At 69.4% G+C, this 56,955-nt stretch carries 53 protein-coding genes and 1 pseudogene (1 of these 54 only partly in view); 18 read left to right on the top strand and 36 right to left on the bottom strand.

Annotation, left to right across the window (positions count from 1 at the left end; translation table 11 throughout):
* From E1293_RS05170 to E1293_RS05155, 4 genes are all read left to right on the top strand, one after another.
* Nucleotides 1-102, top strand: partial view of a hypothetical protein gene (locus tag E1293_RS05170; protein WP_132194333.1) — the 3' portion only. It extends 177 nt beyond the left edge of the window; 102 of the gene's 279 nt are visible here — the last part of the coding sequence; the start codon falls outside the window, past its left edge; it ends in the stop codon at nt 100-102.
* Nucleotides 99-371, top strand: coding sequence for a hypothetical protein (locus E1293_RS05165; protein ID WP_132194331.1), 273 nt, complete (start codon nt 99-101; stop codon nt 369-371). Before E1293_RS05170 ends, E1293_RS05165 begins: the two co-directional genes overlap by 4 nt.
* A 381-nt stretch (nt 372-752) precedes the next feature.
* Nucleotides 753-1,682 carry an NADP-dependent oxidoreductase gene (locus E1293_RS05160; protein WP_243716030.1) on the top strand — a complete coding sequence of 310 codons (930 nt, stop codon included), beginning with the start codon at nt 753-755 and terminating at the stop codon, nt 1,680-1,682.
* 9 nt (nt 1,683-1,691) lie between these two features.
* On the top strand, nt 1,692-2,378 hold the full coding sequence (locus E1293_RS05155; protein WP_243716029.1) for a cupin domain-containing protein: 687 nt from the start codon (nt 1,692-1,694) through the stop codon (nt 2,376-2,378).
* Here the strand turns inward: E1293_RS05155 and E1293_RS05150 are convergent.
* Nucleotides 2,375-2,854 (bottom strand): MarR family winged helix-turn-helix transcriptional regulator, encoded by a 480-nt coding sequence (locus tag E1293_RS05150; RefSeq protein ID WP_132194329.1) that lies wholly within the window; start codon nt 2,852-2,854, stop codon nt 2,375-2,377. The two genes, E1293_RS05155 and E1293_RS05150, sit on opposite strands and share 4 nt — an antisense overlap.
* Before the next feature lie 65 nt (nt 2,855-2,919).
* Between E1293_RS05150 and E1293_RS05145 the strand changes: the two genes are divergently transcribed.
* Nucleotides 2,920-3,771 carry an LLM class F420-dependent oxidoreductase gene (locus tag E1293_RS05145; protein ID WP_132194327.1) on the top strand — a complete coding sequence of 284 codons (852 nt, stop codon included), beginning with the start codon at nt 2,920-2,922 and terminating at the stop codon, nt 3,769-3,771.
* Between the two features lie 54 nt (nt 3,772-3,825).
* On the opposite strand, the gene E1293_RS05140 is transcribed toward E1293_RS05145, so the two are convergent.
* The 14 genes from E1293_RS05140 to E1293_RS05075 all read right to left on the bottom strand — a co-directional run bounded on the left by E1293_RS05140 (nt 3,826) and on the right by E1293_RS05075 (nt 19,386).
* Nucleotides 3,826-4,830 (bottom strand): sugar phosphate isomerase/epimerase family protein, encoded by a 1,005-nt coding sequence (locus E1293_RS05140; protein WP_132194325.1) that lies wholly within the window; start codon nt 4,828-4,830, stop codon nt 3,826-3,828.
* Nucleotide 4,831: 1 nt separating this feature from the next.
* Nucleotides 4,832-5,971 (bottom strand): Gfo/Idh/MocA family protein, encoded by a 1,140-nt coding sequence (locus E1293_RS05135; RefSeq protein WP_132194323.1) that lies wholly within the window; start codon nt 5,969-5,971, stop codon nt 4,832-4,834.
* Between the two features lie 119 nt (nt 5,972-6,090).
* Nucleotides 6,091-7,152, bottom strand: coding sequence for an ABC transporter substrate-binding protein (locus tag E1293_RS05130; protein ID WP_132194321.1), 1,062 nt, complete (start codon nt 7,150-7,152; stop codon nt 6,091-6,093).
* A gap of 88 nt (nt 7,153-7,240) precedes the next feature.
* Complete coding sequence (locus E1293_RS05125) at nt 7,241-8,332, bottom strand: ABC transporter permease (RefSeq protein WP_243716028.1); 1,092 nt, start codon at nt 8,330-8,332, stop codon at nt 7,241-7,243.
* A complete protein-coding gene (locus E1293_RS05120; RefSeq protein ID WP_132194319.1) occupies nt 8,329-9,846 on the bottom strand; it encodes a sugar ABC transporter ATP-binding protein in 1,518 nt (505 codons plus the stop codon). The genes E1293_RS05125 and E1293_RS05120 overlap by 4 nt, the downstream gene beginning before the upstream one ends.
* A 16-nt stretch (nt 9,847-9,862) precedes the next feature.
* Nucleotides 9,863-11,050 carry an ROK family transcriptional regulator gene (locus E1293_RS05115; RefSeq protein WP_207938672.1) on the bottom strand — a complete coding sequence of 396 codons (1,188 nt, stop codon included), beginning with the start codon at nt 11,048-11,050 and terminating at the stop codon, nt 9,863-9,865.
* Between the two features lie 203 nt (nt 11,051-11,253).
* Nucleotides 11,254-11,862, bottom strand: a complete 609-nt coding sequence (locus tag E1293_RS05110; RefSeq protein WP_132194317.1) for a GTP-binding protein — start codon at nt 11,860-11,862, stop codon at nt 11,254-11,256.
* Nucleotides 11,843-12,226 carry a DUF742 domain-containing protein gene (locus E1293_RS05105; protein ID WP_132194315.1) on the bottom strand — a complete coding sequence of 128 codons (384 nt, stop codon included), beginning with the start codon at nt 12,224-12,226 and terminating at the stop codon, nt 11,843-11,845. Before E1293_RS05105 ends, E1293_RS05110 begins: the two co-directional genes overlap by 20 nt.
* 1 nt (nt 12,227) lies before the next feature.
* A complete protein-coding gene (locus tag E1293_RS05100; protein ID WP_132194313.1) occupies nt 12,228-12,671 on the bottom strand; it encodes a roadblock/LC7 domain-containing protein in 444 nt (147 codons plus the stop codon).
* Nucleotides 12,668-15,247 carry a sensor histidine kinase gene (locus tag E1293_RS05095; RefSeq protein ID WP_132194363.1) on the bottom strand — a complete coding sequence of 860 codons (2,580 nt, stop codon included), beginning with the start codon at nt 15,245-15,247 and terminating at the stop codon, nt 12,668-12,670. The genes E1293_RS05100 and E1293_RS05095 overlap by 4 nt, the downstream gene beginning before the upstream one ends.
* 131 nt (nt 15,248-15,378) lie before the next feature.
* Entirely contained in the window at nt 15,379-16,026 is a 648-nt protein-coding gene (locus E1293_RS05090; RefSeq protein ID WP_132194311.1) for a GTP-binding protein, read from the bottom strand.
* A complete protein-coding gene (locus E1293_RS05085; RefSeq protein WP_132194309.1) occupies nt 16,007-16,387 on the bottom strand; it encodes a DUF742 domain-containing protein in 381 nt (126 codons plus the stop codon). Before E1293_RS05085 ends, E1293_RS05090 begins: the two co-directional genes overlap by 20 nt.
* Before the next feature lie 3 nt (nt 16,388-16,390).
* Nucleotides 16,391-16,837: a roadblock/LC7 domain-containing protein gene (locus tag E1293_RS05080; RefSeq protein WP_132194361.1), complete on the bottom strand. Its 447-nt coding sequence runs from the start codon at nt 16,835-16,837 to the stop codon at nt 16,391-16,393.
* Entirely contained in the window at nt 16,837-19,386 is a 2,550-nt protein-coding gene (locus E1293_RS05075) for a sensor histidine kinase (protein ID WP_132194307.1), read from the bottom strand. Before E1293_RS05075 ends, E1293_RS05080 begins: the two co-directional genes overlap by 1 nt.
* A gap of 350 nt (nt 19,387-19,736) precedes the next feature.
* Here E1293_RS05075 and E1293_RS05070 point away from each other — a divergent pair, with 350 nt between their 5' ends.
* Entirely contained in the window at nt 19,737-20,579 is an 843-nt protein-coding gene (locus E1293_RS05070; RefSeq protein ID WP_132194305.1) for a sirohydrochlorin chelatase, read from the top strand.
* Nucleotides 20,580-20,760: 181 nt separating this feature from the next.
* Here E1293_RS05070 and E1293_RS05065 read toward each other — a convergent pair whose 3' ends face one another.
* Nucleotides 20,761-21,558, bottom strand: coding sequence for an enoyl-CoA hydratase/isomerase family protein (locus E1293_RS05065; RefSeq protein ID WP_132194303.1), 798 nt, complete (start codon nt 21,556-21,558; stop codon nt 20,761-20,763).
* Between the two features lie 4 nt (nt 21,559-21,562).
* A complete protein-coding gene (locus E1293_RS05060; protein WP_132194301.1) occupies nt 21,563-22,465 on the bottom strand; it encodes an SDR family oxidoreductase in 903 nt (300 codons plus the stop codon).
* Between the two features lie 211 nt (nt 22,466-22,676).
* On the opposite strand from E1293_RS05060, the gene E1293_RS05055 reads away from it, so the two are divergent.
* Nucleotides 22,677-23,744: an NAD(P)H-dependent amine dehydrogenase family protein gene (locus tag E1293_RS05055; RefSeq protein ID WP_132194299.1), complete on the top strand. Its 1,068-nt coding sequence runs from the start codon at nt 22,677-22,679 to the stop codon at nt 23,742-23,744.
* Between the two features lie 7 nt (nt 23,745-23,751).
* Here E1293_RS05055 and E1293_RS05050 read toward each other — a convergent pair whose 3' ends face one another.
* Nucleotides 23,752-24,423 carry a DedA family protein gene (locus E1293_RS05050; protein ID WP_132194297.1) on the bottom strand — a complete coding sequence of 224 codons (672 nt, stop codon included), beginning with the start codon at nt 24,421-24,423 and terminating at the stop codon, nt 23,752-23,754.
* A gap of 153 nt (nt 24,424-24,576) precedes the next feature.
* Between E1293_RS05050 and E1293_RS05045 the strand changes: the two genes are divergently transcribed.
* From E1293_RS05045 to E1293_RS05025, 6 genes are all read left to right on the top strand, one after another.
* Entirely contained in the window at nt 24,577-25,485 is a 909-nt protein-coding gene (locus tag E1293_RS05045; protein WP_132194295.1) for a glutathione S-transferase family protein, read from the top strand.
* Between the two features lie 62 nt (nt 25,486-25,547).
* The gene (locus tag E1293_RS05040; protein ID WP_132194293.1) at nt 25,548-26,219 is read left to right on the top strand and encodes an AIM24 family protein; all 672 of its coding nucleotides are present in this window, start codon (nt 25,548-25,550) and stop codon (nt 26,217-26,219) included.
* Nucleotides 26,220-26,477: 258 nt separating this feature from the next.
* Complete coding sequence (locus tag E1293_RS05035) at nt 26,478-30,191, top strand: multifunctional oxoglutarate decarboxylase/oxoglutarate dehydrogenase thiamine pyrophosphate-binding subunit/dihydrolipoyllysine-residue succinyltransferase subunit (RefSeq protein ID WP_132194291.1); 3,714 nt, start codon at nt 26,478-26,480, stop codon at nt 30,189-30,191.
* Between the two features lie 72 nt (nt 30,192-30,263).
* Nucleotides 30,264-30,440 (top strand): DUF6104 family protein, encoded by a 177-nt coding sequence (locus E1293_RS47280; RefSeq protein WP_165978082.1) that lies wholly within the window; start codon nt 30,264-30,266, stop codon nt 30,438-30,440.
* A gap of 60 nt (nt 30,441-30,500) precedes the next feature.
* Complete coding sequence (locus E1293_RS05030) at nt 30,501-31,358, top strand: DUF4097 family beta strand repeat-containing protein (RefSeq protein ID WP_243716027.1); 858 nt, start codon at nt 30,501-30,503, stop codon at nt 31,356-31,358.
* Between the two features lie 4 nt (nt 31,359-31,362).
* Entirely contained in the window at nt 31,363-32,085 is a 723-nt protein-coding gene (locus E1293_RS05025; protein WP_132194289.1) for a PadR family transcriptional regulator, read from the top strand.
* Between the two features lie 30 nt (nt 32,086-32,115).
* On the opposite strand, the gene E1293_RS05020 is transcribed toward E1293_RS05025, so the two are convergent.
* From E1293_RS05020 to E1293_RS05005, 4 genes are all read right to left on the bottom strand, one after another.
* Nucleotides 32,116-33,084 (bottom strand): zinc-binding dehydrogenase, encoded by a 969-nt coding sequence (locus E1293_RS05020; RefSeq protein ID WP_132194287.1) that lies wholly within the window; start codon nt 33,082-33,084, stop codon nt 32,116-32,118.
* 76 nt (nt 33,085-33,160) lie between these two features.
* Nucleotides 33,161-33,913, bottom strand: a complete 753-nt coding sequence (locus E1293_RS05015) for an amino acid ABC transporter ATP-binding protein (protein WP_132194357.1) — start codon at nt 33,911-33,913, stop codon at nt 33,161-33,163.
* 77 nt (nt 33,914-33,990) lie between these two features.
* A complete protein-coding gene (locus tag E1293_RS05010) occupies nt 33,991-34,905 on the bottom strand; it encodes an amino acid ABC transporter permease (protein WP_132194285.1) in 915 nt (304 codons plus the stop codon).
* 4 nt (nt 34,906-34,909) lie between these two features.
* On the bottom strand, nt 34,910-35,812 hold the full coding sequence (locus E1293_RS05005; RefSeq protein WP_132194283.1) for an ABC transporter substrate-binding protein: 903 nt from the start codon (nt 35,810-35,812) through the stop codon (nt 34,910-34,912).
* 360 nt (nt 35,813-36,172) lie between these two features.
* Here E1293_RS05005 and E1293_RS05000 point away from each other — a divergent pair, with 360 nt between their 5' ends.
* Nucleotides 36,173-37,363, top strand: coding sequence for an NAD(P)-dependent malic enzyme (locus tag E1293_RS05000; RefSeq protein ID WP_132194281.1), 1,191 nt, complete (start codon nt 36,173-36,175; stop codon nt 37,361-37,363).
* A 45-nt stretch (nt 37,364-37,408) separates the two neighbouring features.
* Here the strand turns inward: E1293_RS05000 and E1293_RS04995 are convergent, their stop codons facing one another.
* From E1293_RS04995 to E1293_RS04975, 5 genes are all read right to left on the bottom strand, one after another.
* On the bottom strand, nt 37,409-37,792 hold the full coding sequence (locus E1293_RS04995) for a PIN domain-containing protein (RefSeq protein WP_132194279.1): 384 nt from the start codon (nt 37,790-37,792) through the stop codon (nt 37,409-37,411).
* On the bottom strand, nt 37,792-38,079 hold the full coding sequence (locus E1293_RS04990) for a hypothetical protein (RefSeq protein WP_132194277.1): 288 nt from the start codon (nt 38,077-38,079) through the stop codon (nt 37,792-37,794). The genes E1293_RS04995 and E1293_RS04990 overlap by 1 nt, the downstream gene beginning before the upstream one ends.
* A gap of 130 nt (nt 38,080-38,209) precedes the next feature.
* Complete coding sequence (locus E1293_RS04985; RefSeq protein WP_132194275.1) at nt 38,210-38,737, bottom strand: GNAT family N-acetyltransferase; 528 nt, start codon at nt 38,735-38,737, stop codon at nt 38,210-38,212.
* Nucleotides 38,734-39,030: a type II toxin-antitoxin system TacA family antitoxin gene (locus E1293_RS04980; RefSeq protein ID WP_132194273.1), complete on the bottom strand. Its 297-nt coding sequence runs from the start codon at nt 39,028-39,030 to the stop codon at nt 38,734-38,736. The genes E1293_RS04985 and E1293_RS04980 overlap by 4 nt, the downstream gene beginning before the upstream one ends.
* A 229-nt stretch (nt 39,031-39,259) precedes the next feature.
* On the bottom strand, nt 39,260-39,886 hold the full coding sequence (locus E1293_RS04975; RefSeq protein ID WP_165978081.1) for a peroxiredoxin-like family protein: 627 nt from the start codon (nt 39,884-39,886) through the stop codon (nt 39,260-39,262).
* A 410-nt stretch (nt 39,887-40,296) separates the two neighbouring features.
* Here E1293_RS04975 and E1293_RS04970 point away from each other — a divergent pair, with 410 nt between their 5' ends.
* Nucleotides 40,297-41,067, top strand: coding sequence for a protein-L-isoaspartate O-methyltransferase family protein (locus E1293_RS04970; RefSeq protein WP_243716026.1), 771 nt, complete (start codon nt 40,297-40,299; stop codon nt 41,065-41,067).
* A gap of 51 nt (nt 41,068-41,118) precedes the next feature.
* On the opposite strand, the gene E1293_RS04965 is transcribed toward E1293_RS04970, so the two are convergent.
* Nucleotides 41,119-41,415, bottom strand: a complete 297-nt coding sequence (locus tag E1293_RS04965; protein ID WP_132194269.1) for a hypothetical protein — start codon at nt 41,413-41,415, stop codon at nt 41,119-41,121.
* 200 nt (nt 41,416-41,615) lie between these two features.
* On the opposite strand from E1293_RS04965, the gene E1293_RS04960 reads away from it, so the two are divergent.
* The gene (locus tag E1293_RS04960) at nt 41,616-42,467 is read left to right on the top strand and encodes a helix-turn-helix domain-containing protein (protein WP_132194267.1); all 852 of its coding nucleotides are present in this window, start codon (nt 41,616-41,618) and stop codon (nt 42,465-42,467) included.
* Nucleotides 42,467-42,715, top strand: coding sequence for a DUF397 domain-containing protein (locus tag E1293_RS04955; protein ID WP_243716025.1), 249 nt, complete (start codon nt 42,467-42,469; stop codon nt 42,713-42,715). The genes E1293_RS04960 and E1293_RS04955 overlap by 1 nt, the downstream gene beginning before the upstream one ends.
* A gap of 65 nt (nt 42,716-42,780) precedes the next feature.
* Here the strand turns inward: E1293_RS04955 and E1293_RS04950 are convergent, their stop codons facing one another.
* The 8 genes and pseudogenes from E1293_RS04950 to E1293_RS04920 form a co-directional block, all read right to left on the bottom strand.
* Nucleotides 42,781-43,161: an Imm1 family immunity protein gene (locus E1293_RS04950; RefSeq protein ID WP_132194263.1), complete on the bottom strand. Its 381-nt coding sequence runs from the start codon at nt 43,159-43,161 to the stop codon at nt 42,781-42,783.
* 86 nt (nt 43,162-43,247) lie between these two features.
* On the bottom strand, nt 43,248-43,505 hold the full coding sequence (locus E1293_RS04945; protein ID WP_132194261.1) for a hypothetical protein: 258 nt from the start codon (nt 43,503-43,505) through the stop codon (nt 43,248-43,250).
* A 245-nt stretch (nt 43,506-43,750) separates the two neighbouring features.
* On the bottom strand, nt 43,751-43,900 hold the full coding sequence (locus E1293_RS47275; RefSeq protein ID WP_165978080.1) for a hypothetical protein: 150 nt from the start codon (nt 43,898-43,900) through the stop codon (nt 43,751-43,753).
* A 22-nt stretch (nt 43,901-43,922) separates the two neighbouring features.
* Nucleotides 43,923-44,627: pseudogene (locus E1293_RS04940) on the bottom strand (IS630 family transposase); the annotation flags it as partial.
* A 291-nt stretch (nt 44,628-44,918) separates the two neighbouring features.
* Nucleotides 44,919-45,158, bottom strand: coding sequence for a hypothetical protein (locus tag E1293_RS04935; RefSeq protein WP_132194257.1), 240 nt, complete (start codon nt 45,156-45,158; stop codon nt 44,919-44,921).
* 71 nt (nt 45,159-45,229) lie between these two features.
* On the bottom strand, nt 45,230-45,469 hold the full coding sequence (locus E1293_RS04930) for a DUF2283 domain-containing protein (protein WP_132194353.1): 240 nt from the start codon (nt 45,467-45,469) through the stop codon (nt 45,230-45,232).
* Nucleotides 45,470-45,471: 2 nt separating this feature from the next.
* The gene (locus tag E1293_RS04925; protein WP_132194255.1) at nt 45,472-52,458 is read right to left on the bottom strand and encodes an RHS repeat-associated core domain-containing protein; all 6,987 of its coding nucleotides are present in this window, start codon (nt 52,456-52,458) and stop codon (nt 45,472-45,474) included.
* Nucleotides 52,459-52,555: 97 nt separating this feature from the next.
* Nucleotides 52,556-56,047 (bottom strand): LamG-like jellyroll fold domain-containing protein, encoded by a 3,492-nt coding sequence (locus E1293_RS04920; protein ID WP_165978078.1) that lies wholly within the window; start codon nt 56,045-56,047, stop codon nt 52,556-52,558.
* Nucleotides 56,048-56,747: 700 nt separating this feature from the next.
* On the opposite strand from E1293_RS04920, the gene E1293_RS48485 reads away from it, so the two are divergent.
* Nucleotides 56,748-56,955, top strand: a 208-nt coding sequence (locus tag E1293_RS48485) for a hypothetical protein (protein ID WP_207938670.1), incomplete at its 3' end; no start/stop codon positions are given.

Genomic DNA, 56,955 nt, shown 5'->3' with positions numbered 1-56,955 from the left:
TGGTTCTACGACGTGCGGGCCGGCGTGCCGATCCGTCCCGCGAATGAACTGGACGCGGCGGCGTCGCAGATCAGTGTGAGCATGTCGCAGGCGGCGCGGTGACCGAGCCGATGTACACGCGGGCGCAGCGCAAGATCTTTGTCTGGGACGTCCGAGGCCGGGACGCCGGGTGGGCCGGGGTGACGGACGATCGCGACGCCGCGATGCGTCACGTCCATCAAGTGCTCCGCGACGGCGGACCGGACGGATGGGGAACGGTCCGGCGGGTCGCGCTCGATCCGCTCGGGCGCGTCCGCTACGTCCCCATCAGAACCGTCGCCGAGGCGTGGCGGGACGAGGGGACCGGCGCGGTCGTCTGGCGGGAGGCATGAACGCCGCGCGGTACCTCGCCGCCCTCGCGTCCGCGCTCGCCGCCGCCGGCTGGTCGGCGCACCTGGAGGGCCCGGGACAGCTGCGGGTACTTCCGGCCGATCCGATGCGGCGCGAGATGAGCATCCGGGTCAAGGCCGGGGTCGGCGGCGTGCCGTGGTTCGTCACGTCGACCGGTGATCCACTGCGGCCGTGCCATGACCTTCCAGGTGCGGTGGAGGCCATCGGCGTGCTGCCCGAGCCGCACCACCCGGGTCGGACGCGGGGACGTCGACCGATTCGGGGGCGGCTTCGGAAATGGAATGGGCTGGCTCGGGCTTGGTTCTGTTGACGATCTCGCCGCCGGACGGGAGCGGCGGGGCGGAGCCGGGGAGAGGAAGGCCATGGCGGAACTCATGCGGGCGGTTCGGCAGGACGTTCTCGGTGGGACCGAGGTGCTCAAGGTCGTGGAAGTTGAGCGGCCGGAGCCGGGGCCCACGGAGGTGCTGGTGCGGGTGCGGGCGGCCGGGGTGAATCCGACCGACTGGAAGCACCGGGCGGGTGGCGGGTTCCTCAAGAATCCGCCGTTCATCCTTGGCTGGGACGTCTCCGGTGTGGTGGAGAAGGTCGGGATCGGCGTGACGATCCACAAGCCGGGCGACGAGGTTTTCGGGATGCTGCGGTATCCGTTCGGGGTCGGGTCGCATGCCGAGTACGTGGTGGCGCCGTCGCGGACGTTCGCGGCCAAGCCGTCCAGCATCGACCACGTGCAGGCCGGTGCCTTGCCGCTGGCTGCGTTGACCGCGTGGCAGGCGCTGGTCGACACGGCGGACGTGCGCGAAGGGCAGCGGGTGCTCATTCACGCGGCGGCGGGTGGGGTCGGGCATCTGGCCGTGCAGATCGCCAAGGCGCGCGGCGCGTACGTGATCGGGACGGCGAGTGCGGGCAAGCACGACTTCCTGCGCGGGATCGGCGTGGACGAGCCGGTCGACTACCGCAGCGTCGACTTCGCCGAAGTCGTCAAGGACGTCGACGTGGTGCTCGACACCATCGGGGGCGACTACGGGCCGCGTTCCGTCAGCGTCCTGCGGCCCGGCGGTGTGCTCGTGTCGGTGGTGCTCAGCAGGCTCGGCGAGATCGACACCACCGGGATACGGACGGAGGCTCTGCTCGTCGAGCCCGATCACCATGCGCTGACGCAGATCGCCGCGCTCGCCGGGGCGGGGACGCTGCGGGCGGAGATCGACTCGGTGTTCCCGCTGGCCGACGCGGCCAAGGCACACGAGCGGGGCGACACCGGGCGGGTCACGGGGAAGATCGTCCTGACCGTCTAGGCTCGATGCGTGCTGCTGCTGACGACGCTTGACGCCTGGGAGGCCCAGGCCGGTCCGCGGTTCGTTCTGTCCGAGGCGGGGGCCGTTTGGGCTCCGGAGGACGAGCCGGGGCTGCTGGCCGTGGCCGACGACGTCTTCAAGCACGGGCAGGTCGTCGCCGTGACGCTGGATCCCGCGTCGGCGCGTGGGGTGATCGACCGGACCACGGCGTCCGGCATCCGGTATGTGCGGCGTGGGCCGGACGGGCGCCATGTCGCGGTGTTGGAGCGGCCCGCGACGGCCGAGGCCCTCGATCTGCTGCCGCATCCGGAGGGCGGCTGGTTCCGGGAGACGTGGCGGTCGGACATCACGTTCACGCCGGACGGTTATCCCGGGGAGCGGGCGAGTGCGACCGGCATCTACTTCCTGCTGCCGCCGGGCGAGGAGTCGATGTGGCATGTCGTCCGGTCGGCGGAGGTGTGGTTGTGGCATCGGGGCGGGCCGCTAACGCTGTTCCTCGGCGGGGACGGGGAGCGGCCGTCCGATACGCCGGAGCCGATCACGCTGGGCGGTGGGGTGGCGGATGGGCAGGTGCCGCAGGCGGTCGTCCCGGCGAATGTCTGGCAGGCCGCACGCCCGGCCGGGGACGAGGAGGTCCTGGTGAGCTGCATCGTCTCCCCCGGGTTCGACTTCGCCGACTTCCGGGCCCTGCCCTAGCGTCTGCGGCGCGGCCGCACCATCTGCTCGGCCCAGAACGGCTCCATGACGCGGCCCATCGCCGTGACGAGCGTGCGGAGTTCATCGTCCGACAGCGGCCCGAACACGTCCGCGCCCACATCGTCGGCGAGGGCGCGGGCCCGGCGGTGCATGACCCGGCCGTCCTCGGTGATGCGAACCGAGTAGCGCCGCCGGTCGCGCGGGTCGCGGGTGCGCTCGCACAACCCGCGCGCCTCCAGGTCGTCGACGAGGCCGACCATCAGCGTCGGGTCGAGCAGCAGGTAGCCCGCCATCTCCTGCTGCGACAGCGTCTCGGACGTGCTGAGCATCGCCAGCACCAGGAAGTGCCGCACCCGGATGCCGAGCGGTTTCAGTTCCTCTTCGAGCCGCTGCTCCAGCCACCATCCGCACTTGGACAGCTGGAAGCCGGCCACGGACGCGAGCCCCTCCGGCAGCCCGTCCCGCATGGAACCCATGGCGGCATGCTATAGCAGTTCGACCATCGGTTGACTCGATCATAGAAAAGTTCGACTATTAACGGATGCCGCCAACTCTCGGACTCTTCGCCCTCAACATGTACGCGGCCGCCGAGCCGCGCACCGCCGCCCGGATCGCCAAGCTGGCCGAGGACCTCGGGTACGACTCGGTGTGGGTCGGCGACCATGTCGTCCTGCCGAGCCCCCGCGCCGACTCGTCCCCGGCCGAACCGGACGCGCCGTTCCTCGACCCGCTGACGGCCCTCGCCCACCTCGCCGCCCACACCGAACGCATCGCGCTCGGCACCGGAGTCGTCGTCCTCCCCCAGCGGAACCCGCTCATCCTCGCCAAGCAGCTCGCCAGTATCGACGTCCTCAGCGAGGGACGGCTCATCTTCGGCGCGGCCGCCGGGTATCTGGACAAGGAACTCCGCACGCTCGGCGTCCCGCCGGAAAGCCGCGGGGACCGCGTCGACGAGTACCTCGCGGCCATGCGGTCGCTCTGGTACGACGACAAGCCCGCCTTCCAGGGCCGCCACGTCGGCTTCGAGGGAGTGGACGCCCATCCCCGCCCGGTCCAGCGGCCGATCCCCGTCGTGACCGGCGGGCACAGCCCGGCGGCGCTCCGCCGGGCCGCCCGGCACGCGGACGGCTGGTACGGCTGGATGCTCGGACGACGCGCCGCCGCCGAGACGATCCCCCGGCTGCGCGCGCTCACCCGCGAGGCCGGCCGCGAACCGCTGCACATCTCGATCAGCCCGCCCAAGCTCCCGGACGCGGAGTTCGTGCGGGCCTACGCCGAGCTGGGCGTCGACAGGCTCATCGTCGTGCCGCCCATGGACGTCCCGGCGTCCGAGCTGGAACGGTTCGTGGCCGACCACGCGCCGGCCGGGCTGGGCGCCCGGCCGGCCGGTTGAGGGAGCGGTGCGCCGCCCGCGTGCGTGGCCTCACGGGGGCGGCACACCGCAAGATCAGTCGGACGAGAACGCCGCGTCGAACGAGGCCGTCGGCGGCTCCATCCTGTTGAGCTCCCGGACGAACTCCAGCGCCTCGGGGGCGCCCTGGAGGCGGTCCATCCCGGCGTCCTCCCACTCGACCGAGATCGGGCCGCCGTAGCCGATCGAGTTCAGCGCGCGGAACACGTCCTCCCACGGGACGTCGCCGCGGCCGGTGGAGATGAAGTCCCAGCCGCGCCGCAGGTCGGCCCACGGCAGGTGGGACGAGAGGCGCCCGCGGCGGCCGTCGCCCGTGCGGACCTTGGTGTCCTTGCAGTCGACGTGGTAGATCCGGTCGCGGAAGTCGAACAGGAAGCCGACCGGGTCGAGCTCCTGCCACACGAAGTGGGACGGGTCGAAGTTCAGCCCGAACGCGGGACGGTGCCCGATCGCCTCCAGCGTCCGGACGGTCGTCCAGTAGTCGTAGGCGATCTCGCTCGGGTGCACCTCGTGCGCGAACCGGACGCCGACCTCGTCGAACACGTCCAGGATCGGGTTCCAGCGCTCGGCGAAGTCGGCGTAGCCGCGCTCGACCATCGCGTCGGGGGTCGGCGGGAACATCGCGACCGTGTGCCAGATCGAGGAGCCGGTGAAGCCGACGACGGTGTCGACGCCGAGCCTGGCCGCGGCGCGGGCGGTGTCCTTGATCTCTTCGGCGGCGCGCCGCCGGACGCCCTCGGCCTCGCCGTCGCCCCAGATCCGCTCGGGCAGGATCGCCTGGTGGCGCTCGTCCGGGATGTCGCAGACGGCCTGCCCGACGAGGTGGTTGGAGATCGCCCACACCTTCAGGTCGTGCTTGGCGAGCGTCTCCAGCTTCCGCGGGATGTAGGCGTCGTCGGCGACGGCCTTGTCGACCTCGAAGTGGTCGCCCCAGCAGGCGATCTCCAGGCCCTCGTAGCCCCAGCCGGACGCCAGCCGGCAGACCTCCTCGAACGGCAGGTCCGCCCACTGGCCGGTGAACAGGGTGACCGGTCGTGCCATCTCACTCGCTCCCTTCGACATCGACCCAGCATCGGGCCGCCGCGCTGGCCGCGACCGCGGCGAGGACGCGCTGCACCTGCAGGCCGTCGGCGAACGACGGGCGCGGGTCGGCGTCATCGGCGATGGCGGTGAGCAGGTCGGCGATCTGGTGGGTGAACGTGTGCTCGTACCCCAGGATGTGACCGGGCGGCCACCAGTGCCCGGCGTACGGGTGGACGGGCTCGGTGACGACGATCCGGCGGAAGCCGGCGGTCTCGGCGTCCTCGGTCCCGTCGTAGAACCAGAGCTCGTTCAGCGACTCCAGGTCGAACGCCAGGGACCCGGACGAGCCGCTGACCTCGATCCGCAGCGAGTTCTTGCGTCCGGTGGCGAACCGGGTGGCCTCGAACGTGGCGAGGGCGCCGGCGCCGGTGCGCCCGATGAACAGGGCGGCGTCGTCCACGGTGACCTGGGCCGTGCCGCCGCCCGGCACCGGACGTTCCGGGACGAACGTGTCCAGCACCGCCGACACCCCGGTGAGCGAGTGCCCGGTGATGAACTGGGCGGTGTCGATGATGTGGGCGCCGATGTCGCCGAGCGCCCCCGACCCGGCCCTGTCGCGGTCCATCCGCCAGGTGAACGGGGCCTCCGGGTCGGCCAGCCAGTCCTGCAGGTACTGGGCCCGGATGTGCCGGACGGTCCCGATGCGCCCCTCGTCCACCAGCCGCCGGGCGAGGGTGACCGCCGGGACGCGCCGGTAGTTGAACCCGACCATCGACCGGACACCGCGCTCGCGGGCGCGCTCGGCGGCGGCGGCCATCGCCTCCGCCTCCGCGACGGAGTTGGCGAGGGGCTTCTCGCACAGCACGTGCTTGCCGGCGTCGAGCGCGGCGACCGCGATCTCGGCGTGGCTGTCGCCCGGCGTGCAGATGTCGACGAGCTGGACGTCGTCCCGGCGGAGCAGCTCCTTCCAGTCGGTTTCCACCGACGCCCAGCCGAGCGCCTCGGCGGCGGCTCGCGCGCGGTCGGCGGAACGTCCGGCCAGGGCGGCCATGACGGGCGTCAGCGGCGGCTCGAAGAACGGCCCGACGCTGCGCCACGCCTGGGAGTGGGCGCGTCCCATGAACGCGTGCCCGACCATCCCGACTCCGACGGTCGTCATATCCTGCTCACCTCTCTGTGTCGTCTCCCGGGGCGCCCCCGGGACCCCCGGACGCGGGAGCCTGGCCGGCGCGCCCGCCCGGAGGGGAAGATGGGCGGGCGCGCCGGCGCCCCCGTCGCTCAGGACTCGAAGCCGAGCGGCATGTACGTGTCGACGTTGTCCTTGGTCACCGTCTCCGACGCCAGCGTGAGCGACTGCGGCGCCTGCAGCTCGACCAGGTCGGCCATGCCCTTGCCCTGCGCGATCAGCCGGGCCAGCTTGATCGCGGACGCGGCCATCGTCGGCGGGTAGGTGACGGTCGCCTCCAGTACCCCGCCGCCCGACTTGATCTCCCGCATCGCGTTGGCGGATCCGGCGCCGCCGACCATGAAGAACTCCTTGCGGCCGGACTGCTTGATCGCGGCTAGCACGCCGACGCCCTGGTCGTCGTCCTGGTTCCACAGCGCGTCGATCTTCTTGTGCGCCTGCAGCAGGTTGCTCGCGACCTGGTTGCCGGACTCGACGGTGAACTTCGCGTCCTGCTTGGCGGTGACGGAGAAGCCGTAGGTCTTCAGCGCGTCCTCGAAGCCCTTGGTGCGCTCCTGCGTCAGCGGCAGCGTCGCGATGCCCTGGATCTCCACGATCACCGGGTTCGAGACGCCCTTGTCCTTCAGCTTCTTGCCGATGTAGTTGCCGGCCGAGACGCCCATGCCGTAGTTGTCGCCGCCGATCCACGTCCGGTACGACAGCTTGTCGGGGAAGACGCGGTCGAGGTTGACGACGGGGATGCCGGCGTCCATCGCCTTGCGGGCGACCTGGTTCAGCTGCTCGCCGTCGTTCGGCAGGATCACCAGCACGTTGACCTTGGCGCGGATCAGCGTCTCCACGGCGGAGATCTGCTGGTTGATGTCGTTGGTCGGCTCGACCGGCTTGAACGTGACGTCCTTGTACTTCTTGGCCTGCGCCTCGGCGTTCTTGGCGATCGCCGCGATCCAGCCGTGGTCCGCGGCGGGCGCCGAGAACCCGATGGTGACCTGCTTGCCGGGCTTGTCGTTGTCGCCGGCGAGCGACCCGGCCTGCGCCGCCGGGGCCGGGTCCTTCTCGCTGTTGCTGGTGCAGGCCGCGGCGAGGGTGCCGGCCGCGACGGCGGCGCCGCCGAACAGGACGCCCCTGCGGGTGGGTCGAGGGCTCTGATCACGCATGACGTGCTCCTGTGAAGGGATGGTGCGTCCCCCGCCGCGCGGTCCCCGGGACGCGCGGCGCCGGACATGGGGTGGGGTTCGGACGAGGTCAGGTGGGCGATCTGAGCCCGCGGCGCTGCAGCAGCACGGCGATCACGATGATCACGCCCTTGGCGACGAGCTGGTCGCTGGTCTGCAGGCCGTTCAGGATGAACAGGTTGGTGATGAGGGTGAACACCAGCACGCCGAGGATCGACCCGACGACGGTGCCGCGCCCGCCGGTGAGCAGTGTCCCGCCGATGATGACGGCGGCGATCGCGTCCAGTTCGTAGAGGTCGCCGTGGGTGCTGGAGCCGGTGGTGGTCCGCGCCATGATGATGATCGCGGCGATGCCGCAGCAGAACCCGGACAGCGCGTACAGCAGCAGCGTGTGCCGGCGGACGTCGATGCCGGCGAGCCGCGCCGCCTCCGGGTTGCCGCCGACGGCGAACGTCCGGCGGCCGAACGTGGTGCGGTTGAGCAGCAGCCAGCCGACGACGGCGACGGCCGCGAAGATGTACACGACCAGCGGCAGCCCGAGGACCTTGGTGGTGGACAGCGCCTCGATCGCGTCGTTCTCCGGCCGGACGAGCTGGGTCTTGCGGTCCGACATCCGCTGCGCGAGGCCGCGCGCCGCGACGAGCATCGCGAGGGTGGCGATGAACGGGACGAGCCGCCCGTAGGAGATGAGGATCCCGGTGACGACGCCCGCGCCCGTCCCGACGAGGATCGCGCACAGCGCCATCACGGCCGGGCCGTAGGACTGCGTCGCCACCGTGGTCGCCCACACCGACGCCAGGGCCATCACCGACCCGACCGACAGGTCGATGCCGCCGCCGATGATCACGAAGGTCTGGCCGACGGTGATCACGCCGATGGTGGCGGCGAGCGCGAGGATGCCGACCACGTTCCCGGACGTGGCGAAGTTGTCCGGCTCGGTGAACACGCCGACGAGCGCGAGCAGCACCAGTGCGGCGACCAGTCCGAGGTGGTGGATCTCGCGGCTTCCGGCGCCGCCGTTGCGCGCGAACGGCCGCCGCCACGACCCGCCCGCGCCGGGTTTCTTGAGCACGGGGCCGAGCGGTTCGCCGCGCTCGCCCACACCCGTGCCGTTCCCGGGGGTCTGGGGGGTCGACCCCTCGGAATGAGACGTCTCGGTCACAGGGCGCTCCCTTCCATGATCATGTTGAGCACGGAGCCCTCGTCGAGGTCGCGGGCGTCGCCGGTGTGCACGACGCGCCCCTCCCGGACGACGAGGACCCGGTCGGCGAGCCCGAGCACCTCGGGGACCTCGCTGGACACCAGCAGCACCCCGATGCCGCGGCCGGCCAGCTGCCGGATCACCGCGTACAGCTCGGCGCGGGCGCCGACGTCCACGCCGCGGGTCGGCTCGTCCAGGATCAGCAGCCGCAGCCCGTCCGGGTCGAGCAGCCACCGGGCCAGCACGACCTTCTGCTGGTTGCCTCCCGACAGCGTCACCACGGGACGTCTCGGGTCGGGCGGCCGGATGTCGAGCGCCTCGATCTGGCGGCGCACGTCGGCGAGCTCGCGGCGGCGGCTGAGCCAGCCGAACGACGCGTACCTGGACAGCCCGGCGACGCTGACGTTCCCGGCGACCGACTCGTTCATCAGCAGCGCCTGGCTCTTGCGCTCCTCCGGCGCCATCCCCATGCCGCGCCGCACCGCCGCGCCCGTGTCGCCGGGACGTACCGGGCGCCCGTCGATGAGCACCCGTCCCCGCGCCGGCCGCCGGGCGCCGTAGACGGTCTCCAGAATCTCCGAGCGCCCCGATCCGACGAGCCCGGCCAGCCCGACGATCTCGCCCGCGCGGACGGTGAGCGAGACGTCCTCGAACGCGCCGGGCAGCGTGAGGTCCTCCACGCGCAGCACCTCGGGACGGTCGTCCTCCGGCTCGGGCCGCTCCGGGAACACGTACTCCACGTCGCGTCCCGTCATCAGCGACACGATCTCGTCGGTGGACGTCGTCTGCGCGGGCAGGCCGCCCGCGACCGACCGGCCGTCCTTGAGGACGGTGACCCGGTCGCCGATCTCGCGGATCTCCTCCAGCCGGTGCGAGATGTAGACGACCGCGACGCCGGCGGAGGTCAGTTCCCGGATGATGCGGAACAGGTTGGCGACCTCGTCGTGGGCGAGGGCGGCGGACGGCTCGTCCATCACGATGAGGCGGGCGTCGTGCGACAGGGCGCGGGCCATGCTGACGACCTGCTTGCCCGCCGCCGGCAGCCGGCCGACCTCGCGCCGCGGCGGGATCTCACCGTGCCCGAGCCGCGCGAGCAGGTCCCGCGCCGCCCGCTCGGCCTCGGCCCGCCGGGTGAACCCGAGCCGCGCCCTCTCGTGCCCGAGGAAGACGTTCTCGGCGACCGACAGGCCGTCCACCAGGTCCAGTTCCTGGTAGATGGTGGCGATCCCGGCGCGCATCGCGGCGGTCGGCCCGGCGAGCCGCACCGGCGCCCCGGCGAAGACGATCTCGCCCTGGTCCGGCTGGTGCGCACCGGCCAGCACCTTGATCAGCGTCGACTTCCCGGCGCCGTTCTGGCCGAGCAGGCAGTGCACCTCGCCCGGGCGGACGTCGAGGTCGACGCCGTCCAGGGCGCGCACGCCGGGGAACTCCTTGACGATGCCGCGCATCAGCAGCAGCGGTTCGGGCGAGCCCATCGGGCCTCCTCGGGGGTCAGGACGCGGCGAAGACGTGGTCGCTGATGAGCCGGGCGCCGCCGACCACGCCGGCGGCGCCGGCGAGTTCGGACAGCACGATCGGGAGGTTGCCGGTCGCGAGCGGCGCGGACCGGCGGTAGACGACGCTGCGGATCTCGGCGAGCAGCGTGTGGCCGAGGCCCGCGACGCCGCCCGCGATGATGACGAGGCCGGGGTTGAAGAAGCTGACCAGCCCGGCGAGGACCTGCCCGACGTGCCGGCCGCCCTCCCGGATGATCTGCACGGCGACCGGGTCGCCCGCCGCGGCGGCCTCGCCGACGTGCTCGGCCGACAGCTCCCCGTGGGTCTCCAGCAGCGCCGCGAGCTGGGTGGACGCCCCCGACCGCGCCGCGGCCTCGGCGTCGCGCGCCAGTGCCGCGCCGCCGAAGTAGGCCTCCAGGCAGCCCGCGTTGCCGCACGCGCAGATCGGCCCGTCGTCGTCGACGCGGATGTGGCCGATGTCGCCGGCGCTGCCCGACATGCCCCGGTAGATGGCGCCGTGCACCACGATGCCGCAGCCGATGCCGGTGCCGATCTTCACCAGCAGGAAGTCGTCGACCGACCGGGCGAGCCCGGCGTGCAGCTCGCCGAGCGCCATCAGGTTCACGTCGTTGTCGACGAGCACCGGGCAGCCCAGCTCCTGCCCGATCGCGTCCCGCACCGGGAACCGGTCCCAGCCGGGCATGATCGGCGGGACGACCGGCATGCCGTCCCGGAAGCTGACCGGGCCCGGCACCCCGATCCCGGTGCCGTGCACCTGCGGGATGAGGCCCTCGTCGCGGAGCTTGCCGAGCAGGTCCAGCGCCCGCTCCAGCACCACGGTCGCGCCCTGCCGGACGTCGCACTGCTCGCTCACGTGGCCGAGCACCTCCATCGCGCCGTCGGTCACCGCGACGTCGATCGAGGTCGCCCCGATGTCGAACGCCACGAACCGCAGGCTCGGCGACAGCCGCACGATCCCGGACCGCCGCCCGCCGCGCGACGCCGCGAGCCCCGCGCCCTCCACGAGCCCGAGCTCGACGAGCCGGTCCAGCTCGACGGCCAGCTTCGACCGCGACAGCCGGACGACGTCGCCCAGCTCGGCGCGCGAGCGCGGCCCCTCGTCGCGCAGCAGCCGCAGCAGCCGTGCCTGATGCACGTTCTGCGGACGAGCCGACATGCGCATCACGCCGTCCTCTCGGGCTCCGCGCCGGCGCCGTGTGACCCCGGTCTCATGCCGAGACCGTAACCGGCTTTCGCCGCCTTGAGAAGACCTTTCCCCTAGATCATCACAACTTTCCCCACAAAAAAGACAAAGTCACGAATGAGCAACGGCCCGCGACCACCGCGCAGCGCGCGGCGGCCCCGGGCCGTTGGCCGTTCGAGCGGTCAGTAGCTGACCGGCTGCCGGCCTGTGCTCATCGTTCGCATGATGTGTTCGACCAGGGTGATGAGGACGCGCTTGGCGTCCTCCCGGTCGCGGACGTCGCAGGAGATGACCGGGATGCTCGGGGACAGGTCCAGGGCGTCGCGGACCTGGTCGGCCGAGTGCATGCCGGCACCGTCGAAGCGGTTGACCCCGATGATGAACGGGACGCCGCGGCGTTCGAAGTAGTCGACCGAGGCGAAGCAGTCGGCCAGGCGGCGGGTGTCGACGAGGACGACGGCGCCGAGGGCGCCCTTCGCCAGTTCGTCCCACATGAACCAGAACCGGTCCTGGCCGGGGGTGCCGAAGACGAACAGCACGAGTCCGTTGGGCAGGGTGATCCGCCCGAAGTCCATCGCCACCGTCGTCGTGGTCTTGTTCGCGACGGCGCTGGTGTCGTCGACCCCGATGCTTCGCTCGGTCAGCGCCTCCTCGGTGCGCAGCGGGCGGATCTCGCTGACCGCGCTCACCAGAGTCGTCTTGCCGACGCCGAAACCACCGGCCACGAGGATCTTCACCGTCAGCGCCGAGTCGCCCTGCTGGGCGGCCGCGTCAGAGCGCACGGATTCCATCGATCACTTCCTTGAGTACGCGCTCGCCGGGGAACTGCGCCACCGGCGCGGGACGCCGGACCTGGATCAGCGAGTGGTCGAGCAGGTCACCGAGCAGGACACGGACGACCCCGAGGGGGAGTTCCAGATCCGACGCTATCTCGGCGACCGACAACGGGGTGCGGCAAAGCTCCAGGATCATGTCATGTTCGGGCTCCGGTGCCCACGGGGTGACGGGCAGGGTGTCGTCGCCGGGCTCCGGCGAGGCGGCGGCGATCAGCGCGACGAGGTCGAACTCGACGCCGTCGTAGTGCGTGCGGCCTCCGGTGAGGGCGTACGGGCGGACGACGGGGCCCGCCGCGTCGTCGTACCAGGCCGTGCCCATCTCACGCGCCGCCGGTCTCGGCCGCGATCCGCGGGTTCGCCGACAGGTGCTGCCCGACCCGGGTGACCAGCATCGCCATCTCGTAGGCGATGATCCCGAGGTCGGCGTCGGCGGCGGCGAGGACGGCGAGGCAGGCGCCCCGGCCGGCGGCGGTGACGAACAGGAACGACGACTCCATCTCCACGATCGTCTGCCGGACGGGGCCGCCGCCGAACGACTCCCCCGCCCCGCGGGCGAGGCTCTGGAAGCTGGCGGCCACCGCGGCGAGGTGGTCGGACTCCGCGGGCGACAGCCCGCTGGACGCGGCCATCCGCAGCCCGTCGCTGGACAGCACCACCGCGTTCTGCACCGGGGCGACCCGCTGGACGAGGCTGTCGAGCAGCCAGTTCAGGTCGCCGCCGGCTCCGCCCGGGACCTCCGCGCCGGAGTGCTGGGGCTGTGTCATGGGGTGTCGTCCTCCTGGTCACCTGGGTTGCCCGCGGCCTCCGGGTCGGCCGCGTCATGCCGGCCGCGCTCCCAGCCGCGTTGCATGGCGGACATCATCGATCGCATCGCCTCGGGCGAGCGGGGAGCATCGTCGTCGTCCGGTCCATCGTGTGTCGGAACGGTCCCGCCGGAGTCGCGCGCGTCCATGGGGACGGGCGCGGACAGCGGCATCCCGGCCGGTGCGGGCGCCGGTGGCGGGGCGGCCGGCGGTTCGGGCGGGGCCTGGCCCTGCTCGGCCAGATGCGCGTCCACCCGCTTCTTGAGCTGGGGTGCCAGGTGCGTCTGCCGCCTGCGCTTGGGCAGCTCCCCCGTCCTGAGCGGCGACGCGGGCTCCGGCGGCGCCTCGGCGGGCGCGGGCTCCGGCGGCTCCGGCGGCGGCGGCGCGGGGGCGGCCTCGGGCGGACGCTCGCTCGGACGCCCGCTCGGCCGGGGCGGCTCCGGCGCGGCCGGCTCGGCCTCGGCGACCAGCCGGACGACGCCGCCCGGCTCGACCGCCGGCAGCACGGACGCGGGCAGCGCCGCGGCCGGGTTCGCCAGCGTCTGCATCGGCCCGGTGGCGCGGCGCACGGCCGGCTCCTGCTCGGCGGTCTCCACGACGAGCGAGCCGGGGATCAGCGCGATCGCGGTCGTCCCGCCGTACGGGGACGGGCGGAGCGTGACGGTGATGTCGTGCCGCTCGGCCAGCCGCGCGACGACGAACAGGCCGAGCTGGGCGCTGTCGGACGGGTCGAACTCGGGCGGGTTCGCGAGCCGCTCGTTGGCGGCGCGCAGCGCCTCCTCGGTCATGCCGAGGCCGCGGTCCTCCACCTCGATGGCGAACCCGCTGGCGACCGGCTGCCCGCTGACCCGCACCGGCGACTGCGGCGGCGAGAACGTGGTGGCGTTCTCCACCACCTCGGCGAGCAGGTGGATGACGTCGGCGACGGCGGAGCCGAGCAGCGCGATGCGCGGCAGCGGCTGCACCCGGACGCGCGGGTAGTCCTCGACCTCGGCGACCGCGCCGCGCACCACGTCCACCAGCGGGACGGGACGGCGCCAGCCGCGCCCGGCGGTCTTCCCGGCGAGGATGACCAGGCCCTCGGCGTGCCGGCGCATGCGCGTCGCGAGGTGGTCGAGGCGGAACAGGTCCGACAGCTCGGACGGGTCCTCGGTGCGCCGCTCCATCGTGTCGAGCAGGCTGAGCTGGCGGTGCAGCAGCGCCTGGTTGCGGCGCGCGAGGTTGACGAACACCTCGCTGATGCCGCGCCGCGCGGCGACCTCGCCCTCGGCGGCCAGCAGCACGGCCTCGCGGGCCCGGTCGAAGGAGTCGGCGATCTGCCGGATCTCGCTGATCCGGTAGTCGACGCCCGGTTCCGGCTCCGGCTCGGCCGGGTGCCCGGCGCGGATCTGCCCGGCGAGCTTCGGCAGCCGCTCGGTGGTGAAGTCCACGACGCCGCCGGCGAGCGTGCGGCACTCGCGCAGCAGCCGCCGGGAGACCCGGGCCGCGATCACCGCGGACAGCACGATCGCGAGCAGGCCGAGGCCGCCGGCGAGGCCGAGCCGCACGAACGTGCGGACCGCGATGCTCTGGGCGTGGCTGGTCACCCCGTCGAGGGCCTCGTTCTCATAGCCGAACAGGCGGCCGTTGGCGGTGTCGGCGACGGTCCGCCACACGGTCGGGTCGATGGTCTGGACGCCGCGCTTGGCGGCCCGTGCCGTCCCGGTGCCGGACCCGCGGCTCTTGTGCACCGCGGCGACCTTGGCCGGCGGGTCGGCGCCGCGGATGACCTGGTCCTCCAGCTCGCGGAGCTGGATCAGCTGCGGCGAGGCGGCGAGGCGCTGGTAGCGGGCGGGCGCCGGGGCCGGCAGGTTCGGCGTGTTGTCGGCGTACAGCATCCGCTGGGCCCCGACCAGCTGCGCGAACTGTCCGCGCTCGGCGGCGCTGACGTGCCCGGCCGCCAGCGCGCCGGTCAGCAGGGCGTCCTCGCGGGCCATGAACTCCCGGCCGCGGGCGACGGCGGTGAGCGTGCGGCCGTCGGCGGTGATGCTCCCGTTCCCGGGCGTGGTGGAGCTGTAGACGGCGAAACCCGCGTCGATGATCGTGTTGTACTCGCGCAGCACGTGCTGGCGGTCGACGACCCGCTCGTCCACGCCGCGGCGGATGCCCTCCAGGGTGCCGATCTTCTGCACGAGGTCGTCGATCCGGCGGACCGTCTGGGGCAGGATCGAGTCGCGCAGCCCCTGGTCCCGGCTGCCCTCGCGGACCTCCTCGACGGCCTTGTCGGTGGCCTGCCGCTGCGTCCGCATCGCGCCGAGATTGGTGCTCCGGTCGCCGCCGAGCTCCGCGGTGGACAGCCGCCGCTCCGTCTGCACCGCGCTCATGAGCCGCTGTGTGGGCAGCAGCGTCAGATCTTGGTACTTCTTGCTCTGCAGGAGCAGGTGCGCATCGCCGTAGGTGATGCCGGTGAGGAACACCCACAGCGAGATGAGCGCCAGCAGCGGCACGACGACCAGCAGGCTGATCCTCGCCCGGACGGAGGAGAAACGGGAGCCCATCACGGCTGGAAGACCCTGCTCACGGGCGTCGCGGTCGGCATTGGGGGGCGGAACATGCGGGGGAAACCTCCCGATGCGTGGAGTACGGGGGTGTGCGGGAGCCTACTACGTCGCGGGTTCACGATGATCGGTCATTCGGTCACCGTGCGTGCCTCCTCTTCGCCCGGACTCTCGTCCGGCTTATCGTCCGGCCAGGTCAGGACGTGTTCCATCAGCGCCACGAGCACCTCCTTGGACGACTCGCGGCGGCGGACGTCGCACAGCACGACCGGGACCCCGGGGTCCAGGTCGAGCGCGATCGCGATGTCGCCGGCCCGGTGCGTCCGCTCGCCGTCGAAGCAGTTGACCGCCACCACGAACGGGACGCCGCGGCGCTCGAAGTAGTCGATCGCCGGGAACGAGTCCTTCAGCCGGCGGGTGTCGGCGAGCACGACGGCGCCGATCGCGCCGGCGGCCAGCTCGTCCCACATGAACCAGAACCGCTCCTGGCCGGGCGTGCCGAACAGGTAGAGCAGCAGCTGGTCCGACAGCGTGATGCGGCCGAAGTCCATGGCGACGGTCGTGGTCGCCTTCGCGCGGACGCCGGTCACGTCGTCGACCCCGGCGCCGCGGTCGGTCATCGGCTCCTCGGTGTGCAGCGGCCTGATCTCGCTGACCGAGCCGACCATGGTGGTCTTGCCGACGCCGAAGCCGCCCGCGATGAGGATCTTCGTCGTGACGAGCGGGCGGGCGCCCGCGGGCGGTGCGGCGGGCGGCCGGTCAAAGTGCACGGAGCCCATTGAGCACCTCCCTCAGCACGCCGGTCGGCGGGCGCCGCCCGGCGGCCGCGTCCGCCTCGGCGACCACCGCGACCAGGCCCTCGTCCCGCAGGTCGCCGAGCAGCACCCGGACGACCCCGATCGGCAGGCCGAGGTCGGACGCCAGGTCGGCGACCGGCACGGGCGACGCGCAGCCGCGCAGCACCCGCGCGTGGTCGGGGCTGTAGCGCAGCCGGTCGCCCGCCGGGACGCCGGTGGCCGCCACCACCGCGATCAGCTCGAAGCCCGCGCCCTCGGGGCGGGTCCGCCCCCGCGTCATCGCGTACGGGCGCACGACCGGACCGGCCTCCCGGTCCAGCCACCGCTCTGCCGACGGGGTCATCGGTCAAAAGCCCCGCGACCCGGGCCCTCCGAACCCCTCCCCGCCGCCCGGCTCGACGCCGAACCGCGGGCTCGCCTGCAGGTGCTGGCCGACGCGCTTGACCAGCACCGCCATCTCGTAGGCGACGAGCCCGGCGTCGGCCTCGGCCTCGGCGAGCACGGCGAGGCAGGTGCCGTCGCCGGCCGCCGTCACGAACAGCAGCAGCGCGTCCATCTCGATGATGGTCTGCCGGACGTTCCCGCCGGCGAAGTGCCGGCCGGCGCCGCGCGCGAGGCTCTGCACCCCGGACGCCAGCGCGGACAGGTGCTCGGCGTCCTCGCGCGCCAGCTCGTTGGACGCGGCCACGGCCAGCCCGTCGCGCGACAGGATCACCGCCTGCCGCACCGTCGTGACCCGCTCGGCGAAGTCGTTGAGCAGCCAGTTCAGCTCACCGGTCGCGGTGTTGTGCATCATCGGGTTCCCTCATCCCCCATGTCGGACGCGCGTCCGCGCCGCCATCCCTGCTGTATCGAAGCCATCAGCGAGCGTGCCTCCTCGGGCGAGCGTGCGATGCCCCCGGCCGTCGGTCCGCCGGCCCGGGGCGGCGGCGGGGGTCTCTTGCGCAGTTGCGGGGCCAGGTTCTTCTGCCGGACCCGGCGCGGCAGGCCGGCGTGCGTCCCGGCCGGCTCCCAGTCGTCGTTCTCGTCCTGCTCGTGATGCTCGTCTCCGCGGTTCTCGTCGTGCTCGGCGTTCTCGTCGTGCTCGTCCATCGTCACCGCCCGGTCGGGTCGCCGCTCGTCCTCCCGCGGGGGTACGGCGTCGTCCGACCAGGGGTTCGGGGCGGGACGCGGCGGCACCTCGGGCGCCGGACGGTCCGGGGCGCCCCACGGCCCCACGGGCGCGGTCAGCTCCGGCAGCACGGGCGGCGCCTCCACCCGTCCGCCGGCGCCCTCCAGGCGGTCGCGCAGCGGGACCACCGCGTCGGGGGCCGGCGCGGCCACGAGCGCCGCCTCGTCCTCCTCGGCAATGCCGTCGATGACGGTGTCGAGCGGGGACGCGGTGGCCTCGCCGGGACCGCCCGGCGCGGCCGGCAGGGTCCCGGCGGTCAGCCGCTCCTCCGGCACCACCAGCTCGTGCGGCAGCAGGACGATCGCCGTCACGCCGCCGTACGGGGACCGGTGCAGCGTCACCGTGATGTCGTGCCGGGCGGCCAGCCGCGCGACGACGAACAGCCCGAGCTGGTCGGTGTCGACGATGTCGTACCGCGGCGGCTCGGCGAGCCTGCGGTTGGCCTCGGCGAGCAGCTCCGGCTTGACGCCGAGGCCGCGGTCCTCGATCTCGATGGCGAACCCGGTGCCGACCCGCTCGGCCATGACCCGCACCTCGGTGTTGGGCGGGGAGAACGTCGCCGCGTTCTCGATCAGCTCGGCGAGCAGGTGGACGACATCGGTGACGGCCGCGCCGATGAGGCCGTCCGCGGACTCGGTCAGCACGCCGGCGCGGGTGTAGTCCTCGATCTCCGAGACGGCTGCGCGCAGCACGTCGGCGATCCGCACCGGCTGCCGCCAGCCGCGCCCGGGCGTGGCGCCGGACAGGATGATGAGGCTCTCGGCGTGCCGCCGCATGCGGGTGGTGAGGTGGTCGATGCGGAACAGGTCTTCCAGGTCGTCGGCCTCGGCGCGGCTCTCCAGCCCGTCCAGCATCGTCAGCTGGCGGTGCAGCAGCGACTGGTTGCGGCGGGCGATGTTGAGGAAGATGCGGCTGACGCCGGCGCGCAGCTCCGCCTGCCCGACGGCGGCGTCGACGGCGGTCCGCTGCACCGCGGCGAACGCGTCGGCGAGCCGGGCGACCTCGGTGGTGCGGCCGGCGTGCAGCGGCGGCGCCTCCGCGGCGACGTCCACGCTCTCGTTGCGGCTCAGCCGCCCGACGATGCCGGGCAGCCGCTCGCCGGCCAGCTCCTCGGCGGAGCCGCGCAGCCCGACCAGCTCGCGGACGAAGCCGCGCGCGAACCGCAGCGTCAGCAGCACCGACCCGATGATGGCGAGCAGGCCGAGGCCGCCGACGACGCCGAGCCTGAGGTAGGCCTGCCGGCCGAGGTCGTCGGCGTGCTCGCCGGCGCGCTGGGAGTTGCCGAGCACCATCCGGTTGACCGACTGGACGAGCGGCTGCACCGTCCGCTGCCAGTCCTCGGCGTCGACCGGGAGCGGCTTGCGCGGGTCGGCGTCGGCGATGCGGTCCTCCATCGCCTTGAAGCTCTGGTACTGCGGGGACGCGAAGACCTGCGCGGTGCCGGTCCGGTACACGACCGGGTCGAGCAGCGAGCGCTGCTTGATCCACTGCCAGCGCTGCTCGCCGACCATCTCCACGAACAGCCGGTGCTCGGCCCGGGTCATCTCGCCCTTGCTGATGAACGCGCCGGCGACCAGCGCGTTCTCGCGCTGCAGCAGCTCCATGGCGCGGCCGGCGTGCCGGGTGGACAGCGTCCAGTTGTAGAGGGCGGAGTCGTCGATGACGACGAGCGCGTCGTAGAGGCGGTGGATGTCGTCGACCATCGTGCCGTAGCCGTTGACGGCGGTGAGCCGGTCGACGGACCGGGCGTCGACCGCGGCCCGCAGCCCGCCGAGCCCGCCGAGCGCCCGCAGCACGTCGCTGACGCGGCCGTCCATCTCCTCGCTGGTGGCGTCGCGCGCGGCGGCGGAGGTGGCCTCGCGGCGGAAGTGCTCGACGGCCTCGTCGACGCGGGAGCGCTGCGAGAAGAGGGTGACCGGCGTGCCGCCCGCGGTGGAGCGCGGGGTGCTGAGGAACACCGCCGACGCCTGGCGCTCCTTGCCCAGTTCCAGGAGGACGCTCTGTCCGCTCGGCGCGAACTTGCGGTCGAGCGTGTGGTAGCGGCGCTGTGCCAGCGCGTCCCGGCCGGTGACGGCCGCGGCGTATCCCCAGAGCGCGACCAGCGACAGCAGCGGCACCAGCAGCAGCGCGGTGACCTTCGAGCGGATCGACCGCGTACGGGGGGATTTCATGTGACCTCGAACGTTCTGGCACGGAGGGTCCCTGGATCATAAAGGCCGTCCGCGACGAACCCGCAACCCCTTTGGCGGCATTAGGCCGCATTGCCGCCATTCCGGATCACCTGCGGCGATGCCCCCGAAGATCATGATGTCACCGAACCGGCCGCAAGGAGATAGCGGCAAATCCGGACAACTTACTTCATTTCCCCCTGTTGCTCGGGGACATTGCACCATACTCTTCTTCTTCACCCACCGCTCGCGTCGCGACCGGCACGGGAAGGAGAGCCGAGATTCATACAGGCAACGACGACGGCCGGGCCGGGAGGATGGTTCCCGGGCCAGAGGGCGTTACGATGCCCGCCGTGAGTCCCGAAAGCCAGGCATCCGAGGCACTGCCGTCCCGACGGCGCCGCACCCCCCGCGGCGGGAGGCACCGCGGGGACGAGTCCTTCCTGCTGCCGCCCGGATCCCCCACGCTCATCCTCGCCGTCCCCGGGCCCGCCCACCGGGCCGGTACCGAACTCGCCGCAGAGCTCGCCCGGCTCGTCGAACTGGAGCACACCGGCCAGCCCGCCTACGTCGGCCACCTGGAGGGCGACGACGCGAGCCTGCGCGCCGTGCTCGGCGGGCTCCGGCAGCAGGACGACGAGCTCGCGGCCGTGGTGGTGCCGCTGTCCACCGGGCCCGACCCCGCGCTGGACGCCGCCGTGCGCGCCGCCGTGGCGGGCTCCCCCGTGCGCACCGTCGCCGCCGAGCCGCTCGGCCCGCACCCGCTCATCGCCGAGGCGCTGCACGACCGGCTCGCCGACGCGGGCCTCGCCCGCGCCGACCGGATCCGGCTGATGACGATGGTCACGGCCGCGTCCGGCGTCATCGTCGCCACCCCCGGCGACGCGACCGCCGTCCGGCAGGCCGAGGTCACCGGCGTGCTCCTCGCCTCCCGCCTCGCCGCCCCGGTCTTCACCGCCTCGCTGAACGACGAGGCGTCGGTGAAGGCGGCCGCCGAGCAGCTCCGCGCGGCCGGCGCCACGTCCATCGCCGTCGCCCCGCACCTGATCGGCCCCGAGCCGGAGGGCGCCCTGGTCCCGAACGCCGCCGCCACCGTGGGCGCGGCCTACTCGGCTCCCCTGGGCCCCCACCCGGCCCTGGCCCGCCTGGCGTCCCTCCGCTACGTGGAAGCCCTCTCAACCGCACTCGCTGATTAGCCCGCCCGGTTCTCACCCCGGCCGGAGCTCACGGGTCGGGCGGCCGGAGGGCGCTCTAGCGCCCGGAGGTCGCCCGACCCGCCGGGCGGGAGGCCGTTTCACGAGACGCGGAGCGGATCGGGAAATGGTCTTCCGCCCGTAACGGGGGTTCCAGGGGGTCGCCCCCCTGGGAAGACACGGCTTAGCGGTTGTTGAAGTTGGGTCGGCGTTTGTGCAGCGTGGCGGTCATGCCTTCGGCTAGGTCCTCGGTGAAGAAGGCTAGGGTCTGGACGGCCGTTTCCGCCATGAGCTGCCCGCGCAGGCCGGGGACGTCCAGGGACGCGTTGAGCAGCTCCTTCGTGCGCCGCAGCCCGTACGGGGACTTGGTGAGCAGTTCGTCGGCGAGCGCCTGGGCGGCCGCCAGGTCCGCGCCCTCGGCGGTGGTCTCGGTGATGAGGCCGAGGGCGTCCGCGCGGGCCACGTCCAGCCGCTGGGCGCGGTAGGCGATCTCCGCGGCCCGGGCAGGGCCGACCAGCCGGGGCAGCAGCCAGGACAGGCCGCAGTCCCCCGCCGACAGGCCGAGGTCGGTGAACGGCACCACGAAGCGGGTGGTGGGGTCGGCGACCCGCAGGTCGCAGGCCAGGGCCCAGGACACGCCCATGCCCGCGACGGGGCCGTGCAGCGCGGCGACCACCGGCTGCGGGATCTCCCGCAGCCGCGCGGTGACCTCGCCGCCGCGGGCGATGCCCCGGTAGAGCCGCTGCACGCGGCCCTCGGCGTTCTCGCCGCCCGGGTCGCCGCCCTGGATGTCCATGCCCGAGCAGAAGCCGCGGCCCGCACCGGTGAGCACGACCACCCGGGTGGAGGGGTCGCGCATCAGCTCGTTGAGGACGTCCAGCATCTCCTCGGTCAGGGCGCCGTCGACGGCGTTGAGGCGCTCCGGACGGGACAGGGTGATGGTGAGCACCCCGTCCCGCCGGTCGAGCTCGATCCCGGCCAACGGCTCAGGAGGTGAGCTGCTGGATCAGGGGGCCCATCTGCTCGCCCACGTTCTTGAACACGGTCATCGGGTCCGCCGCGCTGATGGCCGCCCAGTTGTCCCGGACGTCCTCCACCGACAGCGTCTCCTTCTGCCCGTAGCCGGGGCCCTCCGCGACGAAGATCCGCGCGATGCGGCCGCCGCCGACGGTGTAGACCTCGCCGGTGTCCTCGTTGGACTCGTGCACGAGGTAGGCGACGAGCGGGGTGACCTGGTCGACGCCGAGCTTGCCGGCGAAGTCGGCGGGCAGCAGGTCCTCGGTCATCCGGGTCCAGGCGACCGGCGCGATCGCGTTGGCCTTGATGTTGTACTTGGCGCCCTCCTGGGCGAGGGTCTTGGTGAACCCGACCAGGCCCATCTTGGCGGTGGAGTAGTTGGCCTGGCCGAAGTTGCCGAACAGGCCCGCCGGGGACGAGGTGTTCACGATCCGGCCGTAGCCCTGCTCGCGCAGGTGCGCCCAGGCGGCGCCGGCCACCAGGAACGAGCCGCGCAGGTGGACGGCGATGACCGCGTCGAACTCCTCCGGGCTCATGTTCTTGAACGACTTGTCGCGCAGGATGCCCGCGTTGTTGACGACGATGTCGACCTTGCCGAAGGCGTCCAGCGCGGACTTGATGATCGCCTGCGCGCCCTCGGGCGTCGCGACGTTGTCGGGGTTGGCGACGGCCTCGCCGCCGTCCTTCTTAATCTCGTCCACGACCTCCTGCGCGGGGCCGGCGGAGGCGCCGACACCGGACCGGTCGCCGCCGAGGTCGTTGACGACGACCTTGGCGCCGCGCTTGGCGAGCTCCAGCGCGTGCTGGCGGCCGAGGCCGTGGCCCGCCCCGGTCACGACCGCCACGCGGCCGTCGTAGCGCAGTTCCGACATCTCGTGTCTCCTCACACATCGCACCGACTACGCCCCCAGGTAATCACCCGAGGGTTACCCAGTGGTACCACTAAACCGAATCCCGCTCGGCCAGTGGCCCCCGGGGTTCCGTTTCTGCGTACGATGGGACGTGGGGGGAAGTTGCGTCGAATGCCCCAATTGCCGGGGGCTGCCGCGTACGCTCCGCAGGAGCAACGGAGGTCCTGTCCCGATGAGCCCAGCCGCCGCGTACACGCCGAGTCCCCGCCGCTACCGCGTGGTGCAGTGGGCGACCGGCGCGATCGGCCGCAGCGTGATCCGCGGTGTCCTCGACCGCGACGACATGGAACTCGCCGGCGCGTGGGTGCACACCCCGGCCAAGGCGGGCGCCGACGCCGGGACGCTCGCGGGCCGCGACCCCATCGGCGTCATCGCGACCGGCGACCTCGACGAGATCCTCGACCTGGACGCCGACTGCGTCATCCACGCCCCGAGCCCGGTGCAGGACCGGTTCTCCGAACTGGACACGCTCTGCGCCCTGCTGGCGTCCGGCAAGAACGTGATCTCGGTGAGCGGGCTCGTCTACCCGCAGGCGCACGGCCCGGTCTTCGTCAACGAGCTGGAGCAGGCCTGCAAGCGGGGCGGCGTCTCGGTGCACGGCAGCGGGGTCAGCCACGGCTTCATGGCGGACGTCATGCCGCTGATGCTGTCGCGCCTGTCCCGGCGGATCACCCACGTCTACGCCCGGGAGTGCTCGGACTTCGCCCGGCATCCGTCCTGGCGGATGGTCCACCACATGCTCGGGTTCGGCAAGAACGAGGAGGCGTACCTGCGCGCGCTGCGGCCGAGCCGCGCCGGGATGCGGTCGATGTACTCCGAGAGCCTGCAACTGGTCGCCGCCGGCCTCCACGTCGACCTCGACGAGATCGACGTGGACATCGACTACCGGCTGGCCGGCGCCGACCTCGCCACCGCCGCCGGGCCGATCCCGCGCGGCACCGTCGCCGCGGCCCGCTGGACGTTCAGCGGCATCGCCGCCGGCCGCCCGGTGATCACCCTGGAGATCGTGCACAAGGCGAACGCCGCGCGGATGCCCGACGAGTGGGGGCGGCCCGGCTACTCGCTGCGCGTGGACGGCCGCCCGTCGCTCACCCTGACGGCCGACGAGGAGTGGGTCTCCGACGAGATCTCCGCGGCATCCGCGCACGCGCTGAACTCCGTCCCGGTCGTGTGCGCCGCCGAGCCCGGCATCCGGACGTACCTGGACCTGCCGATGGTCAGCGGCCGGATGCGGCTCTGAGCCCGCGCTAGGGCAGCGTCCGGGCCGGTTCGCCCTCGGGCTCGCCGTCCGCCTGGGCCCCGGCCTCCTCGCGGGACTCCCGGCGGTGCTTGCGGACGCTCCACACCACCAGCGCGACGACGGCCGCGACCGCGAGCCCGATCGCCAGGCCGCGGCCCGCCAGCTTGGCCGCGTGCTCGAACGCCGTGCCCGCGAAGTAGCCGCCGAGCGTGAACGTCACCACCCAGGTGACGCCGCCGATGACGTTGAAGACCAGGAACTTCGGATACGGCAGCCGCGAGCTTCCCGCGAGGGCCGGCATGAGTGCCCGCAGCAGCGCGGTGAACCGGCCGATGAACACCGCGAACGCGCCGCGGCGGCGGATCAGCTCCTGCGCGCTCGTGACCTTGGACCGGTGTTTTCGCATCATCGGCACGTCCAGCAGCCGCGGCCCGTACTTGCGGCCGATCTCGTAGCCGACCGAGTCGCCGGCCACGGCCGCCACCACCGCGATGACCAGCAGCAGGGGCAGCGACAGGACGTCCTGGCTGGCGAGGACGCCGCCGACGACGATCGCGGTCTCGCCGGGGAAGACGAACCCGACGAACAGCGCGGCCTCGGCGAACACCAGCGCCGCGATGATCAGATAGACCAGCGCGGGCGGCAGGCCGTCCACCAGGGCGTTGAATTGCTCGAGCATGGACCCCCGCCATCTCGCGTCCGTCATCGCAAACCGCCGAGGCTGTTCGCCTCTAGCTACCGACGGTTATGGTAGCCGCGAGGTTCCCGCACCCGGATCGGTCTCAGGAGCCAGATCCGGGCCGATACCCCGCGACTTCTGGAGGAGTCCACCATGAGCGTGCAGGAGGTCGAGGGAGGCCGGTTCGTCCGGCAGCCGAACCGGTTCACCGAGCGGATCACCGCCGACGGGTCGGGCGGCCTGCCCGCCGAGCCAGGCCGGTACCGGCTCTTCGTCTCCTACGCGTGCCCGTGGGCGCACCGCACGCTGATCGTGCGGCGGCTCCTCGGCCTGGAGGACGTGGTCGGCGTCGCGGTCGTCGACCCCATCCGGGACGAGCGGGGCTGGCGGTTCCCCGACCGCGACCCCGTCACCGGCGCCGTCTTCCTCTCCGAGCTGTACCTGGGCACCGACCCGTCGTTCGAGGGCCGCTACACCGTCCCGTGCATCTGGGACACCGAGACGAAGCGCCTGGTCACCAACGACTTCCCGGACATCACCACGATGCTGGAGACGGAGTTCACCGCCCACCACCGCCCGGACGCGCCCGACCTGTACCCGGAGGCGCTGCGCCCCGAGATCGACGAGCTGAACGAGCTCGTCTACCGGACGGTCAACAACGGCGTCTACAAGGCCGGGTTCGCCACCTCCCAGGGCGCCTACGAGGAGGCGTTCGACGCCCTCTTCGGCACCTTCGACCGGCTTGAGGAGCGCCTCTCGACCCGGCGCTACCTGTTCGGCGACGAGATCACCGAGGCCGACGTCCGGCTCTACCCGACGCTCGCCCGCTTCGACGCCGTCTACCACTCGCACTTCAAGTGCAACCTGCGCCGCCTGGCCGACTACGGCAACCTGTGGGGCTACGCCCGCGATCTGTACTCTGTCCCCGCTTTCGGCGAGACGACGAACTTCGACCACATCAAGCGGCACTACTACGTGACCCAGCGCAACATCAACCCGTCCGGTGTCGTCCCCAAGGGTCCGCTCATGGACTGGACCGCCGCACATGACCGGGGACGATGACGTCTTTTCCCTCGTTATGCTGGCGGATCTCCAGTAACCCGCACGAGAGGCACGACCCGACCATGCGCAGCCAGTTCTTCAACAACCTCGAGCAGGGGCAGCAGCTCCCCGGCCACTTCGCCCTCCAGAACTCCAAGATGCTCCGGGTCCACCTGAACGGGGACGTCCTCGCCCGGCAGGGCTCCATGGTCGCCTTCCAGGGCCAGATGGAGTTCGACTACGAGGGCGCCGGCGGCATCGGGAAGTTCATGAAGAAGGCCCTGACCGGCGAGGGCGTCCCCCTCATGCGCGTCAAGGGGCAGGGCCTGCTGTTCGCCGCCAACGACGCCGACGACATCCACCTGTTCTACCTGGAGAACGAGGGGCTGACCGTCAACGGCAAGAACATCCTCGCCTACGACTCGCACCTGCAGTCCGACATCCAGCGCGTCCAGGGCGCCGGGATCGCCGCGGGCGGCCTGTTCAACACCACCCTCACCGGCACCGGCTGGGTGGCGCTCACCACACACGGCACCCCCGTCATGCTCGACTGCGGCCGCGCTCCGACGTTCGCCGACGGCCAGTCCGCCGTCGCGTGGAGCACCAGCCTCCAGGTCGGCGTCAACCGCACCATGAAGGCCGGCGCCCTCATCGGACGCGGCAGCGGCGAGGCGATGCAGCTGGCCTACCAGGGCCAGGGCTTCGTCCTCATCCAGGCCAGCGAGGGCCCGACGGTCGCCCCGCACACCCACTGACCTGCCGCGCCGCTCGCCGGCGGTCGCGTGCGAAGCCAGGTTCGAGCCTGCGAGAACCTGATCGCGCAGCGAGCCGCCAGGCGAGTCGGAGCGATGCTAGCGACCGCAGCGTTGCCCGCCAGCGGAGGGCCTCCAGGCCCGACGCGCCTAAGGGCAATGCGATTCAATACAGCCCTGGCGTGCCGGGGAGGCAAGTGCGAGTAGCCTTGACCTCGTCTCAGAACCAACTGCGAGCTGCGGAAGAGGGCGATCTCCGCCGTGTCGACAGAGTCGTCGCAATCTAGTGCCGACCCAAAGATCACAGACTTCGGCGCCAACGAGTGGCTGGTCGACGAGCTGTACCAGAAGTACCTCGAAGACCCGAACAGCGTTGACGAAGCCTGGTGGAACTTCTTCGCGGACTACCAGCCGGACAGCCGGCCGGTGTCCGCGACCCCCGCGTCCCCCCAGGCGCCCGCCGAGAGCGCGGGCGGCAAGGCCCCGAACGGCAGCGCGGCCGCTCCGCCGACACCGGTGCAGCCGCCGAAGGCGCCCGGCAAGGCCGCGGCGCCCAAGGCGGCGCCGAAGACGGAGAGCAAGCCCGCCCCGCCGCCGGTGCCGGCGGGCGCGGAGGAGGTCCGGCTGCGCGGCGTCGCCGCCCGGACGGCCACCAACATGGAGGCCAGCCTCGCCGTGCCGACGGCGACGAGCGTGCGGGCCGTCCCGGCGAAGCTGCTGATCGACAACCGCATCGTCATCAACAACCACCTGAAGCGCGGGCGCGGCGGCAAGGTCTCGTTCACGCACCTCATCGGGTACGCGATCGTCAAGGCGCTCGCGGCGATGCCGGAGATGAACGCCGCCTTCACCGAGGTCGACGGCAAGCCGGTGCTGGTCCGGCCGGAGCACGTCAACTTCGGGCTGGCCATCGACCTGCCGAAGAGCGACGGCACCCGGCAGCTGGTGGTGCCGAGCATCAAGGCCGCCGAGACGCTGGACTTCCGCCAGTTCTGGGCCGCCTACGAGGAGATCGTCCGGAAGGCGCGCGGCGGCAAGCTCACCATCGACGACTTCCAGGGCACCACGATCAGCCTGACGAACCCGGGCACGATCGGCACCGTCCACTCGGTGCCGCGGCTGATGCCCGGCCAGGGCGCGATCATCGGCGTGGGCGCGATGGAGTACCCGGCCGAGTTCGCGGGCGCGTCCGGCGAGACGCTGTCGCGCATGGGGATCAGCAAGGTGATGACGCTGACCTCCACCTACGACCACCGGATCATCCAGGGCGCGCAGTCCGGCGACTTCCTGCGCCGCATCCACCAGCTGCTGCTCGGCGAGGACGGCTTCTACGACGAGATCTTCGAGGCGCTGCGCATCCCGTACGAGCCGGTGCGCTGGGTCAAGGACATCTCCGCCACCCACGAGGACGACGTCGCCAAGGTCGCCCGCGTGCACGAGCTGATCCACGCCTACCGGGTCCGCGGCCACCTGATGGCCGACACCGACCCGCTGGAGTACAAGCAGCGCCGCCACCCCGACCTCGACATCCTCAAGCACGGCCTCACCCTGTGGGACCTGGAGCGCGAGTTCGCGACCGGCGGGTTCGGCGGCAAGCCGACGATGAAGCTGCGCGACATCCTCGGCGTGCTGCGGATGGCGTACTGCCGCACGGTCGGCATCGAGTACATGCACATGCAGGACCCGGAGGAGCGCGCCTGGATCCAGGAGCGCGTCGAGGTCCCGCACGAGAAGCCGTCGCGCGAGGAGCAGCTGCACGTGCTGCGCCGCCTCAACAGCGCGGAGGCGTTCGAGACGTTCCTGCAGACGAAGTTCGTCGGGCAGAAGCGGTTCTCGCTGGAGGGCGGCGAGTCCGTCATCCCGCTGCTGGACGCGGTGATCTCGGCGGCGGCGAAGGAGAGCCTGGACGAGGTCGTGGTCGGCATGGCGCACCGCGGCCGGCTGAACGTCCTCGCCAACATCATCGGCAAGTCCTACGGGCAGATCTTCGGCGAGTTCGAGGGCAACCTCGACCCGCGCAGCGCGCAGGGCTCCGGCGACGTGAAGTACCACCTCGGCGCGTCCGGCGACTTCGTGGCGGGCGACGGCTCCAAGATCCACACCGAGCTGGTCGCGAACCCGTCCCACCTGGAGACGGTCGACCCGGTGCTGGAGGGCGTCGTCCGCGCCAAGCAGGACCTGCTGGACGTCGGCGAGGCAGGGTTCAGCGTGCTGCCCGTGCTCATCCACGGCGACGCGGCGTTCGCCGGGCAGGGCGTGGTGGCCGAGACGCTGAACCTGTCGCAGCTGCGCGGCTACCGCACCGGCGGCACCGTGCACGTGATCATCAACAACCAGGTGGGCTTCACCACCGCCCCCGAGTACTCGCGGTCCAGCGTGTACTCGACGGACGTGGCCCGGATGATCCAGGCGCCGATCTTCCACGTGAACGGCGACGACCCGGAGGCCTGCTTCCGGGTGGCGCAGCTCGCGTTCGAGTACCGGCAGACGTTCAAGAAGGACGTCGTCGTCGACATGGTCTGCTACCGGCGGCGCGGCCACAACGAGGGCGAGAACCCCTCGTTCACGCAGCCGCTCATGTACGACCTGATCGACGCCAAGCGGTCCGTCCGCAAGCTGTACACCGAGGCGCTGATCGGCCGCGGCGACATCACGGTGGAGGAGGCCGAGCAGGCGCTCCGCGACTACCAGGAGCAGCTGGAGCGGGCCTTCACCGAGACCCGCGAGGCCGTGAAGAAGCCCCTGGAGCCGGGCTCGGTCGTGAAGCCGGACGTCGAGGAGCGCATCCCGATCGACCACGGCAAGGCCGGGTCGGCGATCTCGCAGGAGACCGTCAAGCGGCTGATCGACTCGCAGGTCAGCCTGCCGGAGGGCTTCACCCCGCACCCGCGGCTCCAGCCGATCCTGCAGCGCCGCGCCCAGATGATCGAGGACGACGCGATCGACTGGGCCACCGGCGAGCTGCTGGCGATGGGCTCGCTGCTGATCGACGGGCACCCGGTCCGGCTCGTCGGGCAGGACACCCGGCGCGGCACGTTCGGCCAGCGGCACGCGGTGCTCGTCGACCGCAGGACCGGCGAGGAGTACACGCCGCTGAAGCAGTTCGGGCAGGGCGTGTCGAAGTTCTACGCGCACGACTCGCTGCTCAGCGAGTACGCGGCGATGGGCTTCGAGTACGGCTACTCGATGACCCGGCCGGACGCGCTGGTCGTGTGGGAGGCCCAGTTCGGCGACTTCGCCAACGGCGCCCAGTCGATCGTGGACGAGTACATCTCGTCCGGCGAGCAGAAGTGGGGCCAGCACTCCGGCGTCGTGCTGCTGCTGCCGCACGGCTACGAGGGCCAGGGGCCCGACCACTCGTCCGCGCGGATCGAGCGGTACCTGCAGCTGTGCGCGCAGGACAACATGACCGCCGTCTACCCGACGACCCCGGCGAACTACTTCCACCTGCTGCGCTGGCAGGTGCTGTCGGGCCGCAACAAGCCGCTGGTCGTGTTCACGCCGAAGTCGCTGCTGCGGCTGAAGGCGGCGACGTCGCCGGTCGAGCAGGTCACCGGCGGCGCGTTCCAGCCGGTCATCCCGGAGAGCGACCCGGCGGTCGACCCGGCGGGCGTGCGGCGGGTGCTGCTCACCACCGGCAAGATCTACTACGACGTGGTGAAGGCCCGGCAGGCGGCCGGCGCCACCGACACCGCGGTCGTCCGGGTCGAGCGGCTGTACCCGCCGCCGGTCGACGAGATCAAGGCGGAGCTGGCCAAGTACCCGGCCGGCGCCGAGGTCGTGTTCGTGCAGGACGAGCCCGCCAACATGGGCGCCTGGCCGTTCATGGCCCTGAAGCTGCCGCACCACATCGAGGGGCTGAAGATGTCGCGGGTGTCGCGCCCGGCGTCCTCGTCCCCGGCGGTGGGTTCGGCGAAGCTGCACCAGGCCGAGCAGGAGGCGCTCCTCGCGCGGTTGTTCGGCGAGCCGAAGTAGAGATTCCGGACCGAGGGCTCCGGTGCGCACCGCGCGCCGGGGCTCTCGGCGTCCCTATGGAGAGAGCACGCCATGTACTTCACCGATCGGGGCATCGAGGAGCTGACGGAGCGGCGCGGCGCGGAGGAGGTCAGCCTGACCTGGCTGGCGGACCGGCTGCGCGAGTTCGTCGACCTGAACCCCGAGTTCGAGACCCCCGTCGAACGCCTTGCGACCTGGCTCGCCCGGTTGGACGACGAGGACGGGTAGCCGCCGCCAAGACGCGATACATCTTGACTTTCCGGTGACGCGACATATCGTGTTTACTGGATGCTGAGCCGCTCGGACGAAGGGCACCTGGCGATGTCGCGCTGGACGATCGACGAACCGACCACCCTCGACTTCGACGGCGTGGTCGCGCTGCGGGTCACGCTGATCGCGGGCAGCATCTCGGTGCTGGCCTCCGACGAGCGCCCGTCCATCATGATCGGCGACATCGAGGGCCCGCCGCTGATCATCACGCACGAGGCCGGCATGCTGACCGTCACCCACGAGAGGCTGTGGGAGGGCATGCTGAACTGGCTGCGCACCCACCGCGCCCACGCGGCGATCACGGTGACCGTCCCGCGCGACTGCCCGGTGGTCCTCAACCTCGTGTCGGCGGACGCGGTGGTGACCGGCATGACGTCCCGCACGTCCATCAAGAGCGCGTCGGGCGACGTGATACTCGACGGCGTCGCGGGCGCGATCGACGCCAACACGGTCTCCGGCGCGATCGAGGCGCAGGGCCTGGACGGGACGATGTCGTTCACGTCGGTGTCCGGCGACCTGTCCCTCGCCGGCGCGTCCGTCGAGCGGCTCGCGGCCCGCGCGGTCAGCGGCCGGATCGCCGCCGACATCGACCTGTCCGGCGCCGGCGGCGTCGATGTCAACACGGTCTCGGGCGAGGTGGCGCTGCGCGTCGCCGAGTCCACGAACGCGCAGGTCACGCTGAACTCGGCGGCCGGGCGGATCGAGACGTCCTTCCCGGAGCTGGCGCCGCAGGAGCGGACCGTCGCGCGCAGCACCACCGGCAAGATCGGGGACGGCTCCGGGCGGCTCGCGGTCAACACGGTGTCCGGCACCATCACCCTCCTCGGCCGCGACGGCGACGCCTCCGAGATCACCGGCCCCCGAATGGAGAAGTGAGCACGTGAGCCCCGTCTTCGGCCACGGCCGGCTGCGGCTGTACCTGCTGAAGCTGCTGGAGGAGAGCCCGCGGCACGGCTACGAGGTGATCCGGCTGCTCCAGGACCGGTTCCTCGGCGTCTACTCCCCCTCCCCCGGCACGATCTACCCGCGGCTGGCCCGGCTGGAGTCCGAGGGCCTGGTCACCCACGAGGTGGTCAAGGGCAAGAAGGTGTACTCGCTGACCGACAAGGGCCGCGAGGAGCTGGAGCGCCGGATGGACGAGCTGGCCGACCTGGAGGACGAGATCTCCGCGTCGGCGCAGGAGTTCGCGCGCGGCGTGCAGGAGGACGTCCGGCAGACCGTCCGGTCGCTGCGCGAGGAGCTGACCGAGGCCGCCCGGACGATGCGCGACCAGGGCAAGGCCACGTCCAAGGAGGCGTGGAAGGAGACCACCGAGCGCCAGAAGGACGAGTGGCGCCGGCAGAAGGATTACTGGCGCGAGCAGAAGCAGGCGTGGAAGGAGGAGTGGCGGCAGAACTGGGACGACGCCTGGAAGACGGCGACCGGCACCCGCGAGGACGTCGCCCGCCTCAAGCTGGAGCGCCTGCTCCGCCAGTTCGTCGAGGACGTCCGCAAGGGCGCCAAGAAGGCCGCCCTGGACGACGACGACCTCGCCGCCGCGCAGGCCCTTCTCGACGAGGCCCGCGAGCGGCTGAGGAACGAGGTCTTCCGCAAGAAGCCGTGACCGGGAAGGCTCCGGCCACGGCCCGTCACCTCACGGCGTGAAGACGATCTTGCCGAAGAGGTCACCTTCGGCCATCGCGGCGAAGCCCTCCCGGGCCTGGCTCAGCGGCAGCGTCCGGTCGATCAGCGGCTTGGTGCCCGTCTTGACCAGGAACCGCGCGAGCCGCTCCAGCTGGTCCCGCGTCCCCATGGTCGAGCCGATCACCTGCAGCTGCAGGAAGAACACCCGGTTCAGCTCCGCCGGCGGCACCTGTCCGCTGGTGGCGCCGGACACGACGATCCGGCCGCCGGGCCGCAGCGACTTCAGCGAGTGCGCCCAGGTCGCCTCCCCGACGGTCTCGATGACGGCGTCCACCCGCTCGGGCAGCCGCGCGCCCGTCTCGAACGCGGCGTCCGCGCCGAGTTCCTGGGCGCGCTTGCGCTTGGCCTCGCTGCGGCTGGTCGCGTAGACGCGCAGGCCGGCGGCCGACGCCAGCGCGATCGCGGCGGTCGCGACGCCGCCGCCCGCCCCCTGCACGAGGACGGACGAGCCGGGCCTCAGCTCGGCCTTGTCGAACAGCATCCGGTACGCGGTGAGCCACGCGGTCGGCAGGCACGCCGCCGCCGCGAACGACAGTTCGGTGGGTTTCGGGACGAGGTTGCGGCGCGGCACCGCGACCTTCTCCGCGAGCGTTCCCGGATGGACCTCCGACAGCAGCGAGCGCTTCGGGTCGAGGGTCTCGTCGCCGCCGCCCCGGGCCGGGTCGCCGATCACCGAGTGGACGATCACCTCGTTGCCGTCCTCGTCCACCCCGGCGGCGTCGCAGCCGAGGATCATGGGGAGCCTGTCTGCGGGCAGGCCGACGCCCTTCAGCGACCACAGGTCGTGGTGGTTGAGCGCGGCGGCCTTCACCGTGACGGTCGTCCAGCCGTCCGGTACCTCGGGATCGGGCCGCTCCCCCAGCGTGAGCCCGTTCAGCGGATTGTCTGCGTCGATCTGTGTGGCCGTGACAGCGAACATGAACGCACACTAACCGCCCGTCCGATACACCAAACGGCCCGCCCCCGCAAAGGGGGACGGGCCGCCTGTCAGAGCGTCACAGGACCTTGGACAGGAAGTCCTGCGTACGCGGATGCTGCGGGTTGGCCAGGACGTCCCGCGGGGTGCCCTCCTCGACCACGACGCCTTCGTCCATGAAGACCAGCGAGTCGCCGACCTCGCGGGCGAACCCCATCTCGTGGGTGACCACGATCATGGTCATGCCGTCCAGGGCGAGCTGCTTCATGACGTCCAGCACCTCGCCGACCAGCTCGGGGTCCAGCGCCGACGTCGGCTCGTCGAACAGCATCAGCGCCGGCTCCATGGCGAGCGCCCGCGCGATCGCCACCCGCTGCTGCTGCCCGCCGGACAGCTGCGAGGGGTAGCTCGGCGCCTTGTCGCTCAGCCCCACGCGTTCGAGCAGCGCGAGAGCCCGCTCCCTGACCTCGTTCTTCGGCTGCTTCTTGACCCAGACCGGCGCCCCCATGACGTTCTCCAGCACCGTCTTGTGGGGGAACAGGTTGAACCGCTGGAACACCATGCCGATCTCGCGGCGCTGCGCGGAGACCTCGCGGTCGCGCAGCTCGTAGAGCTTCTCGCCCTGCTGCCGGTAGCCGACCAGGTGGCCGTTCACCCACAGCCGGCCCGCGTTGATCTTCTCCAGGTGGTTGATGCAGCGCAGGAACGTCGACTTGCCGGAGCCGGACGGGCCGACGACGCACATCACCTCGCCCTGCCGCACCTCCAGGTCGATGCCCTTCAGCACCTCCAGGCGGCCGAACGACTTGTGCACCTTCTCGGCCTTGACCATCAGGCCGCCGCTCTCGGGCGCGGGCGCCCCGGCCGGCTCCTTGGAGAGGGAGCTGCTCACGATGTCCTCACCTCCGCTCACTGGCCACCGCCCCCGCCGCGGAAGCGGACCCGGGTGCCGCGTGCCGACGCCGCCCTGCCGACGCCGCGGCTGAAGTGGCGCTCAAGGTAGTGCTGGCCGACCATCATGAGAGAGGACAGCAGCAGGTACCACAGGCACGCCATCACCAGCATGGGAATGATCTTGTAGGTGGTGGCGTAGATGGTCTGCGCGGTGAACGTCAGCTCCGAGAACGGGATCGCCGCGACCAGCGAGGTGTTCTTCATCATCGAGAGCGCCTCGTTGCCGGTCGGCGGGATGATGACCCGCATCGCCTGCGGCAGCACGATCCGGCCCATGGTCTGCATCCGGGACATGCCGAGCGCGCTCGCCGCCTCCTGCTGCCCCTCGTCCACCGACAGGATGCCGGCGCGGATGATCTCCGCCATGTAGGCGGCCTCGTTGAGGATGAGCCCGAGCCCCGCCGCGATCATGGCGGTGACGAGCTCCTGCGTCTTCCAGGTGTGGAACTCCGGCCCGAACGGGACGCCGATCCCCACGGTCGGGAACAGCGAGCCGATCGCGCCCCAGATGAGCAGCTGCGTGTACAGCGGCGTCCCGCGGAAGAACCACAGGTAGAACCACGACGCGCTGCTGAGCAGGGGGTTGGCCGACAGCCGCATCAGCGCGAGGACGGTGCCGAGCAGCACGCCGCCGACCATCGCGGCGATGGTGAGCAGGATCGTGTTGCGGACGCCCTTGAGCACGGCGTCCGAGGTGATGTACTTGCGCTGCTCCTCCCACTCCAGCGCGTCGCTGGTCACGAGGAAGTGGACGAACATCGCGACCAGCACCAGCACGACCGCGGCGGCGACCCAGCGGCCCGGGTGGCGGACCGGGACGGCCCGGATCGCCTCGGGCCGTCCCTTCTCGACGTCGGTGTCTGCCGTCATGCGATCAGCTCTGCGCGGCGTTGACCGCCGGCTCGGTGATCGCGCCGCTCTCCACACCGGCGCCGGTGAGGATCTTCTTGTAGGTGCCGTCGGCGATGAGCGCCTTCAGCGCCCCCTGGACGGCCTCCTTGAACTGCGCCGAGTTCTTGCCGATCGTGTAGCCGTAGGGCGCGGTGTCGTAGACCTGGCCGATGATGTCGAGCTTGCCGGTCTTCTTGACCGCGTCGCCGACGATCGGGGAGTCGGCGGCCATCGCGTCCACCTTGCCCGCCACCAGGTCGTTGTTGACCTCGGTCTGCTGCTTGCGGACGACCGACTTGATCGCCGGCTTGCCCGCGTCGGTGCACTTCTTGCTGCGCGCCGTGAGGTCGTCGACCTGCACCGTGCCCTGCTGGACGCCGATGCTCTTGCCGCAGGCGTCGTCGGGGTTGACGCCCTTGGGGTTGCCCTTGAGCGCCGCCCAGGCCGTCCCCGCCGAGTAGTAGGTGACGAAGTCGACGGCCTGCTCGCGCTCCTTGGTGTCGGTGAAGGAGGAGACGCCGGCCTCGTACTTCCCGGACTGGACGCCCGGGATGATCGTGTCGAAGCCCGCGTTGTGGTACTCGGTCTTCAGCCCGAGCTTCGCCGCGACCGCGTCGAACAGCTCGATGTCCCAGCCGACGATCTTCTGCGAGGCGGGGTCGACCGACTCGTTGGGCGGGTAGGACGCGTCCGACCCGACCGAGATCTTGCCGTCCTTCTTGATCGCGTCCGGGACCATGGCCGCGAGCTTGCTGTCGGCGCTCGTCTTGGAGGCCGGGGAGTCGCCAGAGTCGTCACTGTCGCCGCATGCGGACAGCGTGAGGGCGCCCGCCAGCACGAGCGCGCTCGCCGCAACGGTGCGACGGCGCAGAGAACCGATGTTCACTGGTCCCCCTTCAGATGGTTGCGTCGGATCCGCGTAGATCCGAAGGTCAGGTGCACATTTTGGCGCACAACGTCCCTGATCTGGATAAAGGGTCCGAAACAATCACGCAACGAGGAAGCTCCGGACCGGCGACCTCGGTATTCCCCTCCTCCATGCGATCGACCCACCACGGTGTGGGCACGGTCACGTGAGGGTTACCACCCACCCCGGGCTCCGGGCGGGCGGGGCCCTGTGTGGCACAATCGGACAACGGGTGACCCCCGTGCGTCGCGAGATGACCACCAGGTGACATGGCCACCAGACCAGCACACCACCGCGGCGGCATCGCAAGAAAGCCAACTTTCACTGACAGGGGTCGCTGTGGCTGCTGAGCCCATTCCCACCGAACCGCCCTCACTGGACGACGATCCGGCCTTCCCGCTGCACCGCGGCGGCAAGCTGGAGATGCGGTCGACCATTCCCGTCCGCAACAAGGACGACCTCTCGCTGGCCTACACGCCGGGCGTCGCCCGCGTGTGCACGGCGATCGCCGACAACCCCGAGCTGGCCTACGACTACACCTGGACGTCCAGGGTCGTCGCCGTCGTCACCGACGGCACCGCCGTGCTCGGCCTCGGCGACATCGGCCCGGCCGCGTCCATGCCGGTCATGGAGGGCAAGTCCCTGCTGTTCAAGGAGTTCGCCGACGTCGACTCCGTGCCGATCGCGCTGAACTGCACGGGCGTCGACGAGATCGTCGACACGGTGATCAGGATGGCGCCGAGCTTCGGCGGCATCAACCTGGAGGACATCAGCGCCCCCCGCTGCTTCGAGATCGAGGACCGGCTCCGCGCCGCGCTCGACATCCCCGTCTTCCACGACGACCAGCACGGCACCGCGATCGTCGCGCTCGCCGCCCTCACCAACGCGGCCCGCCACGTCGGCAAGCCCCTCTCCGAACTCCGCGCGGTCGTGGCCGGCGCCGGTGCGTCCGGCATCGCGGTCTCCCAGATCCTGATCGAGGCCGGCATCGGCGACATCGCCCTGTCCGACAGCAAGGGCCTCATCCACGAGGGCCGCGACGGCCTGAACCCCGTGAAGGAGCGCATCGCCGCGCTCACCAACCGCTCGCACCTGAAGGGCTCCACCGAAGAAGCGCTTCGCGGCGCCGACGTGTTCATCGGCCTGTCCGGCGGCACCGTCCACGAGTCGTGCGTCGCCACGATGTCGGACAGCGCGATCGTCTTCGCCCTCTCCAACCCGACCCCCGAGGTCCACCCGGAGATCGCCCGCCGCCACGCCAAGGTCGTCGCCACGGGCCGCAGCGACTTCCCGAACCAGATCAACAACGTCCTGGCCTTCCCCGGCATCTTCCGGGGCGCCCTGGACGTCCGGGCCCACTCGATCACCGAGGGCATGAAACTGGCCGCCGCGACGGCCCTGGCGGACATCGTCGGCGACGACCTGACCGCCGACTACGTCATCCCGGGCCCCTTCGACGACCGAGTGGCCCCCGCGGTCACCGCCGCCGTCGCCGCCCAGGCCCGCACCGAAGGCGTCGCCCGCATCTGACGATTCCCGGCCCGTGTTCCCTTCCGGAACACGGGCCACAGCCCGTCAGACGGCGAAGAGCCGGACCTTGACCCCGATGGCCTCCGCAAGCCGACCCAGATCGTCCGGATCACCGGTGACCACCGGAGCCAGGTGTTGCACGGCGGTGGCAATGACGATCGCGTCCACGACGTCCGCGGTCCCGGCCGAACCGCATGCGACCCCGGCGGCCCGCCCGGCGCGTTCGTCGTCGGGCCGGATGTCGCAGCCCTTGAGCACACGAGAGATCCGATGCTGAGGCTCCCCGCGCCACGCCTGGGCGAGGACGACCACCGGCACGATCGGACGGATACGGGCGGCGGTCAAACTGTCGTGCAGCGCAAGAAAGTCCGCGTTCTGCCGTTCAGCGGCGAGCAGGGCGCCGGCGTCGTAGACGACGACGGTCCGCACTAACCCGCCGCCCGCCACGGCTCGTCGTCAAGGAGCCCCGCCTCCATCATGAACTCACGGGCCCGCCGCCTTGACTCCTCGGGAACCTCGCCGTGCTCGCGCTCGTACTCCGCCACCAACTCCTGGGCGGCCTTGCGCCCCTCATCGTGCAGAGCCGCGAGACGAGCCTTCTCCACGGCCGCCTCGGCCAGCCAGGTGGACACCGGCTTGCCCTCGTCCGCCGCCGCGGCCTTGATCGTCTCCTCGACCTCGGGCGGCACCGAGATCGACAGCTTCCGTACGGTCATCCCCCCATGCTAGCGCCCGGTAGGAACACATTCCTACCACCACGAGGGCCCACCCGCTGGAGACAGGACGGGTTGCATGCGCTCTCTCAGGCGGTGTCCCGATGGCGCTCGGCATACGTTTGCCAGTCCCTCAGGATCCGTTGCCGAGCGCCTTGCGGAGGTCCTTCATCAGCAAGAACAGGTGCATCGGATCGGTGGGGCCGGCATCGAACTTGGCCAGGCGCTGGTAGAAGTCCCGGGCATCGTCGTTCTCGCAGTGGATCAGCAACGCGCGCACCCCGATCACCTCACCGGCGGCGGCGACCCGGCGCAGCGCGTCGACGACCAGGGCACGGCCCAGCCCATCGCCCTGGGTGGCCAGATCCACGCCCAGGCGGGTGAGGATCACGACTGGCTGGTGGTACCGGCCCGCGCCCTGGGCCATCCGCTGCGGCGCCTGGGCGGATGCCACCGACCCCGCGGCCAGCGCGTAGTACCCGACCACCCGCCGCTGCTCGTCGTCCCTGTCGGTGACGACGTACACCCGAGACGATCCCGACTGGTGTGCTTGAAGCGCATGCTTGGTCAGCCATGTGGACTGCGCCACCGAACCGCAGTCGAACCCAGCCAGGACGTGCGTCTTCGCCAGCGGTTCGACCGGACCGAACCGGACGCTCACTCCCCGGCCCCGTCGGGATCGGGCCCATCCAGCACCGTCGGCGTCTCCAAGAGTTCCCGGAGGCCGGGAACCTCACCCGGCGACCGCTCCAACGCCTGGTCGAACGCCTGCCAGCCCTGCTCGTCCAACACGAACACACGCCGGTCCGCCAGAACGTCCGCGGCGGCCTCCGTCGCGGCCTTCAACACGAACGCCGACACCGTACTCCCCGACGCCGAACTCGCCGCCTCCAGCAGAGCCTTCTGCCCCGGCTCCACCCGAACGTGCATCCGCTCATCCTTCGCACTACCCATGACCCCAGTGTACGCACAACGTACGCCAACCACTGAAGGCCCAGCCAAGACCTCCCCTAGAAGCACAACAGCGCGCTGACGAGCCCCAGACCGCCGGATTTGGCGCCGCGGCCCGCATGAACGACTGCAGCCCGACCTGGACCGGCCAGATCCCCCAGCCAGCCGACCGACCGCTTGCCGGACGCCCCGAAAACCGCTGAGGGAATCAGAGGGCTTCCGGCGTCCGGCCTCACCGAGCCGGTGACAGCCAGACCGGTTCTGAGGACGGCTGACGGATATCTGGACGAAGAGGGCGGTGCACGATGAGCGAAGCACTGGACCGCTTCCTGGCGACCGATCGGCGTTGACCTCGGCCAAGTCGAGGCCAAGCGCGCGGCGCGGCGAGCACATCGTCCCCCGGTGTGACAGTGATCCCCAGCGCTCCCGCGACGGTGTTGCCGGGATCCGAGAGCACCCGGAAGGAGAGGTCGTGCTTCGCCTGGACGCTCAGCGAGCCGTCAAGCCGCTGCGGGCTGATCGCGACCAGCACCGCGCCGCGCTCGGCCAGCGCCGGCTGGAGCCCGCACTGATACGTCGCCAGCGCCAGATTGCAGTACGGACACCAGACCCCGCGAGAGAACACCACCACTGCCGGGACGCTCCCGAGCGCATCGCTCAGCGTCACCGACGTCCCGGTCGCGTCCAGCAACTCGGCATCCGGCAGCGGCGCCTCCTTCTCGGCGACCCCGGCCGGTACACCGCGCTCCCGCAGCGCCTGCTGCTCGGCGGCGAACACCTCCGTCGCCGGATTAGCGGGCTGTTCCGCCATGGCACGCCCCATCTCGTCCACCTGATCGGCGATCGTCTTCTCGGACATCTCAGTCCTCATCACGAAGCACCCGGGCAATCACCCGGTCCCCATCAGCGCCATGGCCGGAGGGACCTCTTACCAACCAGTCCGGCCGTTCTCGTTCATGCCGCCGACCAGCCGGCATGATCGCCGCCCTCACCAACGCGGCCCACTGCGTCGGCAAGCCCTTCTCCAAACTTCGCGCGGGCGCGTCCGGCATCGCGTTCTCCCAGACCTCGAACCCATCCGGTTACGTCACCGGACAATAACTCTCCGTAACTTTCGCGCCTCGTTGGATGTGGAGTGCTTACCGTTGTCTCGACAGTGGAATCGGAGAGGTGATTTATGGGCAAACACGGCAAGCCGGCCACATGCACGGGCTGCAACGGATCGGGAAAGCAGGACCAGTGGGACGACGGGAAGAAGAAGGAAGTGACGTGTCCGCTCTGCAACGGCTCGGGGCAGGCGTAAACCGGGCCGACTTCATCCCAGAGCAAATCTGGATACGACCCGAAGATGAGCAACTCCGGCCGCTCAACCGCGCGGACGACCCCGAGTTGTGGGCGGAACACGTCGCCAGCGAAGACTCGGTGGTCACTCGGGTCAGCATGGACGCGAATGGAATGGTCTGGCCGACCTGTTCGTCGTCAGCCATCTACGTCATGCGGCAGATGATCGACGCGGCGGAGCTGAAGCCGGGCCTGAGCGTGCTGGAGATCGGCACCGGCACCGGCTATAACGCAGCGATCATGGCCGATGCCGGCGTCCGTGTCACCACGGTGGAGATCGACTCCGAGCTGGCCGCCGCCGCGTCGGCCGCACTGGAGCGGACAGGCTTCGCCGATCGGGTCACCGTGATCACCGGCGATGGCGAGAACGGCGCGCCCGAGCAAGCATCCTTTGACCGGGTCATCGTTACGGCAGCGGCCCGTACGATCCCGTACTCGTGGGTCGAGCAGACTGTTGACGGTGGCCGTATCGTGGTCCCTTACTCAGGTCCCGAATGCGCCGGAGCGCTCCTCGTACTCGACGTCACAGAAGGCGCAGCCATTGGACGCGCGGTAGGTGACGCGTTCTTCATGCCACTGCGAGATCAGAAGCAGCCACAATCGGTCCTTCAGGCCAAACGCGCACCCAACGCGCTTCGCCAGTTCCGCATCACCGTCACCCAGACCGGCCAGGAAGTCACCATGACCACCGCCATATGAACGCGCGGCCCCCGGACCGCCAGCGGTCAGGGGGCCTTCTGGCGTCGTGGCTCACTGTGCCGGTGACAGCCAGACCAGATCTGAGGACGTCCGCCGCGACGCGCTCTCCGGCGTAAGCCACCGCCCGAACCCGCGCCCGCTCAGCGGAACGGTGGCAGCGGACCCATCCGGCATCACGATCCCGAAAGCAAGGACCTCCTCCGTCACCACAGCGTCGTCGTCCTCACCGAAGTCCTCCCGCACCAGCATGAACAGCCGGGGCGCGACCCCACCCGCGAGCGCCACCGCCCACTCCGCCACCTCGGCGTGGTAGACAGGCAACAGTTCGGACTCGTGGACGTCATCCATCCGGATACTCCCTTCCGAGCGACCGGGCCGGGACGGCTCCGCCTCCACACGATGATCCGTCCCGGCCCCTTCTTCATGAGCGACAGCAGAGCGTGACCCATGGTCTACAGTTTGCATATTCGCACCGGATGTACGGATGAACAAGTTGTTCATCATGATTCTTGTGAAGTCGTGTCCCAGGGTGAGGAACGGAGTCCACCGTGGCCGAACGGCAGCGGGCAACACTGCGCTCGCAGTGGCTTGGGCAGCAGCTACGCGAACTGCGTGACGGCAGCGGCCTGATGATCAAGGAGGTCGCCGAGTACCTCCAGCGGGACCCGGGGACGGTCAGCCGGTTCGAGTCCGGCTTCTACCCGATCCGCCGCCCCGACCTGATGGCCCTGCTCGACCTGTACGGCATCTCGGACCGGCGGCGCCGCGAAGCGCTCATGACCCTCAGCCAGGACGTCTGGCAGAAGGGCTGGTGGGACGGCTACGCCGCCGACGTGGCAGGGTCGTTGATCGACTACGTCTGGTTGGAGTCGAGGGCCGCGCACATCCGCTCGTTCGCAGCCATTGGGGTGCCCGGTCTGCTCCAGACGCCCGAATACGCAGAAACCGTGATCCGCATCAACGACACCAACGCCACGATCGAGCAGATGGAGCGCTGGCACGAACTGCGGATGAACCGCCAGCAGATACTGGACGGCGACGCCCCAGCCCATCTGACTGTGGTTCTGGACGAGGCGGTCCTCCGCCGCCAGATCGGCGACCCGCATGTCATGGCGAACCAGCTCCTCCATCTCACGCACTGCGCGACCATGCCCACAGTGGATCTCCACGTCCTCCCCTTCCGCGCAGGCACGCCTGCCAGCACCCACGGAGCCTTCACGATCTTCGAGTTGCCTGCTCCGTTCCCGGACGTTGCCTACACGGAGACGATGGCAGGCGCCATCTACGTCGAATCACCCGAAACCGAACGCTTCGCCGAGGCTTACGCTGGTCACCAGAGTCTGGCCCTGACGCCAGATGAATCAGTCGACCTGATCTCGGCGGCAGCAGAGGAATGGTAGTGAGCGAGTCAGAGACCCCCGAAGCACTCACCCCCCAGGCGCGAGCCGACGTCGCCTGGCACATCAGCAGCTTCAGCCCAGACCACGGCGGCAACTGCGTCGAAGCAGGCCCCCTCGCGGACGGGACGGACCGCGTCGCCGTCCGCCACAGCCACCACCCCGACGCCGAAGTAATCATCTACACCCGCGCCGAATGGGAAGCCTTCCTCGCCGGCGTCCGCAACGGAGAATTCAACTTTTCCGTCTAGTGTCATGTGCATTTCTCTGGCCTTGTGGACGACGACAGGCATGGCACCTGACCCTATTGGTGGGATCACCAGAACTCAGGACGCCGCCATTGAACACATGTTGGCCGCTGCCCTCCAGACAGCAAAAACTCCTTAACGGCCCGACGAACAAGGTCGACAGGAACCTCCGAGTGATCCGGGAACTCGACCTCATTCCCAACGATGAAATAGGAAGCTACGTCTCTGCCTCCCGGCAAGCCATGTGAAACAACATTGCCATCGGCGTCCATAAACTCCAAGGCGCCGACTTGGTGAGTGCTGTCGACCCCGACCAGAAGTTCGTGGTCAGGAAATCCTGACGGCAGCAGACTTCGCTCCAGGGAGTGGGGTTCAGCCATGTTTTGATCAGCCGAACCAGCCAAGAGGTCATTGATCACTGCGTCGACATCCTCGGAGGTCCCCAGCATCACCCGGTTCTCGCGATGCTCCTTCCGATAGTAGGCCTCGCCCAGAGGCTCAGTGCCCGGCCTTGCCCGACCGGGCCGGTGCAGTGCTATTCGACCAGCCCCAAAGCGGTCGGCAGATCAAGGGCCGTAGCACTTCTCTCCGCGTTGGCCTCGTCGTTCGCGTACTCGAGCATGAATTCGGTCAAACGCCGCCGATCCGCTCTCGGCATTTCTTGCAGAAGAGCCGCGACAGGCTCCAGAAGACCCGTCGCCACATCAGGGTCGATATCGTCATCATCGCTCAGGTCAATGGATATCACTATTTCCACGAAAACTCTCGCCAAAATACGTTCGAAGTCGGTCACGGTGCCACGATCCTAATTTGATATTGGCGATCATTTGTTGGCACAACATAACAGGGCCACGGGCGGTTTGGGCAGCATTAGGAACCTCCCACACCAGTCATGTCATTCTATCCAAGCGCCAGCGACTGGTTCTGCGTCATCAGATCGGCGACCCATAGGTCATGTACGGCAGCTGTAGTTTCGGTTCTGACCTGCTGTGATCTAAGGGGATCTGTGGTTTCTAGACTTGAATTGTGAGTTTCTGGTCAGGCCGCGATGTAGGCGAGGTGGAGGTCGGCGAAGAACGACAGGACGAGCCGGGGAAGCTTCTGGAGCCGGTGCAGGGCGGCAGTGGCGAAGAGGCGGAGCTCCTTGTTGCTCTGGACGGCCTGACGGCCGACGCGGTCACGCTTCACGTTCTTCCACACCCACTCTCTCTCATCGGGGGTTGAGTTCGGGCGAGTAGGGCGGTAGGAAGAACAGCTCCAGGCGTTCGGTGCGCTCCACGAACCGGCGGGTCATCTTGGAGGTGTGGATGCGGCCGCCGTCCACGACCAGGAACACCTTGCCGTCGGTATCGTCCAGCAGCCAGCGGCAGAGGCTGATGAACTCCTCGGACTTCAGGCCCTCGTCGTGGACCATGAAGCGCAGTTTCCCCTTCGGCGACACCGCTGAAATCATCATTACCGATGTACGTGCCCCGGTCATTTCCACGACCGGGGTCTGGCCGATCGGCGCCCACCTGGTCCCGGAGTGGAGGTCGGTCCGGATGGCCGCCTCATCTACGAAGAAGATCTCCGCGCCCTCCTCGGCGGCCCGCCGGCGGATCTCCGGATAGGTCTCAGCCTTCCACTTCTCGACCTTCTCTGGATTCTGCTGGTAAGCGCGGTACAGCGGCTTCTGCGGCGACATCCCCAACCTCCACAGCGTCCTGCCCACCGTGGCGACCGACACCCGGATCCTGAACCGCCGGAAGATCAGCTCTCCAACCATCGCGCGGGTCCACAACGCGAACCCGAAGCTCAACTGCCGGGGATCGGCTCCCACCAACAACGCATACAACTCCCGCAGCTGCGCCTCACTCAGCTTGCCGTCCGAGCCGCGCGCCTTCTTCGTCCGCAACGACTCCGGACCGATCAGCCGGTAGTTCTTCCACCCGTCAACAACGTCGACCGATCAACCTCAACCGCGGCCGCGACCTTGTCCACCGGAAGCCCCTGCTCAAGCATCCGCACCCCGGCCAGCCGCTCCTCTACGCCCCTTCTTCGCCACAAGACGATCATTCCACTCAAACGATCACCAAAGTGGGGAAACCGCAGATCCTCTTAAATTATAGGGCGTAGACAAATTCATGATCACGGAGGCCGTGCCTGCACGCATCTCCGCACCCTCCACCCGGCCGACCCGAACCGGACAATCAGGCCGTGACTTCCACTACGCCGGAGCCCTGCTACCTCCCAGCAAGCCACGTGAAACTACGTTGCCATCGGCGTCCATAAACTCCAGGGCGCCGACTTGGAGAGTGCTGTCGACCCCGACCAGAAGTTCGTTGTCAGGAAATCCTGACGGCAGCAAAGTTCGCTCCAGGGAGTGCAGTTCAGCCATGTCTTGATCGGCCGGAGAAGCCAAGAGATCGTTGATCACTGCGTCGACATCATCGGCGGTCCCGGACATCACCCGGTTCTCGCCACGCTTCTTCCGATAGTAGACCTCGCCCAGAAACTTGCACGTGAAGAGTGAGAAATTCAGTCAACATCCAGTCGCTCGGCTGCCTCAAGGATCCACTTTGGCAGCTTCGAACTGGCGGCCAGGACCTCGATTCCTATAATGCGCCCATTCTTATCAAAGTCGAGATTGATCATTCCCCCCACCTCAACTGGATCACATGGATACATATGCGCCACTTCCGCACGGTCCGGATGATTGCTGAAATACAGGTACGCCGCGTTCGCGCTTTTGTCATATGTAACTTTTACATCGACCATGGTCACCGAACCCCCCTGAGTCTATTGATGTAATTCTGATCCACTCCGGTCATGACAGTATTGATGTTACCATCGATAGTTTTTGCGACGAATATCTTGGATTCGGGATCATAATATCCAGTTTTCCATTGATCGTCGTGATGGTAGGAGAATGGTTCTCTTGCAAGAGTCGCCTGAGCCTGCTCTTCTGAAACCCCACGCTGCGCCAAACGCTGCAGAGAATGACGAGTGAGGTTGCCAGCACTGCCAGTCGCCTCCCCTGCGTGGGCACTACTTTCAAGGGTTATATCGTAGCCCGACCTACCTTCGCACGAACATGTCGAAGCATGCCCTTTAAAATATCCGCCGCAGTTGTGGACAAGGACAGGCCGGTCACCCGCCTCGGCATAATACGTGTGGCTGTTGGCAACGGTGAGGTTGTGGACGCGCTGGTGATATGTGGTCCAGTGTTTGGTGGCGGTGATCTGGACGTAGGTGCCGGCGCTGGTGCGCAGCCACATGCCGGGTTTGAGATCGGCGGCCTTGACCCAGGTGTTGATGTCACCGGTGACCCAGAAGGGGTGGGTGTCAGTGGCGACGACGAGGCCCCTCTTGGCGGACTTGCCGAAGGTCTTGGCCGACCCCTGCTCGGCAGCCCGGCCAGACGTCGGGACCAAGGCCGGCGCATCGGAGTCCACGGTGATCTGGACGAGTTTCTTGTCGCCCTTGCTGGTGATGGTGCCCAGGACTGGTTGCGCGCGTGTTTCGCCTGTTTCGGGATCGGTGGCGAGGACTTTATCGCCGACCTTGACGTCTTGGATGGACTTGTGGGTGCCGTCGGCCATGAGGACGTCGGTCTCAGGAACGAAGCTGCTGCAGCCGCCTAGGCCTCGGACCGCCTTGGCCAACATCCGCCGCCCGGCCACTGCTCTGACGCCGGGACGTCCACGGCGTCCGCGACCACCGCTGAAGAGGATCCCGATCCCACCGTTGAGGTCGACCCATGCCTTGTTCAGGTTCAGGTAGAACATTGAATGGACGCATTCGCCCATATCGCGGCAAGCGTGCAGGGCGGCTTCGATGTCGGTCGCTTGGACAGCCGGGGCATAACGATATCCGCCCGGGTTGGCGAACTGGTAGAAGTAGTTCCAGAACTTTTCCCGGAAGCGCACGATATCGATGCTCTGGGGAACTGGGATGGTGTTCCAGGCACCGACTCTGCGTGCCGTTCGGGAGTTTATCCCTCCGCCGGATGAGGCCACTCTGGTGCCGTGGCCGTCGTAGACGTCATAACCGCCCTTGTTGTTCGGGCGGCGATCCACGCCATCGCCGTTGAAGCACTCCATGCCGTCCCGAGTCCTGCGGCACATGTCGCCGTCAGGGTCGGCGTTGGTGACGGGTGAGTTGTTGGCGTAGGTGTAGCCGTTCATCTGCTGCGGGTCGGCCTGGTCCATGAGGGGGTCGACGGAGATGAAGCGGCCGGTGCCGGGGTCGTATTCGCGGGCGCCCAGGTGGGTGAGGCCCGTGGGGTCCTGGGTACCGCCGACGAAGCCCTTGTCGTTTGGCCAGGTGGCGTCGTCGTCCATGCCGCGAATTCCCCCGAAGGGGGTGAAGCGGCGGATGGTGCTGGCCTGGGTGGCGGCGTTGATGGCGATCTGTGCGCTGCCTGCGTGGTCAGCGGTCAGATAGGTGACGGTGCCGTCGGAGGTGCGCATCACAACGGTCTGACCGGCGAAGCCGTAGTAGCGGGTGCCGGTTACGGTGGTGGAACCGCTGAGGACGCGGAGTTCGGTGCCACCGGGCAGGTACAGGGTCGAGCCGGCGGGGTCTTTGCGTATCAGGCGGTTGCCACCGGTGTCGTAGATGAAGGTGGCGTCATTGCCGTTCTCGGTGACCTTGGCCAGTTCGCCCTCGGTGTCCCATTCCAGAGTCTGGCCGGTGTTGGAGGGGCCAGCGTCGATGACGCGTTGCGTGGTGTTGCCGGTGGCGTCGTAAGCGTAGGTGTCGGTGCGCTGGCCTGTGGGTCCGGCCGAGGTGACCTGGTTTAGGCGATTGCCTTGTCCGGCGGGATTGTAGGTGTAGGTGCGGATGGTGTCGGCAACACCGGCGATGCCGTGCTGGGTTTCGGCTTTGCGGTTGCCGGCCGTGTCGTAGGTGAGGGTCTGCCAGTACGGGGCCGGGCCGCCGATCAGGGAATCGGCGGGTTCGGTGGCGCAGGCATCAGTGGTGCCCTGAGTCCAGGCTTGTGTGAGGCGCTGAAGGTGGTCGTAGGTGAAGCATTGGTTGTCGATACCGGCGGTGGTGCTGTCGGTGATCGAGGTGATGGCGCCGGAATCCGTGTAGTGGTAGGCGGCATTGCGGTCGAATTCCGTCCGGCCTTCACGGAGGGTCTGGGCAGTAGCCAGTCGCTGGGTGCCGTACTCATAGGAGAAGGTCTCGTAGACGCGTTTGCCGATGGTGCCACCGAGCTCCAGTCGCTGGAGTTTGCCTGTGGGGGTGTAGGTGGTTTTGCTGCCAACGTAGGTGCCGCTCGCGCTATGCAGGCTGGTCGGCCTCAGCCAGGTGTCATACCCGGTCTCGGTGTTCTCGGCGGGCAGGCCGCCGGCGGCGGGCAGGCCGTTGTATTTGAGGGTTCCGTCGAGGTTGTAGATGGTGTTGAAGCCGTAGCTTCCGGCGAGCGCACCCTGTTCCTCCGGGATGGTGATGCCGGTGACCTGGGGGCGACCGAGATAGTCGTAGACACGGGCTTGGCTGGTGTAGGCGGCGCCGTCATGATGGCGGGTCGCGGTGGCCGGTTTGCCCTTGCCGCGTACTGCGGTGTCGTAGGTGAACGAAGTCAGCAGCGGGCCGTCCGTCGCGTCCTTCCGGGTGGCGGTCTTGCGTCCGAGACCGTCGTATTCGGCGAAGACCTTCTTACCGCGGGCATCGGTAGTGGAGGTCAGCTGGTTCAGGTCGTTGTAGGCGTAGGTGGCGGCGCCCTTGTCGGGGTCGGTGGTCTTGGTCTTGCGGCCGCGTAGGTCGTAGGTGGTGGTGTAGGTGTTGCCGGACGGGTCGGTGACCGAGGCGATCTCGCCGGCTGGGGTGTAGGCGTAGGTCGTGGCGTCGAACTCACCGGCCGGGGTGGCGGCCTTGTACTGGCGGCGTTCGATCACCTGCCCGCGGGCATTGGTGATCTGCGCGGACGGGGTGCCGCCCTCGGGCGGGGTGACCGAGACTCGGTTGCCGCCGCCATAGGAGTAGGTGGTGCGCCACAGTTCCTGCTCGGGCTGGTTGCCGTTGTGCGAGGTGACACGCTCGGCGGTCTTGCGGCCGAGCCCGTCGTACTCGGTGCGGTTCTGTGTTTCGATCTTGCCCGGGGCGTCGATGCCGAACAGTTCTGCCTTGGGAGGTTCTTCTGCCGTGTAGGGCGCGTATGTCGTGACGGCCTGGCCGCGGTTGTCGTAGAAGGTGTCGCTGATCAGTCGGCCATCGGGGCCGGGGACCTGTGTCTGCCTCGGGCGAAGCCACCCGTCCAGTAGCTCGATCTTCGCAAGCCGTTGCGCGCCGGCCGCGGTGAGGCCTTGGGTGGTGACGGCGACGATCTGCCCCTCGGCCACCTGGTAGTCGAACTGGTAGTTCGGGTTCTGGCCGGTGGCCTTGGAGCGGTCGGGCAGCCAAACCTTGTGCAGCCGGCCTAGACCGTCATAGGCCAGGTCGCTCTTGAGGTTGTTGGCATCGATGATTCTGGTGGGCTGTCCCCACGCCGGATCCAGTTCCTTGACGGTGGTCAGTGCCGACGAGGCGACCTCGGGTTTGGCCGGCGGAGTGGTGGTCGTGACCTTGGTGGTCAGGCCCTGGGGATCGATATAGGCCGTGGTGGTCGGCTGCCCGAGCGCGTCCTTCACCTGCGTGACACGGCTAAAGGTGTCATACGTCGTCGTGGCCTGCGTTACATACCGAGGCGCGCCATCGTCATAGTCGGCGAGGTTCTCGACCTTGGTGATGTCCCCCTTGGACGGGGCGTCGCCCAGGCCACCGTTGTCGTAGTAGGTACGGGCATCGGTAACGACATTGTCCGGACGGGTGGGCGTTGTGGCGCAGGCGACCGAAAGGCTCTCTACCCGGGACGGATAACTCAACATCCAGGAGCCGACGTTGTCGACATAGGTGGTCAGGGTGCATTTGTCGTCAGCCGGAGTGGTGACGTCCCCAAGGTCGCTGACAGAGGTGACTCGGCCGATCCCGGGGCCGGAGGCGGTGAAGCCGGTTTCGGTCTTGGTCTCGGTCCAGCCGCCCCCGTCCTTGGCCGTCCACGTGTGAGACGAGGCGGCGCTCACCACGTTCGCGGTGATCGTGCTTCCCGAACGGGTCTGGGAGGCGGTCTGCACCCGCCACGGGGTGTTGACGGTCTTGGCGTGTACGTTGCCGCCGGGCTCGGTGTACTGAACGGTCTTGAGCGTGAAACCAGCCAACGCGTCGTGATCCGTGTAGGTGCCGCCCTCGCCGTCGGAGACGGTGACCGACTTGGTACCGCCGTCCTTGGTCTTACGGTCCCCGTCCATTCCTCGCAGGTAATAGGCATCACTCTGCGTGGCAGGATCGGCCTGATCGCCGGTGAACGTGCGGACATGCCCGTAACCGCGCCACTGCGACCAGGTCTTGTTCTTATCCTTGGTCAGTCCGTTGTCGTCGTCGAAATGCCAGGCCGCATCGCCCACGTACTGGTACTTGGTGACCATGTCCGGTGACAGGCCGGTCCGGTCGGTCTGGAATACCGAAGTGACCACATACTTGTGGAACCAGTCGGTGATCGGCTTTTCTCGGCCCGGCGGGGTCCAGATCACCGGCATGCACCTGGTGGTATTGGTCTCCGGCGTTGGCCGATCACTCAAGGAGCAGTCGGAGTCGGAGTAGTTGATGTCGATTCGCCCGCCGGATTCATCGTCGATCGCGCCGACCCGGTAGCGAACGTAACCCAAGATGTCGTCGCCGACTTCATCCAGCCGGTTGTCCATCTGGATCGGATGGAAGGTGACCTTCGGCAATATGGTCGTGCCACCATCGGCGGCGTGCCCGGTGTGCTGAATATCAGTCAGCAGCAGGTCACGCTCGACATCGGCCAAACCCCATTTGTGGGTCAACGACCAGGAGTCCACCGGTCGGTACCCCGACCCATCGCTTTTGAGGATCTGAGTGGTGACCTCGGTAAGCCGCTTGCGGGACCAGAACGTCGGCGCGAGGCTGCCGTGCGTGTCCTTGCATTCCTGGCCGGAGTCGCAGTGCAGATCCCACGGGACGTCCCACCAGTAGTCGGGCTTGTCGCCGATCTTGGACGGGTCGCAGTCGAAGCCGGTGTCCGGGACGCACCGCTCCGAGGTGGTGAAGGTTACCTGCGCGGGCGCCTTGGCGAACAAGGCGTCCTTGCGGAGCCCGTAGGAGATCGTCTTCAGGTAACCGCCACGTACGTAGGACGTTTCGTCTTCCGCCTTGAGGTTGCGGCCGTAATGGTTGATCTCTTGGCCGTAGGTGTAGTTGATGGCGTTGCCGGATGAGTCGACGACGTAGTCCAGATTCCACCGGTAGGCCTGCTGGCACCAAGACTCTTTGAAGGTAGATTTGTGACAGGGCTCGTCCGCATCGTCACCGAAAACGGGCACGGTCCACGTCGATTGCGTCTCCGGCTTGCCCTTCGTCCATTCCGGCAGCCGGTTCAGCCCGAAGAAGTACTGGGTGCCGTCGGTCGTCGTGACTTTCCAGTACTCCCCGTCCTCGTCGCCGTTGCCGACGGAGGAGCTGGTGAGCTTCTCGAACTTGGTGCCGTCGTCGCCCTTCATCCGCCAGGTTCCGTCGGACGCCTTGATCAGCTCCCCGCCCTTGCCGTTCCAGGTGACTGTGGCATTGTCGTACCCCCAGCACTGGTCCCCCGGTGAATTGCCCCACTCGTCCTTGGGCGCGCCATCATCCTCGCAAGATTTGAAGCGTCGTTCGATGTAGCCGGGCCAGAGGTCGAAACCTTCACCAACCCAGGACGGCTGACCGTTGGTGTTGGCGGTCTTGCCATCCACGCTTCCGGACGAATAAGAGATCTCGACCTTCGGGTTCATACCGCCGGGCACGGGTGGCACCCGCATCGGATACGACCAGGTGAAGTCACCGGTATTACCACCGGCGCTCCACGTCGCCGACGCCTCCAGCGACGTGGCCTTGTAGTCGCCCTGCGAACCCTCGGAGCCGGCCGTTGCGACCAGCAGTGTCCCGTTCTCTCCCGCCGCCGCCCGCGAACCGGAACCGGCCGCCGGAACCGCTTCGATATCCGCTGTGAGTGTCTTGGCAGCTCCGTTATTGCTCGCTGTGACTGGCTTACCCGTCCGACACTCCCGCATCGTCGGCGTGGTGAGGGCACACGATGGCAACTGCACAAGCCGCAACCGGGCGCCGTACGCACCGCCGAACGCCTGCGCGAACTTCGAGTAGTCCAGCCGCACCCCTACCCTGCCCGGTGCCGCGGCGTCCGTGCGGGCCACGGTGAACGCCAGACCGTCAACGCCGAGACTGCGGGTGGTCTGCTGACCAAGAACCCGGATGCGCACCTTCCCAGCGGCTGGGGTGGCAGCGTCAAGCGTCCTACCCGGTGGGAGAACCTCCACGGGGAGCTTGCCTGCGCGAGACGCGGCGGCGCCCGCGCCTCTCGACGACTTGGCCTTGCCGGTGGGACCCGACGGGACGCTCACCTCTGCGCTGCCAGGGGACGGCCAGGTCACCTTCGCGGCTGGGCCGGGCTTTGGCGGTTCGGTTCTGCGGGGCCGGACCTTCAGGTCATGCCCCGGCACCGGCCGCTCGTGAGTCGCCACCTTCGGCGGGCCCGAGGCCGGCGGCTCAGCCAGCGCCGATGGCACCGACAGCAGACCGGCGGGCATCACCACCGCCATGGCCCCCGCGGCCAGCAGAATGGCTCGGCGTGATCCCAGCACCAGCGTCCTGCGGCGGGTGCGACCAGACACCTTCCGGCCTGCGTTCACGGCATCCTCCATCGCGGCCGCCTCGCCCAGGCGGCGCACATCACAGGGGTCTTCACCGTCACCGCAGGGAGCGGAGCCGGTCGTGCGGCGCTCGGCCGCCGGTGTGCCGCTAGGGTCCGTCCTCAGTGGTGATCTCGGTTGGCCCGGCCAGAATGTGAATCTGGTCCTTGGTCAGCGCACCCTGGTAGACCCATATGTCGTCGATGGCGTCCGGCCAGGACTCCGTGGCGTCGCCGGTACCGAGCTTGTTCCGCCCCACTTGCAGGAGGGCGTTCTCAGTGGGGAACCCCACCACATGGTCCTCCTGTGACACCCCCGCGGAGGTCTCGTCCAGTTCCCCGTTGACGTAGAGGCTGAGGCGATCCCGCAATGCGTCGTACACGACCGCGATATGAGCCCAGTTCCCTTCAGGGAAGGCCGAGTGCGATGCCACCATCGGGTCGCCAGCGGAGCTGTCGGAGTTGCGCATCTCGGCCTGCCAGCCTCCCTGCAGTTCCGGGTCCTCGCCCGGGACGTACCGGAGCGTGAATACGTTGGCGTTGGCTCCGGCTTGGGAGAACACCGTGGCGGGTAGCTGCGGCCTGCCAACGTTGCGGACCCATCCCGCGACCGTGAAACTCTCGTCGGTGTGGATCACCCAGTCCTGCGACTGCGCGTAAGCGTGCTCGGTGGCGTTGAGGTTCAGCCCTCCCGCCCCCAAAGCCCACATGAACTGCGCGTCCGGATCGATGGTCGCGCCTTGGCTCAGGGTCAGCGCAGGCACCGGCGGGGTCCGTGATGGCTCACCGGGGCTGGAAAGGTCCACAGCCTTGTTGAGTTTCCAACGCGCCTTCAGCACCGGGTGCTGGTTGACGAGTTCATTGACTTCTTCCTGGCCCACGATCCGGTCGTAGACCCGCACATCGTCGATCTGTCCTGCCCAGTAGTCGACGGGAGTGCCGCCCCACTGCGACCGCCCGATCTCCAACCCCTCGCTGGCATTCCACACCGAGCTCACTTCGGGGCTGTCGACGCCCCGCTCACCGTTGACGTAGATATGCAGCCGTTTGGCCACCGCGTCAAAGACCCCGACCAGGTGCGTCCATTCATCGGTCTGAGCCGGGTCTTTCGACTCCGCTTGAAACCAGCCCGGGTCATCGCCATCGACGGCGGTCCTCGCGAACACCCACCGCCCCGTGGCCTCGACATACTTCAAGTAGAAGGCACTCTTGCTCTCGCCGCGGGCGGAGACGGCGGTGAAGTTCCTGGTGGGTGAGGAAACCGAACCGTCCGCCTTCAGCCAAGCCGACACCGCGAAACTCTTCGTAGTGTCGATCACCGGGCCATTCGTGGCCGCGTATCCCGTAGAGCCATCCAACTGGATCGCATCGCCATCCTGCCCATCAGTACCGAACGTGACGGTTCCGTGTGTCGCCGCCGAAACGGCCGGGTCACCGTCCCGGGTAACAGCCTGCACAGCCGTCGAGCCAGCGGGCTCGTCCAGGGAGAATCGCGCCTTAGGCGGTTTCCCGGTATTCACGCGGAACTGATAGGTGAACGTGCTGCCGTCTTGTGAAGAAGGAGTGAACGCCTCCACGGTCAGGTGATTCGGGCCTGACATCGTCGGTGTGATCTGGACCTGCCGCGCAGCGCCCGCACTGGTGGTCACGGTCGTGTATTGGACACCGTTCAGCCAGACTACGTACCGGTCGGCGAGACCGGCGGCGTCACTGATGGTGAAGGTGCCGGGGACGCCGACTCCGTCCGTCCAAGGACCATCTGCCGGGTAGTCCGTCGAGGTGATCGTGGGTTTGGCCGGCAGGTCCGGGTTGAAGAGGAAGTAGCAGCCCGTTTGCGCGCCGTCGTAGCTCCACGGGCCCCATTGCGCGCCGTCCCAGACGCGGACGCCCCAGCCGATACTCGTGTTCTTCGGGATCGTCGGCGGCAACTCCTGTTGGAATTGGGTACCCGACGTCTTCGGACCGACCAGACCCGACGTCCATTTCGGGCCCCAGTCCGACCCGTCCGGGTTGTTGGCCCAGTGCAATGTGAACTGGCCTTGCACCTTGTTCTTGTCTTCGGTATCCGGGTCGACGAGGGTCGCGAACACCGTCGGCACCACGTTGACCCACTTGGCGCTGCCCGACGAGGCGCAGCTCCCGCCGGGCTTGGCGAACATCGTGTCGGTGTCGGGCTGCTTGGGCGGGTTGTTGTACTGCACCTTCAGGTAGGCGTCATCGGCGAACCGTTTCCACCAGTCCATCGTCGACTCGCTGTAGGCCTTCAGCCCGAACGTGATCGTGCCGTAGCCCTTGTTCACCGCGTCCTGCACATGCGCCCGCAGCGTTGACCCGCCGAACTCCACCGGCGCCTTCGAGCAGAACGCCACATCTCGCGAGGCCAGATGCGCATCCCACACCGACGAACTGTTGGTGTTGTTCCACGTCGCATACGACTTCAATGTGTTGGTCCGCCACAACTGCACCGAGGTCTTGTTACTGCAGTTGTAGGCACTGGTCTCGTACGCGATGACCTCGGCGCTCTGGATGTAGCGGCCCTTGAGCGACGGCAGCGGCAACCGGTAGAACAACCGCTTGGTCTGGTTCTTGACGCAGTTGGGGTCCTTGGCAACCTCGCACCGCCCCATCCCCTCGGTGGACTTGCCGTTGAACATCGGATAGTTCTCATCCGGCCAGCCCGACGTCACCATCCCCCACGACGACGCCTTCAGCGTCCTGTACACCGGGTCGAGGTACACCGGGAACGTGGTGTCGGGCGCGGTCAGCAACGCCTGGTCCGGCGTCAATGTGACCTTCCCGTCGGCCACCGTCACCTCGATCGGCGCGGTCTTGGCACCCATCGCCGGTTCCTCGGTCGGCTCCCCGGCGTCTTGCGCGGCACGGGCTGGCGCGCTCGCGGGTTCCGCGCGAGAGGAGTCCCACATCTGCGGTGCGGGTGCGGCGAACATTCCGGCGCCCGACCCGGTGTCGGTCGCCGTCACCATCCCGCTCTGAGGGTCCTCGCGAACAGCAAGCCCCGAGGTCGACAATCCGAGCACCAGTTTGGCCACCCGCGGGTCTTTCGCGGCTTCGGCGGTCTTGACCGCCAGGACGTGCGCGAACCCGTCCGACAGTGCCCGCAGGCGCAGGTCGACGTCCGGTCCGGCCACGCCCTTGTACACCGCGGTGTCACCGTCCAAGGACGGTTCAGGCAGCGGCTGCGGCCAGGTCAGCGCCAGTTTTCGGCCAGCCCGGGTCAGTTGCACCATCGGATCGTCCCCACCGGTGGAGAACCGCAGCCCGACCGTGGTCGCGGCCGGCACGATCGCGTCGCCCGAGCGGTGCAGAGCCGTGTCGATGTCGGCCCATTCGCCGCCCTGGCGGGCACGGATCGGCTGGACATGCTGCTCGACCTCGATCCGGCCGTTCGGCAGCGCCCGCACCGTGCGACTCTCCCCCCGGCGGGAGATGACCTCGACCGGGTCCCCAGTCTGCTTCGCCACCGCGACCGCCTGCTGCTCGGTCGCCGCCGCCTTCGGCTCGTCGGCGTGGGCTACGGGTCCCGGTAATGGCGATGCCATCGGAACTTGCAGCACAGCGGCGACCATTGTCAACGCCAGCAAGCGGGCGATCGGGCCGGGGCGGCGCCACAACAACAACCGAAGAACCGACGCACAACGGCATGCCGAACCGCGACCCATATGAACCCCTAGGAGTAAAGGGTTGTTAAAGCCGCCTTAACGTAACCCGACGGCCCGAAGAGGGGAAGATCCCCGGTGGATCATTCGTTGTGGTGTAGATCACAGTGTGTTTCGGTAGGCCGTTAGGGCGACGTACGCGTCTTCTCTTAATTCCCAGCCAACACAGGCGACTATCAGTTACCGGACCCTTTCGCAGCGCGGTCATTTGCCTGATCAGACTTGCGCTGGACCGCGTTTGAAGCCCTCCGTCGCTGGGGAGAATCCGGTGCTTCAGAAGCGTCCGATCTGACATTCGGCGGGTTTGGTACGCCGCCGGATACGAATGGCCACGACTTCCTCGCTGTGCGTCGCGGTCTGTCAGCATTCGGCCGGATGCGGCCGGGACATCACGCCCGCCGGGCTTCCGGTGGGTGCGTCTGTCGTTGGGGGCAACTGCCGTTGAACCGGTCGGTGTCCGGCAGGGCCGACTCTGACTGAGGGGCGGCGCGGCCTAGCGGTTGCCCGTGACGGGCGGACTCTGGTCGATGCGGTGCGGGAGGTGGGGGGCTCGGAGGGGGCGGTAGCGAGTTAGGACTCGGCCTACTACTTGGGAGTCCTGGACGGGGCCGAAGGTCCAGCTGTCTTGGCGGCCGGGGGCCTGCTGGTTGTCGCTTTCCAGCCACCAGCCTTCCGGGGTCTGGTGGGTGGCTCGCTTGATGATCAGGAGGTCGCGGTGCTGTGGGTGGTGGGCTACGACAAGGGCGCCTTGGTGGGGGTTGGCGCCCTAGTGGATGAGCAGCCAGTCGCGTGGGAGGAGGGGGGGGTGGATCGAGCTTCCCTGTACGTTCAGC

It is taken from the genome of Actinomadura darangshiensis, assembly GCF_004349235.1.
In the GTDB taxonomy this organism is placed as follows: domain Bacteria; phylum Actinomycetota; class Actinomycetes; order Streptosporangiales; family Streptosporangiaceae; genus Spirillospora; species Spirillospora darangshiensis.
This window is presented reverse-complemented; position numbering and strand designations above follow the sequence as displayed.

Excerpts from the sequence above, each read along its gene's own strand:
- E1293_RS05160 (WP_243716030.1), top strand. The coding sequence starts at position 753 with ATGGCGGAACTCATGCGGGCGGTTCGGCAGGACGTTCTCGGTGGGACC.
- E1293_RS05150 (WP_132194329.1), bottom strand. The coding sequence starts at position 2,854 with ATGGGTTCCATGCGGGACGGGCTGCCGGAGGGGCTCGCGTCCGTGGCC.
- E1293_RS05145 (WP_132194327.1), top strand. The coding sequence starts at position 2,920 with ATGCCGCCAACTCTCGGACTCTTCGCCCTCAACATGTACGCGGCCGCC.
- E1293_RS05140 (WP_132194325.1), bottom strand. The coding sequence starts at position 4,830 with ATGGCACGACCGGTCACCCTGTTCACCGGCCAGTGGGCGGACCTGCCG.
- E1293_RS05135 (WP_132194323.1), bottom strand. The coding sequence starts at position 5,971 with ATGACGACCGTCGGAGTCGGGATGGTCGGGCACGCGTTCATGGGACGC.
- E1293_RS05130 (WP_132194321.1), bottom strand. The coding sequence starts at position 7,152 with ATGCGTGATCAGAGCCCTCGACCCACCCGCAGGGGCGTCCTGTTCGGC.
- E1293_RS05120 (WP_132194319.1), bottom strand. The coding sequence starts at position 9,846 with ATGGGCTCGCCCGAACCGCTGCTGCTGATGCGCGGCATCGTCAAGGAG.
- E1293_RS05115 (WP_207938672.1), bottom strand. The coding sequence starts at position 11,050 with ATGCGCATGTCGGCTCGTCCGCAGAACGTGCATCAGGCACGGCTGCTG.
- E1293_RS05110 (WP_132194317.1), bottom strand. The coding sequence starts at position 11,862 with ATGGAATCCGTGCGCTCTGACGCGGCCGCCCAGCAGGGCGACTCGGCG.
- E1293_RS05105 (WP_132194315.1), bottom strand. The coding sequence starts at position 12,226 with ATGGGCACGGCCTGGTACGACGACGCGGCGGGCCCCGTCGTCCGCCCG.
- E1293_RS05100 (WP_132194313.1), bottom strand. The coding sequence starts at position 12,671 with ATGACACAGCCCCAGCACTCCGGCGCGGAGGTCCCGGGCGGAGCCGGC.
- E1293_RS05095 (WP_132194363.1), bottom strand. The coding sequence starts at position 15,247 with ATGGGCTCCCGTTTCTCCTCCGTCCGGGCGAGGATCAGCCTGCTGGTC.
- E1293_RS05090 (WP_132194311.1), bottom strand. The coding sequence starts at position 16,026 with ATGGGCTCCGTGCACTTTGACCGGCCGCCCGCCGCACCGCCCGCGGGC.
- E1293_RS05085 (WP_132194309.1), bottom strand. The coding sequence starts at position 16,387 with ATGACCCCGTCGGCAGAGCGGTGGCTGGACCGGGAGGCCGGTCCGGTC.
- E1293_RS05080 (WP_132194361.1), bottom strand. The coding sequence starts at position 16,837 with ATGCACAACACCGCGACCGGTGAGCTGAACTGGCTGCTCAACGACTTC.
- E1293_RS05075 (WP_132194307.1), bottom strand. The coding sequence starts at position 19,386 with ATGAAATCCCCCCGTACGCGGTCGATCCGCTCGAAGGTCACCGCGCTG.
- E1293_RS05060 (WP_132194301.1), bottom strand. The coding sequence starts at position 22,465 with ATGTCGGAACTGCGCTACGACGGCCGCGTGGCGGTCGTGACCGGGGCG.
- E1293_RS05055 (WP_132194299.1), top strand. The coding sequence starts at position 22,677 with ATGAGCCCAGCCGCCGCGTACACGCCGAGTCCCCGCCGCTACCGCGTG.
- E1293_RS05050 (WP_132194297.1), bottom strand. The coding sequence starts at position 24,423 with ATGCTCGAGCAATTCAACGCCCTGGTGGACGGCCTGCCGCCCGCGCTG.
- E1293_RS05045 (WP_132194295.1), top strand. The coding sequence starts at position 24,577 with ATGAGCGTGCAGGAGGTCGAGGGAGGCCGGTTCGTCCGGCAGCCGAAC.
- E1293_RS05040 (WP_132194293.1), top strand. The coding sequence starts at position 25,548 with ATGCGCAGCCAGTTCTTCAACAACCTCGAGCAGGGGCAGCAGCTCCCC.
- E1293_RS47280 (WP_165978082.1), top strand. The coding sequence starts at position 30,264 with ATGTACTTCACCGATCGGGGCATCGAGGAGCTGACGGAGCGGCGCGGC.
- E1293_RS05030 (WP_243716027.1), top strand. The coding sequence starts at position 30,501 with ATGCTGAGCCGCTCGGACGAAGGGCACCTGGCGATGTCGCGCTGGACG.
- E1293_RS05020 (WP_132194287.1), bottom strand. The coding sequence starts at position 33,084 with ATGTTCGCTGTCACGGCCACACAGATCGACGCAGACAATCCGCTGAAC.
- E1293_RS05015 (WP_132194357.1), bottom strand. The coding sequence starts at position 33,913 with ATGGTCAAGGCCGAGAAGGTGCACAAGTCGTTCGGCCGCCTGGAGGTG.
- E1293_RS05010 (WP_132194285.1), bottom strand. The coding sequence starts at position 34,905 with ATGACGGCAGACACCGACGTCGAGAAGGGACGGCCCGAGGCGATCCGG.
- E1293_RS04990 (WP_132194277.1), bottom strand. The coding sequence starts at position 38,079 with ATGACCGTACGGAAGCTGTCGATCTCGGTGCCGCCCGAGGTCGAGGAG.
- E1293_RS04980 (WP_132194273.1), bottom strand. The coding sequence starts at position 39,030 with ATGGGTAGTGCGAAGGATGAGCGGATGCACGTTCGGGTGGAGCCGGGG.
- E1293_RS04975 (WP_165978081.1), bottom strand. The coding sequence starts at position 39,886 with ATGTCCGAGAAGACGATCGCCGATCAGGTGGACGAGATGGGGCGTGCC.
- E1293_RS04965 (WP_132194269.1), bottom strand. The coding sequence starts at position 41,415 with ATGGATGACGTCCACGAGTCCGAACTGTTGCCTGTCTACCACGCCGAG.
- E1293_RS04950 (WP_132194263.1), bottom strand. The coding sequence starts at position 43,161 with ATGCTGGGGACCTCCGAGGATGTCGACGCAGTGATCAATGACCTCTTG.
- E1293_RS04935 (WP_132194257.1), bottom strand. The coding sequence starts at position 45,158 with ATGTCCGGGACCGCCGATGATGTCGACGCAGTGATCAACGATCTCTTG.
- E1293_RS04930 (WP_132194353.1), bottom strand. The coding sequence starts at position 45,469 with ATGGTCGATGTAAAAGTTACATATGACAAAAGCGCGAACGCGGCGTAC.
- E1293_RS04925 (WP_132194255.1), bottom strand. The coding sequence starts at position 52,458 with ATGGAGGATGCCGTGAACGCAGGCCGGAAGGTGTCTGGTCGCACCCGC.